The organism is Actinoplanes sp. NPDC051343 (assembly GCF_044455125.1).
Lineage (GTDB): Bacteria > Actinomycetota > Actinomycetes > Mycobacteriales > Micromonosporaceae > Actinoplanes.
Window position 1 is genome coordinate 970738 of sequence record NZ_JBITEL010000001.1, and the last position, 55178, is coordinate 1025915.

The 55178-nt window shown below is 71.4% G+C and carries 59 protein-coding genes and 1 pseudogene (2 of these 60 only partly in view); 28 read left to right on the forward strand and 32 right to left on the reverse strand.

Annotation, left to right across the window (positions count from 1 at the left end):
• On the reverse strand, positions 1 to 402 hold the 5' end (the start) of the coding sequence (locus tag ACIA5C_RS04225) for a MalY/PatB family protein (RefSeq protein WP_396051076.1). The gene continues 633 nt to the left of window position 1, outside the view; the window shows 402 of its 1035 coding nt (coding positions 1–402); its start codon is at positions 400 to 402; its stop codon lies beyond the left edge, outside the window.
• On the opposite strand from ACIA5C_RS04225, the gene ACIA5C_RS04230 reads away from it, so the two are divergent.
• Entirely contained in the window at positions 361 to 1551 is a 1191-nt protein-coding gene (locus tag ACIA5C_RS04230; RefSeq protein WP_396051078.1) for a phosphotransferase family protein, read from the forward strand. The two genes, ACIA5C_RS04225 and ACIA5C_RS04230, sit on opposite strands and share 42 nt — an antisense overlap.
• Here the strand turns inward: ACIA5C_RS04230 and ACIA5C_RS04235 are convergent.
• Complete coding sequence (locus tag ACIA5C_RS04235) at positions 1541 to 2350, reverse strand: SDR family NAD(P)-dependent oxidoreductase (protein WP_396051080.1); 810 nt, start codon at positions 2348 to 2350, stop codon at positions 1541 to 1543. The genes ACIA5C_RS04230 and ACIA5C_RS04235 overlap by 11 nt on opposite strands.
• Positions 2351 to 2458: 108 nt before the next feature.
• Between ACIA5C_RS04235 and ACIA5C_RS04240 the strand changes: the two genes are divergently transcribed.
• The 3 genes from ACIA5C_RS04240 to ACIA5C_RS04250 all read left to right on the forward strand — a co-directional run bounded on the left by ACIA5C_RS04240 (position 2459) and on the right by ACIA5C_RS04250 (position 6545).
• A complete protein-coding gene (locus ACIA5C_RS04240) occupies positions 2459 to 3250 on the forward strand; it encodes a TrmH family RNA methyltransferase (protein ID WP_396051082.1) in 792 nt (263 codons plus the stop codon).
• A gap of 219 nt (positions 3251 to 3469) precedes the next feature.
• Positions 3470 to 5770 (forward strand): transglycosylase domain-containing protein, encoded by a 2301-nt coding sequence (locus ACIA5C_RS04245; RefSeq protein WP_396051084.1) that lies wholly within the window; start codon positions 3470 to 3472, stop codon positions 5768 to 5770.
• 10 nt (positions 5771 to 5780) lie between these two features.
• Complete coding sequence (locus ACIA5C_RS04250; RefSeq protein ID WP_396051086.1) at positions 5781 to 6545, forward strand: helix-turn-helix transcriptional regulator; 765 nt, start codon at positions 5781 to 5783, stop codon at positions 6543 to 6545.
• Between the two features lie 8 nt (positions 6546 to 6553).
• Here the strand turns inward: ACIA5C_RS04250 and ACIA5C_RS04255 are convergent, their stop codons facing one another.
• Genes ACIA5C_RS04255 through ACIA5C_RS04265 form a run of 3 tightly spaced genes read right to left on the reverse strand, consistent with a single transcriptional unit; the run spans position 6554 to position 8331 of the window.
• On the reverse strand, positions 6554 to 7141 hold the full coding sequence (locus tag ACIA5C_RS04255) for a dihydrofolate reductase family protein (RefSeq protein WP_396051088.1): 588 nt from the start codon (positions 7139 to 7141) through the stop codon (positions 6554 to 6556).
• A 43-nt stretch (positions 7142 to 7184) separates the two neighbouring features.
• Positions 7185 to 7859, reverse strand: coding sequence for a hypothetical protein (locus ACIA5C_RS04260; protein ID WP_396051090.1), 675 nt, complete (start codon positions 7857 to 7859; stop codon positions 7185 to 7187).
• 19 nt (positions 7860 to 7878) lie between these two features.
• Positions 7879 to 8331 carry a hypothetical protein gene (locus ACIA5C_RS04265; protein WP_396051092.1) on the reverse strand — a complete coding sequence of 151 codons (453 nt, stop codon included), beginning with the start codon at positions 8329 to 8331 and terminating at the stop codon, positions 7879 to 7881.
• 176 nt (positions 8332 to 8507) lie between these two features.
• Here ACIA5C_RS04265 and ACIA5C_RS04270 point away from each other — a divergent pair, with 176 nt between their 5' ends.
• Entirely contained in the window at positions 8508 to 9440 is a 933-nt protein-coding gene (locus tag ACIA5C_RS04270; RefSeq protein ID WP_396051094.1) for a hypothetical protein, read from the forward strand.
• 66 nt (positions 9441 to 9506) lie between these two features.
• Here the strand turns inward: ACIA5C_RS04270 and ACIA5C_RS04275 are convergent, their stop codons facing one another.
• Both ACIA5C_RS04275 and ACIA5C_RS04280 read right to left on the reverse strand, forming a co-directional pair.
• A complete protein-coding gene (locus tag ACIA5C_RS04275) occupies positions 9507 to 10646 on the reverse strand; it encodes an SPFH domain-containing protein (RefSeq protein ID WP_396051096.1) in 1140 nt (379 codons plus the stop codon).
• 27 nt (positions 10647 to 10673) lie between these two features.
• Positions 10674 to 11123: an NfeD family protein gene (locus tag ACIA5C_RS04280; protein ID WP_396051098.1), complete on the reverse strand. Its 450-nt coding sequence runs from the start codon at positions 11121 to 11123 to the stop codon at positions 10674 to 10676.
• A 100-nt stretch (positions 11124 to 11223) separates the two neighbouring features.
• On the opposite strand from ACIA5C_RS04280, the gene ACIA5C_RS04285 reads away from it, so the two are divergent.
• On the forward strand, positions 11224 to 12531 hold the full coding sequence (locus ACIA5C_RS04285; RefSeq protein ID WP_396051099.1) for a serine hydrolase domain-containing protein: 1308 nt from the start codon (positions 11224 to 11226) through the stop codon (positions 12529 to 12531).
• Between the two features lie 57 nt (positions 12532 to 12588).
• Here the strand turns inward: ACIA5C_RS04285 and ACIA5C_RS04290 are convergent, their stop codons facing one another.
• On the reverse strand, positions 12589 to 13521 hold the full coding sequence (locus ACIA5C_RS04290; protein WP_396051101.1) for a DMT family transporter: 933 nt from the start codon (positions 13519 to 13521) through the stop codon (positions 12589 to 12591).
• A 48-nt stretch (positions 13522 to 13569) separates the two neighbouring features.
• Between ACIA5C_RS04290 and ACIA5C_RS04295 the strand changes: the two genes are divergently transcribed.
• Entirely contained in the window at positions 13570 to 14991 is a 1422-nt protein-coding gene (locus ACIA5C_RS04295; RefSeq protein ID WP_396051103.1) for a PLP-dependent aminotransferase family protein, read from the forward strand.
• On the opposite strand, the gene ACIA5C_RS04300 is transcribed toward ACIA5C_RS04295, so the two are convergent.
• Complete coding sequence (locus ACIA5C_RS04300) at positions 14975 to 15775, reverse strand: DUF3097 domain-containing protein (RefSeq protein WP_396051105.1); 801 nt, start codon at positions 15773 to 15775, stop codon at positions 14975 to 14977. The two genes, ACIA5C_RS04295 and ACIA5C_RS04300, sit on opposite strands and share 17 nt — an antisense overlap.
• An 88-nt stretch (positions 15776 to 15863) precedes the next feature.
• Here ACIA5C_RS04300 and ACIA5C_RS04305 point away from each other — a divergent pair, with 88 nt between their 5' ends.
• The 3 genes from ACIA5C_RS04305 to ACIA5C_RS04315 all read left to right on the forward strand — a co-directional run bounded on the left by ACIA5C_RS04305 (position 15864) and on the right by ACIA5C_RS04315 (position 17897).
• Positions 15864 to 16646 (forward strand): hypothetical protein, encoded by a 783-nt coding sequence (locus ACIA5C_RS04305; RefSeq protein WP_396051107.1) that lies wholly within the window; start codon positions 15864 to 15866, stop codon positions 16644 to 16646.
• Positions 16647 to 16653: 7 nt separating this feature from the next.
• A complete protein-coding gene (locus tag ACIA5C_RS04310) occupies positions 16654 to 17145 on the forward strand; it encodes an NUDIX domain-containing protein (RefSeq protein WP_396051109.1) in 492 nt (163 codons plus the stop codon).
• An 89-nt stretch (positions 17146 to 17234) separates the two neighbouring features.
• Positions 17235 to 17897 carry a Type 1 glutamine amidotransferase-like domain-containing protein gene (locus ACIA5C_RS04315; RefSeq protein ID WP_396051111.1) on the forward strand — a complete coding sequence of 221 codons (663 nt, stop codon included), beginning with the start codon at positions 17235 to 17237 and terminating at the stop codon, positions 17895 to 17897.
• Here the strand turns inward: ACIA5C_RS04315 and ACIA5C_RS04320 are convergent.
• Positions 17894 to 18298: an NUDIX domain-containing protein gene (locus tag ACIA5C_RS04320; RefSeq protein ID WP_396051113.1), complete on the reverse strand. Its 405-nt coding sequence runs from the start codon at positions 18296 to 18298 to the stop codon at positions 17894 to 17896. The two genes, ACIA5C_RS04315 and ACIA5C_RS04320, sit on opposite strands and share 4 nt — an antisense overlap.
• An 8-nt stretch (positions 18299 to 18306) precedes the next feature.
• On the reverse strand, positions 18307 to 19161 hold the full coding sequence (locus ACIA5C_RS04325) for a L,D-transpeptidase (RefSeq protein ID WP_396051115.1): 855 nt from the start codon (positions 19159 to 19161) through the stop codon (positions 18307 to 18309).
• A 70-nt stretch (positions 19162 to 19231) separates the two neighbouring features.
• Here ACIA5C_RS04325 and ACIA5C_RS04330 point away from each other — a divergent pair, with 70 nt between their 5' ends.
• The 3 genes from ACIA5C_RS04330 to ACIA5C_RS04340 are packed head-to-tail and all read left to right on the forward strand — an operon-like array spanning position 19232 to position 21197.
• Positions 19232 to 19714, forward strand: coding sequence for a GNAT family N-acetyltransferase (locus ACIA5C_RS04330; protein ID WP_396051117.1), 483 nt, complete (start codon positions 19232 to 19234; stop codon positions 19712 to 19714).
• Positions 19711 to 20367 carry an HAD family hydrolase gene (locus tag ACIA5C_RS04335; RefSeq protein WP_396051119.1) on the forward strand — a complete coding sequence of 219 codons (657 nt, stop codon included), beginning with the start codon at positions 19711 to 19713 and terminating at the stop codon, positions 20365 to 20367. Before ACIA5C_RS04330 ends, ACIA5C_RS04335 begins: the two co-directional genes overlap by 4 nt.
• Positions 20364 to 21197, forward strand: coding sequence for a TIGR02569 family protein (locus tag ACIA5C_RS04340; protein ID WP_396051121.1), 834 nt, complete (start codon positions 20364 to 20366; stop codon positions 21195 to 21197). Before ACIA5C_RS04335 ends, ACIA5C_RS04340 begins: the two co-directional genes overlap by 4 nt.
• On the opposite strand, the gene ACIA5C_RS04345 is transcribed toward ACIA5C_RS04340, so the two are convergent.
• The 3 genes from ACIA5C_RS04345 to ACIA5C_RS04355 form a co-directional block, all read right to left on the reverse strand.
• Positions 21169 to 21711 carry a hypothetical protein gene (locus tag ACIA5C_RS04345; protein ID WP_396051123.1) on the reverse strand — a complete coding sequence of 181 codons (543 nt, stop codon included), beginning with the start codon at positions 21709 to 21711 and terminating at the stop codon, positions 21169 to 21171. The genes ACIA5C_RS04340 and ACIA5C_RS04345 overlap by 29 nt on opposite strands.
• An 88-nt stretch (positions 21712 to 21799) precedes the next feature.
• Positions 21800 to 22642 carry an ImmA/IrrE family metallo-endopeptidase gene (locus tag ACIA5C_RS04350; protein ID WP_396051125.1) on the reverse strand — a complete coding sequence of 281 codons (843 nt, stop codon included), beginning with the start codon at positions 22640 to 22642 and terminating at the stop codon, positions 21800 to 21802.
• A gap of 4 nt (positions 22643 to 22646) precedes the next feature.
• Positions 22647 to 22985, reverse strand: coding sequence for a helix-turn-helix domain-containing protein (locus ACIA5C_RS04355; protein WP_396051128.1), 339 nt, complete (start codon positions 22983 to 22985; stop codon positions 22647 to 22649).
• 136 nt (positions 22986 to 23121) lie between these two features.
• Here ACIA5C_RS04355 and ACIA5C_RS04360 point away from each other — a divergent pair, with 136 nt between their 5' ends.
• Complete coding sequence (locus ACIA5C_RS04360) at positions 23122 to 23478, forward strand: VOC family protein (RefSeq protein WP_396051130.1); 357 nt, start codon at positions 23122 to 23124, stop codon at positions 23476 to 23478.
• Between the two features lie 459 nt (positions 23479 to 23937).
• On the opposite strand, the gene ACIA5C_RS04365 is transcribed toward ACIA5C_RS04360, so the two are convergent.
• Positions 23938 to 24591 carry a TetR/AcrR family transcriptional regulator gene (locus ACIA5C_RS04365; RefSeq protein ID WP_396051132.1) on the reverse strand — a complete coding sequence of 218 codons (654 nt, stop codon included), beginning with the start codon at positions 24589 to 24591 and terminating at the stop codon, positions 23938 to 23940.
• A 90-nt stretch (positions 24592 to 24681) separates the two neighbouring features.
• On the opposite strand from ACIA5C_RS04365, the pseudogene ACIA5C_RS04370 reads away from it, so the two are divergent.
• A pseudogene (locus ACIA5C_RS04370) lies at positions 24682 to 25292 on the forward strand (NAD(P)-dependent oxidoreductase).
• A gap of 7 nt (positions 25293 to 25299) precedes the next feature.
• Here ACIA5C_RS04370 and ACIA5C_RS04375 read toward each other — a convergent pair.
• From ACIA5C_RS04375 to fabG, 4 genes are read right to left on the reverse strand one after another with little or no spacing between them, the layout of a single operon-like run.
• The gene (locus ACIA5C_RS04375; RefSeq protein ID WP_396051135.1) at positions 25300 to 26079 is read right to left on the reverse strand and encodes an HAD-IIA family hydrolase; all 780 of its coding nucleotides are present in this window, start codon (positions 26077 to 26079) and stop codon (positions 25300 to 25302) included.
• Positions 26079 to 27113 (reverse strand): ferrochelatase, encoded by a 1035-nt coding sequence (locus ACIA5C_RS04380; RefSeq protein WP_396051137.1) that lies wholly within the window; start codon positions 27111 to 27113, stop codon positions 26079 to 26081. The genes ACIA5C_RS04375 and ACIA5C_RS04380 overlap by 1 nt, the downstream gene beginning before the upstream one ends.
• Before the next feature lie 21 nt (positions 27114 to 27134).
• Positions 27135 to 27902: an enoyl-ACP reductase FabI gene (gene fabI / locus ACIA5C_RS04385; protein ID WP_396051138.1), complete on the reverse strand. Its 768-nt coding sequence runs from the start codon at positions 27900 to 27902 to the stop codon at positions 27135 to 27137.
• 31 nt (positions 27903 to 27933) lie between these two features.
• Positions 27934 to 28638, reverse strand: a complete 705-nt coding sequence (gene fabG / locus ACIA5C_RS04390) for a 3-oxoacyl-ACP reductase FabG (RefSeq protein WP_396051140.1) — start codon at positions 28636 to 28638, stop codon at positions 27934 to 27936.
• 85 nt (positions 28639 to 28723) lie between these two features.
• Between fabG and ACIA5C_RS04395 the strand changes: the two genes are divergently transcribed.
• The 3 genes from ACIA5C_RS04395 (at position 28724) to ACIA5C_RS04405 (ending at position 31581) form a co-directional block, all read left to right on the forward strand.
• Complete coding sequence (locus ACIA5C_RS04395; RefSeq protein WP_396051142.1) at positions 28724 to 29962, forward strand: sensor histidine kinase; 1239 nt, start codon at positions 28724 to 28726, stop codon at positions 29960 to 29962.
• Positions 29959 to 30606 carry a response regulator gene (locus tag ACIA5C_RS04400; RefSeq protein WP_396051143.1) on the forward strand — a complete coding sequence of 216 codons (648 nt, stop codon included), beginning with the start codon at positions 29959 to 29961 and terminating at the stop codon, positions 30604 to 30606. Before ACIA5C_RS04395 ends, ACIA5C_RS04400 begins: the two co-directional genes overlap by 4 nt.
• A 63-nt stretch (positions 30607 to 30669) precedes the next feature.
• Positions 30670 to 31581, forward strand: a complete 912-nt coding sequence (locus tag ACIA5C_RS04405; protein ID WP_396051145.1) for an alpha/beta hydrolase — start codon at positions 30670 to 30672, stop codon at positions 31579 to 31581.
• 354 nt (positions 31582 to 31935) lie between these two features.
• Here ACIA5C_RS04405 and ACIA5C_RS04410 read toward each other — a convergent pair whose 3' ends face one another.
• The 4 genes from ACIA5C_RS04410 to ACIA5C_RS04425 form a co-directional block, all read right to left on the reverse strand.
• The gene (locus ACIA5C_RS04410; RefSeq protein WP_396051147.1) at positions 31936 to 32886 is read right to left on the reverse strand and encodes a VWA domain-containing protein; all 951 of its coding nucleotides are present in this window, start codon (positions 32884 to 32886) and stop codon (positions 31936 to 31938) included.
• Positions 32883 to 33881, reverse strand: coding sequence for a DUF58 domain-containing protein (locus tag ACIA5C_RS04415; protein WP_396051150.1), 999 nt, complete (start codon positions 33879 to 33881; stop codon positions 32883 to 32885). Before ACIA5C_RS04415 ends, ACIA5C_RS04410 begins: the two co-directional genes overlap by 4 nt.
• Positions 33882 to 33943: 62 nt before the next feature.
• A complete protein-coding gene (locus tag ACIA5C_RS04420; protein ID WP_396051152.1) occupies positions 33944 to 35125 on the reverse strand; it encodes an AAA family ATPase in 1182 nt (393 codons plus the stop codon).
• A gap of 37 nt (positions 35126 to 35162) precedes the next feature.
• Positions 35163 to 35369, reverse strand: a complete 207-nt coding sequence (locus tag ACIA5C_RS04425) for a hypothetical protein (protein ID WP_396051155.1) — start codon at positions 35367 to 35369, stop codon at positions 35163 to 35165.
• Between the two features lie 600 nt (positions 35370 to 35969).
• Here ACIA5C_RS04425 and ACIA5C_RS04430 point away from each other — a divergent pair.
• The 4 genes from ACIA5C_RS04430 to ACIA5C_RS04445 are packed head-to-tail and all read left to right on the forward strand — an operon-like array spanning position 35970 to position 38495.
• Positions 35970 to 36191: a hypothetical protein gene (locus ACIA5C_RS04430; protein ID WP_396051156.1), complete on the forward strand. Its 222-nt coding sequence runs from the start codon at positions 35970 to 35972 to the stop codon at positions 36189 to 36191.
• Between the two features lie 9 nt (positions 36192 to 36200).
• The gene (locus ACIA5C_RS04435) at positions 36201 to 36710 is read left to right on the forward strand and encodes a PH domain-containing protein (protein WP_396051158.1); all 510 of its coding nucleotides are present in this window, start codon (positions 36201 to 36203) and stop codon (positions 36708 to 36710) included.
• Positions 36707 to 38092: a PH domain-containing protein gene (locus tag ACIA5C_RS04440; protein ID WP_396051161.1), complete on the forward strand. Its 1386-nt coding sequence runs from the start codon at positions 36707 to 36709 to the stop codon at positions 38090 to 38092. Before ACIA5C_RS04435 ends, ACIA5C_RS04440 begins: the two co-directional genes overlap by 4 nt.
• Before the next feature lie 10 nt (positions 38093 to 38102).
• Positions 38103 to 38495 carry a thioesterase family protein gene (locus ACIA5C_RS04445; RefSeq protein ID WP_396051163.1) on the forward strand — a complete coding sequence of 131 codons (393 nt, stop codon included), beginning with the start codon at positions 38103 to 38105 and terminating at the stop codon, positions 38493 to 38495.
• A gap of 19 nt (positions 38496 to 38514) precedes the next feature.
• On the opposite strand, the gene ACIA5C_RS04450 is transcribed toward ACIA5C_RS04445, so the two are convergent.
• Positions 38515 to 39459, reverse strand: a complete 945-nt coding sequence (locus ACIA5C_RS04450; protein WP_396051165.1) for a carbohydrate kinase — start codon at positions 39457 to 39459, stop codon at positions 38515 to 38517.
• A gap of 95 nt (positions 39460 to 39554) precedes the next feature.
• Here ACIA5C_RS04450 and ACIA5C_RS04455 point away from each other — a divergent pair, with 95 nt between their 5' ends.
• From ACIA5C_RS04455 to ACIA5C_RS04465, 3 genes are all read left to right on the forward strand, one after another.
• Positions 39555 to 40214, forward strand: a complete 660-nt coding sequence (locus ACIA5C_RS04455; RefSeq protein WP_396051166.1) for a superoxide dismutase family protein — start codon at positions 39555 to 39557, stop codon at positions 40212 to 40214.
• 75 nt (positions 40215 to 40289) lie between these two features.
• Positions 40290 to 41756 carry an aminopeptidase P family protein gene (locus ACIA5C_RS04460; RefSeq protein ID WP_396051168.1) on the forward strand — a complete coding sequence of 489 codons (1467 nt, stop codon included), beginning with the start codon at positions 40290 to 40292 and terminating at the stop codon, positions 41754 to 41756.
• Positions 41757 to 41885: 129 nt separating this feature from the next.
• A complete protein-coding gene (locus tag ACIA5C_RS04465) occupies positions 41886 to 42509 on the forward strand; it encodes a LuxR C-terminal-related transcriptional regulator (protein ID WP_396051170.1) in 624 nt (207 codons plus the stop codon).
• Here ACIA5C_RS04465 and ACIA5C_RS04470 read toward each other — a convergent pair.
• The 5 genes from ACIA5C_RS04470 to lanKC form a co-directional block, all read right to left on the reverse strand.
• A complete protein-coding gene (locus tag ACIA5C_RS04470) occupies positions 42405 to 44228 on the reverse strand; it encodes an ATP-binding cassette domain-containing protein (RefSeq protein ID WP_396051173.1) in 1824 nt (607 codons plus the stop codon). The genes ACIA5C_RS04465 and ACIA5C_RS04470 overlap by 105 nt on opposite strands.
• Complete coding sequence (locus ACIA5C_RS04475; protein WP_396051175.1) at positions 44225 to 45859, reverse strand: ABC transporter ATP-binding protein; 1635 nt, start codon at positions 45857 to 45859, stop codon at positions 44225 to 44227. Before ACIA5C_RS04475 ends, ACIA5C_RS04470 begins: the two co-directional genes overlap by 4 nt.
• A gap of 91 nt (positions 45860 to 45950) precedes the next feature.
• Positions 45951 to 46076, reverse strand: a complete 126-nt coding sequence (locus ACIA5C_RS04480; RefSeq protein ID WP_396051176.1) for a SapB/AmfS family lanthipeptide — start codon at positions 46074 to 46076, stop codon at positions 45951 to 45953.
• A gap of 43 nt (positions 46077 to 46119) precedes the next feature.
• Positions 46120 to 46245, reverse strand: a complete 126-nt coding sequence (locus ACIA5C_RS04485; RefSeq protein WP_396051178.1) for a SapB/AmfS family lanthipeptide — start codon at positions 46243 to 46245, stop codon at positions 46120 to 46122.
• Positions 46246 to 46251: 6 nt separating this feature from the next.
• Positions 46252 to 48840 carry a class III lanthionine synthetase LanKC gene (lanKC, locus tag ACIA5C_RS04490; protein WP_396051179.1) on the reverse strand — a complete coding sequence of 863 codons (2589 nt, stop codon included), beginning with the start codon at positions 48838 to 48840 and terminating at the stop codon, positions 46252 to 46254.
• Positions 48841 to 49100: 260 nt separating this feature from the next.
• On the opposite strand from lanKC, the gene ACIA5C_RS04495 reads away from it, so the two are divergent.
• The 3 genes from ACIA5C_RS04495 (at position 49101) to ACIA5C_RS04505 (ending at position 52464) form a co-directional block, all read left to right on the forward strand.
• On the forward strand, positions 49101 to 50477 hold the full coding sequence (locus ACIA5C_RS04495; RefSeq protein WP_396051181.1) for a hypothetical protein: 1377 nt from the start codon (positions 49101 to 49103) through the stop codon (positions 50475 to 50477).
• Between the two features lie 126 nt (positions 50478 to 50603).
• Entirely contained in the window at positions 50604 to 51209 is a 606-nt protein-coding gene (locus ACIA5C_RS04500; protein ID WP_396051183.1) for a LuxR C-terminal-related transcriptional regulator, read from the forward strand.
• A gap of 259 nt (positions 51210 to 51468) precedes the next feature.
• Entirely contained in the window at positions 51469 to 52464 is a 996-nt protein-coding gene (locus ACIA5C_RS04505) for a carbon-nitrogen hydrolase family protein (protein WP_396051185.1), read from the forward strand.
• 24 nt (positions 52465 to 52488) lie between these two features.
• On the opposite strand, the gene ACIA5C_RS04510 is transcribed toward ACIA5C_RS04505, so the two are convergent.
• The 3 genes in view from ACIA5C_RS04510 to ACIA5C_RS04520 are tightly spaced (each overlapping or abutting the next) and all read right to left on the reverse strand, a layout consistent with a single transcriptional unit that may run on beyond the window.
• A complete protein-coding gene (locus tag ACIA5C_RS04510) occupies positions 52489 to 54657 on the reverse strand; it encodes a chemotaxis protein CheA (protein WP_396051187.1) in 2169 nt (722 codons plus the stop codon).
• Complete coding sequence (locus ACIA5C_RS04515) at positions 54657 to 54908, reverse strand: lipid asymmetry maintenance protein MlaB (protein WP_396051188.1); 252 nt, start codon at positions 54906 to 54908, stop codon at positions 54657 to 54659. The genes ACIA5C_RS04510 and ACIA5C_RS04515 overlap by 1 nt, the downstream gene beginning before the upstream one ends.
• Positions 54905 to 55178 carry the 3' portion of a response regulator gene (locus ACIA5C_RS04520; protein ID WP_396051189.1) on the reverse strand. 95 nt of this gene lie beyond the right edge of the window, so 274 of the gene's 369 nt are visible here — the last part of the coding sequence; the start codon falls outside the window, past its right edge — the gene reads right to left on this strand; its stop codon occupies positions 54905 to 54907. The genes ACIA5C_RS04515 and ACIA5C_RS04520 overlap by 4 nt, the downstream gene beginning before the upstream one ends.

Genomic DNA, 55178 nt, shown 5'->3' on the forward strand with positions numbered 1-55178 from the left:
CCGCCCGACCGGGTTATGGGGGTTGCTGAGAATGTAGGCCGCCGGATGGGTCGCAAACGCGCGTTCCAGCGCGGCCAGGTCGAGGCAACCGCCGGTCAGCGGCACCGAGAGCAGCCGTGCCGACGCCTCGGGCGCCCAGTCGAAGAACGGCGGATAGACCGGCGGGCTGATCGCTATCACGTCACCGGGGCGTAGGCGCTGGCGCAGCACCTCGATCACTCCGACTCCCACGTCGGTGACGCTCGTCACCCCGAGCGGGTCGACCTCCCAGCCCCAGCGGCGGGACGCGAAACCCGCGTACGCCCGGCCCAGTTCGGCCGACGCCGGCGCGTACCCGGTGTCGGACCGGGAGATTGCGGCGTGCAGCGCCGCGGCGACCGGCGGGGCCAGGTCGTAGTCCATCTCGGCGACGAACAGCGGCAGGACGTCTTCGGGGTAATTGCGCCATTTCACGCTGGTGCGCAGACGCAGTTCGGCGAGGGGGGAGACGGTCAGTTCCGCAGTCATTCGGCCATCGTTGCAGGCGTACCCCGTCAAGGCGCGGCGAAGAATAGACCACGTATGCCGATTCTTCACCGGCTCTTAATGGTTCCCGGTCGCGGAAGCAGATTTGATGAGTTCATGCGCCTGGAGCCCGGGATCAGCCGTTGGATCGAGGCTGTCGCACTGCCGAACCGGCGAATCATCGCCACCCACCCATTGACCGGCGGATACAGTAACGAGAATATCCAAATAATCGTCGACGGCGGCGAGTCGTTCGTCCTGCGCCGCTACCGCCACTTCAACGCGTGCGCCGTCGAAACCGCGCTGGCCTGGCGCGTCGGCCAGTTGGTGCCGGTGCCGACGATCGTCGCGGCCGATCCCGACGGCCGCAGCGCGGGCGAGTCGGTGCTGCTCATGACGTTCATGCCGGGCCGGCCGATGAGTGAGGTGCTGCCCAGGCTGAGCGCCGGCGAGGCGGCCGAACTGGGACGTTCGACCGGTGCGGCGCTGGCGACGATCGGCACGGTCTCCTTCGATTCGCCGGGCTTTTTCTCCGGCAGTGATCTCGAGCCCGGGCCGCCGGGCGTCGACCCGACCGAGGGACTGCCGGAGTTCGTCGAGCGATGCCTCAAAGAAGGCAATGCCGAGGGGCATCTCACGCAGGCGGAGCAGAACGCTCTTTTGCGGCACGCGGAAAGAGTCGCGCCTCCGCTGACGTCTCTGCGCGGCTCCCGGCAGTTGGTCCACGCCGATTTCAATCCCAAGAACATCCTGGCCGAGCAGCACGACGGCCGCTGGTGGGTGACCGCCGTGCTCGACTGGGAGTTCGCGTTCAGCAGTTCGCCGCTGTTCGACGTCGGCAATCTGCTGCGCCACGAACGCGCGCCCGGCTTCGCCGACGCCTTCCTGCAGGGTTTCACCGAGTACGGCGGGTCGCTGCCCCCGGGGTGGCGCCAGCTCAGCCAGGCCCTCGACCTGTACTCGCTGGCCGACTTTCTCACCCGCCCGCCCGGCCACCGCTACTTCGCGCGCTCGATCGAAACCATCCGGGAGCTGCTCAGTCGCTGACCGCACCCCAGTCCAGCACCTGACCGTCGCGCACCAGCTCGCCGTAGAGCTCCGGCCGCGCCGGTCCGAGCAGCAGGTCGGCCAGGGGCGCGGCGGCCTCGGCCGGTGTCGGCGCGCCGCTGACGTCCCACCACAACCCCGACGTGGGGGTGTTGATCATGCCGGGGCACACCGCGAGCAGCATGATTCCCCGGCGTACGTCGTCGGCCCGCCGCGTGGCGGCGAGAGTTCGCACCGCAGCCACCTGGCCGATCTTCGACGGGATGTTGATGAAGCTCGGCCAGGCGCTCGCCCGCGCCCGGCCGCTGGCGACATCGTCCCGCCACCCCCGGATCGCCTCGTCGGGGTCGCCGTCGAACCGGGGGTGCAGCACCGGCGCCAGGTAGCGCAGCGTCCCCAGGCTGCTGGCCACGATCGCCAGCCGGCCGCCGTCGCGCAGCAGCGGCGCGAACGCCCGCAGCAGCCGCGTCGTCCCGAAGTTGTTGACCTCGGCGTACTCGTGGATGATCTTCCGCTCGTCGTCCTCCGGCCCGATCCGCATGACCGCGTTCCCGACGACGATGTCGATCCCGCCGTGCCGTTCCTCGATCGTGGTCGCCAGGCGCTGGGCCGCCTCGGGCTCGGCAACGTCGAAGACTTCGCCCCGCACCCCGAGTTCCTCCGCCACCGCCCGCACCGCGCCGGCACTGCGCCCCGTGACATAGACGGTGCCGACCTTCCGTGCGAGCGCTTCGCAGAGGGCCCTGCCCAGCCCCTGCGTAGCCCCGGTCACCAGTGCAACCCGCTCGTTCTGCGTCATGCCCCCCACGACAGCACGGTCGGTGCGGCGTTCCCTGGTGCCGTTGGTACCAGCCTCTAATCGCGTCCTAGGATCCTGGGCTGATCGTCTCCGGGCGATAATGCTTCTGTGCCGGACTTCATCACCGACCCCGACGACGCGCGCATCGGCGACTACCGGGCCCTCACCGACGTCGAGCTGAGGACCAGGTGGGAACCGCCGAACGGGCTGTTCATCGCCGAGGGCGAGCTGGTCATCCACCGGGCGTTGCGCGCCGGTTACGAGATGCGGTCGGCGCTCGTCGACGAGAAACGGGTGGATCAGCTGACCGGCCTGCCGCCGGCCTCCCCCCTGTACGCGGCGTCACCGGCGGTCCTCGAATCGATCACCGGCTTCCATGTGCACCGCGGCATCCTGGCGTCGTTCCACCGCAAGCCTCCACGGCCGGTCGGCAAGGTGCTGGCCGACGCCCGCCGGATAGTCGTGCTCGAAGGCTTGAACACCCACACCAACCTGGGCGCCCTGTTCCGCAGCGCGGCCGCCCTCGGCATGGACGCCGTGATCCTCTCCCCGGACTGCGCCGACCCGCTCTACCGCCGCGCGGTCCGGGTCAGCATGGGCGAGGTCTTCGCCATCCCGTACGCGAAGTCGGACGACTGGGCCGGCACCCTGACCGAGATCAGCGCGGCCGGCTTCACCCTGCTGGCGATGACTCCCGCGCCCGACGCCGTACCCCTGGCCGGCCTGACCCCCGCCCAGCGTGACCGGCCCGCCCTGATGCTGGGCGCCGAAGGCCCCGGCCTGACCCGGCGGGCGCTGGCCGCGTCCGACGTCCGCGTCGTCATACCCATGCACCACGACGTCGACTCCCTGAACGTGGCGACGGCGGCCGCGATCGCCTTCTACGAACTGACCCGATGACGGCACGGCCGGTGCCGCCCGCGCGCCGGGGTTGTGACCCATCCCACAGGCTTCGGATGCGTTCCATCCGGCGGCTGTCTCCGTCTTGGCCAGGTGAATACCGACAATGGCGATTGGCAGTCCGCGCGCGCCCGGGCCCGGGTGCCCGGCTCACCGGGAGGCAGTGCACCGGTGGGCTCGACGCGGCCGGTCGGCAAAGCCTCAGTGGGCAGCGCCTCAGTGGGCAGCGCCTCAGTCGGCGGCCGGGCCGCGGTGGTCCGTCCCGGCGGCGGCCGTCCGGCTGGCTCCGGCGGCGAGGGCAGCGAGGGCAGCGAGGGCAGCGAGGGCAGCGAGGGCAGCGAGGGCGGACCGAAGCCCAAGTCGAAGGTGGCCAAGCGTCGCCGGCGTACCAACATTCTGACCGCGGCCGCGGCGGTGGTGGTGATTCTGCTGGGTGCCGGGGTGGTGGGTGGTACCTACTTCTTCGACAGTGTGGAGTTGCCGCCGCCGGTCAGTGAGGATCAGTCGAACACGATCCTCGACGGGGCGGGCAATGTGCTGGCCAAGGTGGGTGAGCAGAACCGCACGGTGGTGCCCGAGGCGAAGATCAACAAGGTTGTCGAGCATGCGGTCGCGGCGGCCGAGGACAGAAACTTTTACACCCATCACGGCATCGACATGAAGGGCATCGTGCGTGCCGCGTGGAACAACTTCACCGGCGGTGCGACGCAGGGTGCCTCGACGATCACTCAGCAGTACGCGCGGCACGTCGCGAACCTGAAAGCGATCAGCATCAACCGCAAGCTGCGCGAGGCGGTGATCGCCCGCAAGCTGGAGTCGCAGTACGACAAGAACCAGATCATGGGTATGTACCTGAACTACATCGATCTGGGTGAGGGCCGGCAGGGTATCGAGGCCGCGGCGCAGGGCTATTTCGGTAAGTCGGTGACGACGCCGGCGGGGCAGAAGAACGCGATCACCCCGGATGAGGCGGCGGTGCTGGCGTCGATCATCAAGCAGCCGTATCCGGTCAAGGGTGGTGCTCCGGGTTTCGACCCGAACTACAACCTGGCCGGGGCGAAGGATCGCTGGGAATACACCATGAAGAACATGGTGGACATGCACTGGATCACTCAGCAGGAGTATGACCAGCGCAAATATCCGGCGGTGAAGAAGCCGAGTTCGGACACGTGTAAGACGTGCGCGGCGGACAAGCCGGTCGGCATGATCATCCGGCATGTGAAGGCGGAACTGAACGCGGCCGGCATCCCCGAATCGGCGTTCGAACAGGGCGGCCTGACCGTCACCACCACCATCGACCCCAAGGTGCAGAAGGCGGCCGAGGACGCCGGTTCCCGCACGAACGCCGACTCGCCCATGCACAAGCTGAGCTCGAAATACCAGTCGGCGGTCATCGGCATCGACCCCAACACCGGGCGGGTGCTCGGCTATTACGGCGGTGACGACCCCAATGGGCTCGACTACGCCGGCTACCTGTCCGGCGACGGCACCTCGATCAATGGCGGCCAGTCCCCCGGTTCCAGCTTCAAGATCTACACGCTGGCCGCCGGCCTGCAGCAGGGCGTGTCCTTCGACTCCACATGGGACGTCGACAAACGCCGGAACAACGGCGGCGTCATCAACAACTCGGGCGCCGATCCCGGCGAGCTGTGCCACGGCAACGGGCGTCACTGCGACCTGGAAACGGCGACGATCAAGTCGTACAACTTCCCGTTCTATTGGATCGCGGACGCGATCGGCCGCGACAAGGTGATCGAGGCGGCCAAGCAGGCCGGCCTCAAACACCTTTTCCAGGACGGCAAGCGGGCGCCGGTCGACCTGACCCGGACCGACGCGAAAACCTGGACCCGGTCCGGCTACTTCGACAACGAGGTCGCCTTCGGTCAATATCGCGTCGTCCCGCTCGAACACGCCGAGGGCGTGGCGACCATTGTCGGCCAAGGCGTGCATCACACCGCCCACTTCCTCAAGTCGGTGACCCAGGTCAATGCCGACACCGGCCGGAAAGACACGCTGCTAACCGAGAACACCGCCGGCAACCGGGTCTTCGCGGCCGACACGATGTCCAACGAGTCGGCCGTCATGGGCAAGATCGTCACCACCGACCACCGCGACCTCAAGGGCGGCCGCGCGTCGATCGCCAAGAGCGGCACCTGGGAGTACGACGACGGCAGGGACAAGCACATCGGTTCCGGCGACTGCTGGTTCGTCGGCGGCATCCCGCAACTGGCGGCCACGGTCTGGGTCGGCGCCAAGCGCTCGAAATTCGAAATGCACGAACCGGCGGAGTACGGCGGCCGCGACATGGCCGGCGCCGGCACCCCGGCCCGGGTCTGGGACGCATTCCTCAACGCCGCGGCCAAATCCAAGAATTGGAACAATGAGGCGTTCCCGCCCCGGCAGAAGACCGGCGACCCGAGCCGATTCGGCAACGGCGTGACACCGCCGCCGGACCCGTCGTCGAACAGCGGCTGCCCCCTCGAAACGGTCGGCATTACCTGCGACGACAAACCGCGGTAATGATGGTGGTGTGGTGCAACGGGCGGAGCTGGGGGCATTCCTGCGGGCGCGTCGAGAGGCCGGCGATCCGGTCGCGGCCGGATTCGGGGCCGGGCCCCGCAGGCGTACGCCCGGACTCCGCCGCGAAGAACTCGCACAGCTCGCCGGGCTGAGCGTCACCTGGTACACCTGGCTCGAACAGGCGCGCGACATCAGCGTCAGCCGGCCGGTCGTGAACAGCCTGGCCCGGGCGCTCGGGCTGACCCCGGCCGAGCGGGCCCACCTGTTCACGCTGGCCGGGCTGGCGCTGCCGCCCGCGATGCGCACCCAGCCGGTGGCCGAACCGATGCTCGCGCGGCTGGCCAACGCGCTGAACCCGCATCCGGCCTACGTCGCCACGCCGTGGTGGGACGTCCTGGCCTGCAACGACGCGTACGCGAACCTGATCGGTGGCATCGAAGCGGGACCGAACGTCCTCTGGATGATGTTCACCGAGCCGGGGCACGTCGTCGACTGGGAAACCGAGGCGCGGTCGATGGCCGGACAGTTCCGGGCCGCGCTCGGACGCCACCCGGACGATCCGCGCGGCCCCGAACTGCTCGAGGCCCTGCTCGACGTGCCCGCCTTTCGTGAGCTGTGGGCCGAGCACACCGTCACCGAGTTCGAGCCACGACGCAAACGGCTCCGGCACCCCACGCTCGGCCGGCTGGACTTCGACTACACCAAGCTGGCCGCCGCCGCCGACGACCGCCAGTTCCTGGTCGCTTTCCTGCCCGCCCTGGATCCTCTGTCCTAGAGCTTGTCCTAGCCGAGGCGGTAGGTCAGGTGGGTGGCGTGGGAGGACACCCGGACGTGGATCTGCCGCAGGGAGCGGGGCGCGGCGCCGGTGAAGAGCGGCGTGCCGCCTCCGAGCAGGACCGGCGCGAGGTGCAGCCGTAGCTCGTCGACCACTCCGGCCTCGATCGCCGTACGGATCGTGCGGCCACCGCCCATGATGACCACGTCGCGGTCGTCGGCCATCGAGACGCCCTTCGACACCGCCGAGCCGATGCCGTCGACGACGAACGTGGTGCGGTCGGCCAGCCGGACCTCGGCCGGCGGCGTGCGGGTGACGACCAGCAGCGGGGGCTGGGCGGCGCGGGCGGCGCCGTAGCCCATCTCGTCGTTCCAGCCGTCGGGTGCGTCGATGATGTCGAACAGGCGGCGGCCCATGACGACCACACCGGTGGCGTCCACCGCGTCGTCGAGAACCTCGGTGTCGACCGGGTCGGGCTCGAGCGCCCACGTGTGCAGGCCCTCGCCGCCCCGGCCCAGGCCGAGGCCGGGGGCGACATCGGGGCCGGTGACGAAACCGTCCAGCGACATCGAGATGTCGGCGACGACCTTGGGCATGGTGCTCCTTCCGGTGGCGTGCTCCCTGAGCATGCCACCGGACTCACACCCGCGGTATCAGCCGGCTGCTGGTCCAGGCCAGGCCGGTGCCGGCGGCCAGCAAAAGCAGAGCCCCTACCGTGGGTAGGGGCTCCTTGGTGAACGGGGTGGCTCCGATCGCCGCCGCGGCCAGCATCAGCAGCACCCCGTCGGCCGGGTTGACCAGCTTGGAGCGGAAGACCGCCCACCCCAGCAGCAGCCAGCCCCCGGCGCTGCAGGCCGCGCCGACCAGGGTCATCGCGCGCATCCCTTCGGCGGTGAGCGGCGAGCCTTCGGCCGCTACCCCGGGCGGCAACGCCGCCACCGGCAGGGCGATCACGAAACCGGCGAGGCCGAGGAGAAGGCCGGCGAGGGCTGGACGATGCGTACGGGCCCCGGCGAGCAACCCGGCCAGCGCGATCATGGCGACCAGGCTGAGCCAGGCGGCGGCCAGTTCGACGACGAGCGAGCCGGGCACCGGCTTGACGCCGAGCGAACTCCAGCCCTGGAACAGGGCGGCCGCGGGCAGAGCCCAGAGGGCCAGGCGGGCGTAACGGCGGACCGACCAGATCCAGACCGCCTCGCGTACCGGAAGGTGTGGATGGGCCGCCGCGCCGGCGGCCGGCCTCGCGGCCCCGACCCAGGCCGGAGAGACCCGGAGCGGCCGGCCGCTCGCCGTGTGGTGATGGCTGATGCTCATGGCGCCGCCTCGTGTGGGCTCAGCCGAGCGGCCCGGGGGCACCGTCGGGAATCCTGCGCCAGCAGCATGACAAACCCGTGAACGGCATGCGGCGAAATCCACGAAATACCCCCGGCGTCGGCGAAGCGCACCCCGCCGCTGCGGCGCCGGACCCGCCGATCAGGAAATCGACCGGCCGTGGGCCATCGATGATTGCCGCGGTCGAGGGAAACGGGCGTGCTCGCCTGGAAGCGCGTCGCGATGCTCCGAGCCCGCTGCCGGCCATCCGCTCGAGCGCGCGGTGCTGCTCGTGGGTGGCGGTGTCACCGCGGTTGTTCACCGCGGCGCAAGATCCGACGACGCCGTCGGCCACCCGCTCATCGCGGCGCAAAAATCCCACGGCGCCGTCGGCCGGATCGCGGCTCGATGAGCACGCACGGAGGGTGACGACGGCCGGGCGGACATGCTGACCAAGGTGATTGATCATGGTCACTCGCGGGTGTTTTTCGAGAATTTTCCAGACAGCGTGCGCGGGTCGCCTGGCCTGGGGAAACACCGGCGCTCGCGAGGGGTCGGCGAGGGGTCATCGACGGAATGCGTTGAACCGTCCGGGCGGAGAGGCCCGTACTGGCACGCATCCGGCACATCAAGTCTCGACGAGGAGTGACGATGAGATCGCGGGCGTACCGAAGGAACCGGGACAACGGGAACCGGCGCAAGGTGATCGGGGCGGTCGTCGTAGCGGGTGTGCTGACCGCGGGCGGGCTGGCGGGAGTCCAGATCGCGTCGGCGAGCACGACGCCGGCCGCGGCGAAGGTCGTCACCGTGAACGGGCAGCAGTTCGACGTGTCGAAGTGCGCGAAGCTGGAGATCAACGGCGCGGACGTGCTCTGCGACGGCGCGAAGCTGGCACCCCAGCAGGAGCAGGGCGCGAACGACGCCGCCCTCGCGTCGGCGGCGGCCCTCGAGACGGCGTGCGACACGTTCGCGGCGGACGCGGCGGCAGCCGACCAGAACGCGGCCGACCAGAACGCCGGTGACCAGCAGGGCGCGGCGGGAGACGATGCAGCCGGAGACAAGGCCGGTGACAACGCGGGTGACAATGCCGGCGACAAGGCGGCCGGCAAGTCCGGTGATAAGGCGGCCGGGAAGGCCACCGCTGACAAAGCCGCCGGCGGGAAGGCCGCGGCCGCAAAGGCGGCCGCCAAGAACAAGAAGCTGGCGAAGAAGTGGGCCAAGGCGGTAGCCGCGGCGAAGAAGAAGGCCGCCGCCAAGGGTGGCGACAAGGCGGCCGAGCCGTCCGCCTCCGCGAGCGACGCCGCCGGCCAGGCCGGTGACCAGGCAGGCAACGCGGGTGACCAAGGCGCCAACGCCGGTGACCAGGCCGGTAACGCCGCCTCGCAGGCCGCGGTGACCTCGGCCCAGGCCAGCCTGCTGCAGGCCTGCCTGGCGCTGGCCGACGCCAAGACCGCGGCCGGCATCGCCGGTGCCGGTGCCGGTGCGGACGACAACGGCGGCGCCGACCAGAGCGCACCCCCGAGCGTCGAGCCGTCGGACAGCGCCGGCGCCGACCCCTCCCAGTCGGCCTCCTCGACCGACTGACGACCAGAAATCAGATGGCCGGTCCCGCTTCGCAGCGGGACCGGCCATTTTTCGTACAGGTGTGAATCAGGCCCTTTCGGGTTCCTGCTGCTGCTGCCCGTTGTAGTCGGCACTGCCCAGCGCGGCCGACGGCGGGATCGGGTCGGGGGCCGGGAGGGCCGCCGTACGGTCCGGGTCGACGGCTGGGGCGTTGCCGCTGACCTGGGCTTCCGCCGTGCGTACGGCCTCGTCGACCTTGGCCGCCTCGGCGGCCGCCGCCTGGGCGGCTTCGGCTGCCTCGCGCTCGACCGCGCCCGCGTCGACCTCCGACGTCGGCTTGTCGCCGACCATGTTGGCCAGGCCGCCGAGCGCGCCGCCGAGGCCGTCCAGGGCCCTGCTGAGTTCCGTCGGCACGATCCACACCTTGTTGGCGGTGCCGTTCGCGATCTGCGGCAGGGCTTGCAGGTATTGGTAGGCCAGCACCTTCTGGGACGGGTTGGCCTGGTGGATCGCGTCGAAGACGGTGCGGATCGCCTTGGCCTGGCCCTCGGCCTGGAGGATGCGGGACTGCCGGTCGCCGTCGGCACGCAGCACCGACGCCTGCTTCTCGCCCTCGGCGGTGAGGATCGCCGCCTGCTTGTGGCCCTCGGCGTTGAGGATGGTGGCGCGCCGCTCGCGCTCGGCGCGCATCTGCTTCTCCATCGAGTCGCGGATGCTCGGCGGCGGCTCGATCGCCTTGATCTCGACGCGGGTGACCTTGATGCCCCAACGGCCGGTGGTCTCGTCGAGCACCATGGACAGATGGCGGTTGATCTCCTCGCGGCTGGTCAGGGCGCGCTCCAGATCGAGGGAGCCGATGACGTTACGCAGGGTGGTGACCGTCAGCTGTTCGATGGCCTGCAGGAAGTTGGCGATCTCGTAGGTGGCCCGCACCGGGTCGACGACCTTGTAGTAGAGGACCGTGTCGATCGACACGACCAGGTTGTCCGAGGTGATCACGGGCTGGGGCGGGAAGGACACGACCGCCTCACGCATGTCCAGCTTGTTGCGTACGGAGTCGACGAACGGGATCAGCAGGTTGAGCCCGGGGCTCAGCGTCCGCTTGTACTTGCCCAGCCGTTCCACGATGTCCATCCGCTGCTGCGGGACGACACGGACCGATCGAACGAGAGTAGTGACGGCGAAGATCAAAATCACCAGGATGAGAACACCGATTACAGCTTCCATGGCGCCTCTCTTTTATGTGTTCGGGCTCTAAAGGTTCGGAAGATCTTCACGCCAGACGATCACGGTGGCGCCGAGGACCTTGATGACCCGCACGCGTTCACCGGGGAGATATTTCTCCTGATGGTCGAACGAGCGGGCCTGCCATATCTCGCCGTCAATCTTGATCATTCCGCGATCGCCGTCCACTTCTTCCAGGACGGTGCCGTGACCGCCCTCGATCGCCTCCAGCCCGAACTGCGTGTCGTCGGTCTCGGCGGCCGACTTGGCATGACGCATGATGATCGGCCGCAGCGCGGCCACCGACAGCCCCGAGACCACAGCGAAAGTGATCACCTGAAGGAGCAGCGACGCGCCGAGCGCCGCCACACCGGCCGCGGCCAGTGCACCGACCGCGAAGAAAATGATGAACAGGGTCGCCGTGAAAGCCTCGGCGATCGCGAGTACGACGCCGAGCACGATCCAGAGAATCGCTTCCACCCTTCGATCGTGACACGCGTACGCACATACTGCGATCCTGCGTTTCCCGAAACCTTGGCAGGCAGTTAAACCCGTGAGTCAACCATCGAAGGGGTCCACCGTGTCGTTACTGCCGGACACCGCCCGCCGGGTCGACGAGATCGCCGCTCGCGCCCAGGCCCGGGGGCGTACGCCGTCCCTGGTGCTCGCCGTGGTCCGTGACCGCGCGGTACTGCATTTCGCCGGCGTCGGCGAGCAGCCCCGGCCGGACGCGAAGACGCAGTACCGCCTGGGCTCGATCACCAAGACGCTGACCGCGACGATGGTCATGCAGCTGCGCGACGAGGGGTTCTTCGCCCTCGACGACCTGCTCTACCGCCATCTGCCGGGCACCCCGGTCGGCGGGGTGACGCTGCGCCAGCTGCTCGGGCATGTGTCGGGCCTGCAGCGGGAGCCGGACGGCGCGTGGTGGGAACGGCGCGACGGCGGCGACGTCGACCAGCTGCTGGCCGAGCTGGGCTACGACAAGCTGTACGGCGCTCCGTTCCGGCGCTACCGCTACTCCAACCTGGCGTACGGGCTGCTCGGCGCGGTCCTGGAGCGGGTGACCGGGGAAACGTGGCAGTCGCTGGCCGCCAAGCGGGTCCTCGACCCGCTGGGCATGAAACGGACGACCTATCTGCCGGTGGAGCCGTTCGCCCGCGGTTACGTGGTGCACCAGCTGGACGGCACGCTGCACGAGGAGCCGCGCTGCGACGCGGGGGCGATGGCGCCGGCCGGGCAGCTCTGGTCGACGGCGACCGACATGGCGAAGTGGGCGGCGTTCCTGACCGATCCGGCCCCGGCGGTGCTGGCCCGGGAGACGGTCGACGAGATGTGCACGCCGGTCGTGATCAACGACCTGGAGTCGTGGACCGGCGGCCACGGGCTGGGCCCCGAGCTGTTCCGGGTCGGCGAGCGGGTCTACGTCGGGCACAGCGGTTCGATGCCGGGCTATCAGGCCTTTCTGACGGTGCATCGGCGGAGCCGGCTCGGCGTGGTGGTGTTCGCCAACTCGTACAGCCTGACCGGGACCAGCATCAAGGACGTCGGCCTGGCCGCGCTGGACGCGGCGGTCGACGCCGAGCCGGCCACGCCGGCGACCTGGCTGCCGGCGACGCCACCGGACGGCGAGGCGGCCGAGATCTGCGGGCGCTGGTGGTGGATGGGCCGGGAGTACGAGGTGGCGGCCGACGGCGACGCGGTGGAGATGACTTACAACGGCCGGGGCTCGCGCTTCGTGCGGGAGGCGCCGGACCGCTGGCGCGGGGTCGACGGCAAGGACGAGGGCGAGATCCTGACCCTTCTCCGCGACCCGGAGACCGGCCGGGTCGACAAGATCGACGTAGCCACCTTCGTCTTCAGCCGCGACCCCCACCATTTGGCCTAGCCCACGCGGCTTGGCCTAGCCCACGCGGCCCCACCCCGGCACTGGGTGGGGCCTGACTCAAGCAGACGGGTACGACAGTTTTTCGGGCTCATCCACAGATCCGCCCGGCCTGAGGCCGAGACCGAGGCCACATGCCACGGTCACGATCCCGGCCCAGACCAGCGGCCGGGGCATCGGGCCGCCCATCAGAACCCCGGTCGCCGCCGCCGCGACCGGGGCGATCCCGGTCAGCAGGCCGGCCCGGGCGGCACCCAGGCGGGAGACGCACGTGTACCAGAGGACGAACGCCACCGCCGTCACCGCGACTGCGAGATAGGCGCCGGCCAGCAGGTCCTCGGCGGTGAGCCGCAGGACCGCCGACGGGCCCTCGACGACCAGGCCGGAGGCCGCGAACAGCAGCGCCGCCATCCACGTCGAGTGCACCGAAACCCCGAGCGGCCCGTGCCGTCCCAGCACCGGCATCGCGAGCAGCGTGAACCCGGCCTCGCAGGCGAAGGTCACCAACGCCCACACCAGTCCGATCCGGTCGGCCCGCCCCAGGCCCTGCACCAGCGCCGCTCCCCCGGTCACGACCGACGCGGCCAGCACCAGCCGCGGCATCGGGCGATGCCCCTGCAGCACCGGCCCGGCCACCACGAGCAGGATCGGCACACATGCCACGGCCACGCCGAGCACGGCCGGTTCGGCGTGCCGCGAACCCTGGACCAGGGCCACGTTGAACAGGAACATCCCAGTCACCACCACCCCGCCGAGCCACGCACACTCCGCGCCCCGCGGCGCGACGATCCGCACCCCCGCTCGGCGGGCGAAGAGGAGCAGGAGCAGGCAGGCCACCGCGTACCGGAGGGCCTGGACGGTGAGGACCGGGGCGCCGGCGAGCGCGCCGGAGACGGCGACGCTGCCGCCGACGCAGACCATGCCGACGGCGCCGGCCAGGCCGGCGGCAAGGGAGGATTCCGTACGCGGGGAAGCGGTCACGACAGCAGTCACGTCACTCATGCTCGACCCGGGTATGGTCCAGTTGAAGGACCAATCAGAGTGCCAAGGAGTGGACCAATTCCGGGAAGCGACTTCCTCCAGCTGATCAAGGACGACGCGCCGAAGCACGGTCTGACCACCTGGCTGACCGAGGGTCTGCGCGACGCGATCAGCCAGGGCCGCCTGCCCACCGGCTCCGCGCTTCCGGCGACCCGGCGGCTCGCCGGGGAGCTCGGGATCTCCCGCGGTGTCGTGGTCGAGGCCTACCAGCGATTGATCGACGAGGGACTCGCCGGGGCGCGGACCGGCGCCGGCACGGTGGTCATCGCCCGGGGCACCCCGGCCGGCGAGCCGCGCGACCGCCGCCGGCTGCTCGACCGCCTGCGGCTGCCGCTGCCGCCCGACGACAGCATCGACCTCGACCTGTCGCCGGGGGTGCCCGATCTCGCGGCCTTCCCGCGTGCCGGATGGTTGCGGGCCGAGCGCGCCGTTCTCGGCGAGGTCTCCGCCGCCGAGCTGGGCTACGGGGATCCCTCCGGCACGCCGCGGTTGCGCGCCGAGCTGGCGGCCTGGCTGGCCCGCACCCGGGGTGTGCGCGCCGAACCGGACGACGTGATCGTGGTCAGCGGCGTGGCTCAGGCGCTCGGCCTGCTGGCGCAGACCTTGCGCGCGTCGGGGACGACCGCGGTCGCGGTCGAGGACCCCGGTTCCCGCGGGGCGCGGGATCAACTCGAGCATTGGGGCGTACGCGGTGTGCCCGCGCCGGTCGACGACGAGGGTGTCCGCGTCGACACCCTGACCGAGCCGGTGGCCGTGCTGACCCCGGCCCACCAGTTCCCGACCGGGGTCGTGCTCGGGCCGGCCCGGCGTCGTGCGCTCCTGACCTGGGCGTCCCGGGGCGGTCTGATCGTCGAGGACGACTACGACGCGGAACACCGCTACGACCGTTCTCCGGTAGCGGCTCTGCAAGGCTCGTTGCCCGACCACGTCGCGTACGCGGGAAGCGTCAGCAAATCGCTGGCGCCGGGGATGCGCCTGGGGTGGCTCGTCGCGCCCCGCCGCCTGCAGGACACCTTGCTCGCCGCGAAACACGCCACCGACCTGGGCAATCCGGCGCTGCCGCAACTGGTGCTGGCCCGGCTGCTGGCTTCCGGCGACTACGAGCGGCACCTGCGGCACGTGCGTACGCGTCAACGCCGCCGCCGCGACGCCCTGCTCGCCGGTCTCCGCACCCATCTGCCGGAAGCCCGCGTAGCGGGCGTCGCGGCCGGCCTGCACCTACTGGTGATGATGGACGGTGACACGCCCGACACCGTGCTGGCCGCGCGGGCCGCCGCGGCGGGTGTGCTGGTCCATCCGCTGTCCTGGCACCGGATCGCGCCGGGACCGCCCGGCCTGGTCATCGGGTACGCCGCGCAGCCGCCGGACCGGCTCTCTTCGGTGGGCCGGCGGCTGTCCGAGGCGTTCAGGCGGGGACGGTGACGAAGTCGATCAGCCGCTCCATCGAGTTGATCAGCGGCGTCTCGACGTCCTTGTAGGTGCTCACCGACTTGAGGATGCGGCGCCACATGTCGGCCGGCTCGCGCACACCGACCGCCTGGCAGATGCCCTCCTTCCAGGGGCGGCCGGGCGGGATCACCGGCCACTTCGAGAGGCCGACCCGCTGCGGCTTCACCGCCTGCCAGATGTCGATGTAGGGGTGGCCGGTGACCAGCACGTCCGGGTCCTTGACCGCGGCGACGATGCGGCTCTCCTTGGAGCCGGGGACCAAGTGGTCGACCAGAACGCCGACCCGCCTCTGCGGCCCGGGGCGGAACGCGGCGACCGCGGCGGCCAGGTCGTCGATGCCGTCCAGGGGTTCCACCACGATGCCTTCGATGCGCAGGTCGTCGCCCCAGATGCGTTCGATCAGGGCGGCGTCGTGGATGCCCTCCACCCAGATCCGGCTGGCCTTCGCGGTTTTCGCGCGGACATTGTCCACAGCGATCGAGCCGGAGGCGGTGATTCTCGTTTTCTGCGGTACGACCGCGACCGGCTTGCGCAACGTGACCGCCTTGCCGTCGAGCAGGAAGGCGGCCGGCGACAACGGGAAGTTGCGCCGCTTGCCGAAACGGTCCTCGAGTACGACCGCGCCGAGTTCGAAACCGACCACCGCACCGCAGAATCCGGAGTCCGCGTCCTCCACGACCAGGTCCGGTTCGGCGTCCACCTCGGGCACCTTCCGGCGCTTGCGCCAATCGGCCTTGAGTACATCCTCCCCATACATGTCCGCACGGTAACCCGTGCGTTGAGACACGTGGTTTATGACGCTCCGGCCGAGACAACCTTCCTGATCGGCACGTACCCTTGCTCGCATGTCCCCCGCTGCTGATGCGGCCGTCCGCACCGCGCGGCGCTCGACCCGGTTCGTGACCTGGGTGCGCGCCTGGCGCGCCGGGCTGGTCCCGTTCGACGAGTTGGCCGACGAGATCGCGGCCGACGAGGAGCACCTCGTCGCCGACGCACCCGGCACCTGGACGGACGTGCCCCTGCCGCAGGCCCTGCCGGTCTTCGCCAAGCTGCACCCCGACGAGATCCGCCTGGTCCTGCCCGCACCGGGCGACCCGCGCGGCCTGCCCGGCCCGGGTGAGCTGACCGGTGCCGCGCTGCTGGCCGGCGAGGCGGTGATGACCCCGTCGTTCGGCGTGGTCCCACAGGTGCAGCGGCACGTGTCCGGCTCCGGGGTCGAGTTCGAGACGGTGCTGTGGCGGTTCTTCCCGGTCGAAGACTTCCGTCCGGTCTTCCAGATGGGCGCCGCCGAGGCCGAGAGCGAGCTGACCGTCGCGCTCGGCGAGGCCACCGCCCAGCTGACCAAGCTCGACATCGCCCAGTGGAAACCCGAGCTGGCCGGTGCCCTGCAGGCCTTGCGCCGCCCCGAGAGCACGGCCACCCTGCCGCCCGGCTTCGACCCGCGGGCCCGCCGCCTGTTCGCCCGCGCCGGCGTGCTCGACCAGGTGCTCGCCCTGGCCGACCTCAACGCTCCCGGCGCCGCGGTCAACGGCTACGAGGCCCAGCAGCGCGACGCCGCGCTCCGCCCCCTGACCAACGCGTGCCGCCAGGCCCTGGTCGCCGCCTGCAACTCGCCGCTGCACGTCTGAGGCGTTCATGCCTGACCGGTTCGCCCACTGCACGTTCTGCGGCGCCCGGTTCCCCCGGCAACAGCCGTGGCCCCGGCGCTGTGCGGCCTGCGGCGAAACCAGCTACCTCAACCCCAAGCCGGTCGCGGTCGCGGTGCAGCCGGTCGGCTCCGGCCTGCTCGCCGTGCGCCGGGCCATCCCGCCGGCCCGTGAACGCCTGGCCCTTCCGGGCGGCTACATCGAGATCGACGAGACGTGGCAGACCGCGGCGACCCGCGAACTCGGGGAGGAGACCGGTCTGGCGGCCGACCCGGCCACGGTCAGGCTCTTCGACACGGTGAGCGCCCCCGACGGCACGCTGCTGGTCTTCGGCCTGCTGCCGCCGCTCGCGTCCGCCGCGGAGCTGGAACCGCCGTCGCCCAACGACGAATCCCTCGGCTGGGAGATCCTCTACGGCCCGACCGAGCTCGGCTTCAGCATCCACACGGCCGTCGCCAACCGCTTCTTCGCCGGCGCCTGATCCCCGGTCTCAGCCGGACGCATCCGAACAGACGTGCTACCGTCTGCGCCAACCACTTTCAATCTGCAATCAGTTTGGGGTCGTGGCGCATGAAGCTTCTTCTCACCTCCGGCGGCATCAGCAACGAGAGCATCCAGGCGGCCCTCGTCGACATGCTGGGCAAACCGATCGCCGAGTCGACTGCCCTGTGCATCCCGACCGCGGTCTACGCGATCCCCGGCGGCGCCTTCAACGCGTGGAAATTCATCTCCGGGCAGCAGTCCGGGGCGCCGATGTCAGCGCTGGGGTGGAAGTCCCTCGGGGTCCTGGAGCTGACCGCGCTGCCCAGCATCGACCGGGAGAAGTGGGTCCCGATGGTCCAGGAGACCGACGTGCTTCTGGTCGAGGGCGGCGACGCGCTCTACCTGTGCCGCTGGATGCGGGAGTCCGGCCTGGCCGACCTGCTGCCGTCACTCGGCGACACGGTGTGGGCCGGCCTGAGCGCGGGCAGCATGGTGATGACACCCCGCATCGGCGAGGAATTCGTCTGGGGCAAGATGCCGGCCGACGGCGACGGGACGCTCGGCCTGGTCGACTTCTCGATCTACCCGCACCTCGACAACCCGCACCTGCCGGAAAACACGATGGCCAACGCCGAGAAGTGGGCGGCCGCCATCGGCGGCCCGGCCTACGCGATCGACGACAACACCGCGATCAAGGTCGTCGACGGCAACGTCGAGGTCGTCTCCGAAGGAGCATGGAGACGCTTCTAGTCGATGCGGCCCTCGCTGAGCAGCTGGGCCAGCACCAGGCGGATCGCGGGGGCGGTGCGCTGGGCGTCCGACTGGGCAAACCAGGCCAGCTCCGCGATCTCGTTCTCCGGCTTCGGATCGCCGCCCGGATCGCCGCCCTCGAAGCACACCAGCCGCACCCGGGTGCCGGGCGGGCGGTTGTGGGCCGGGGCGACGAAATCGGCGAACGAGGTGAGCGCGGCCGGGTCCACGACCATGCCGACCTCTTCGAGCACCTCGCGGGCGGCGGCCTGGGCGTACGACTCGCCCGGCTCCGGCTTGCCGCCGGGCAGATAGAACGCATCCGAACCGTGCGCCCGCACGACCAGCACGCGCCGGTCGCGCACGACCACCCACGCGGCCGCGATCACCGTGTCAGGCACGCTTCTCCTCAGGCGACGATGCTGACGCCGGTGCCGGACGGGATCTCGTCGAGCAACTCTTTCTGGCCCGTCTTCGGCACGCGGATGCAGCCGTTCGAGATGTCGTGGCCGAAGACCGACGGGTGGTACCAGCTGTGGATCGCCGTGTGCCCGTTCTTGAGGCCGGGCGCCAGCGCCTCCTTCTGCTCCGGCACCGCACCGAGCACGAGAGCGTCCAGCCCCGCGTACTCGTCGCCGTCGGTCACCGTGCGCCCGAGCACGAAGGTGCGGCCGAGCGGCGTCGGCGTCCGGGTCGCGCCGGTGGCGACGGTCCAGCTTTCTTTCCGTACGCCGTCGCGCAGCCACGTCAGCTCGTGGTCACCCCGTTTGAGGATCAGCTGGTCGTGCAGCTCACTGGTGGTGTAACCGCCGGACGGGGCGAGCCAGCCGATGGTCCGGTCGACCGACGGCAGCAGCACCGCCGTCCACCCCCGGTCGCGTCCCACCACCGGCACGGTCACGTCGACGCCGCTGATGTCGGCCGGCAGATAGGCCCGGGGGTGCCCGCCCGGCGCGTCGTAGACGGCGACCCGGTCGTTGGGCTGCACACCCTCGGTCAGCGGCGTGGTCGAGGCCGGCGCCTGGTCGGCCGGGAACCCGCCCGGCACCTTGGTGTAGGTGATGACCGGCAGGTCCTTGGGCGGCTTCCGCACGGTCAGCCTGACCGGCGGCGCAAAGCTCGCCGACGCCTTGGCCACCGGCTGCACCCAGTGCGTCGTGGTCGTCGCGGCCGGCGACCGCAGCCCCCACACGGCGAAGGCCACGGCGACGATCAGAACCAGCGCGGCCGGCACGACCCGGGACGGACGAAGCAGACGCGACACGCCGCCCACGTTAGCCCGCGGCTGATCGAGGCGGCACCCGGGTCTCTCCACCGGTCGGCATGATGGCCGGATGGACGTGTCGATCCGCCCCCGCACCCCGGCCGACCTGGACGCCTGCGTGGCCGCCCTCCGCGAGGTCCACGAGGCCGACGGCTACCCGATGGCCTGGCCCGCCGACCCGGCCGGCTGGCTCACCCCGCCCGGCGTGGCCGCCGCATGGGTGGCGTCCCTGGCCGACGTCCCACTGGCCGGCCACGCCCTGCTGGTCGACCGCCCGTCCGGCGACCTGGAGCTGGCCCGCCTGTTCGTCCGGCCGGCCGCCCGCCGCCGCGCGGTGGCCGCGGCCCTGCTGACCGCGGCCGCCTCGCGGGGCCGCCCGCTGGTGCTCGAGGTGGTCGACGACGGCCGCTCGCCGGCGATAGCCCTGTACGAGGCCGCGGGCTGGCACCACACTCATTCGACGACGGCGTCGTGGACCGCCCCCGACGGCTCCCCGGTCCGCCTGCGCCACTACCGCCGGCCCGCCGGCCGCGAGGGATACTCGTCGGCGTGACGATCCAGGCGCTGATCTTCGACTTCGACGGCCTGCTGATGGACACGGAGACCACGCTGCTCGACAGCTGGAAGTGGGAGTGGCGCCGGCACGGGCTGCAACTCGACCCGGCCGGGTTCTTCGCCGACCACGGCGGCGACGCGAACGAGGAACGCTATGCGGTGCTGGCGGCGGCGGTCGGTCCGGCGTACGACCGGGAGTCGAGCCATGCGCTGCGGATGGCGTACCGGAAAACGCTGAACGCGGCGCTCTCGCCGCAACCGGGAATTTCCGCCTGGCTGGACCGGGCCGCCGAGCTGGGGTTGCGCCTGGCCGTGGCCAGCAGTTCCCGGATCGGCCATGTCGGCCCGATGCTCGACCGGGCCAGCCTGCGCGCGCGGTTCGAGGTGCTGGCGACCGGCGAGGAGGTGGCCGCCCACAAGCCGGACCCGGCCGTCTACCGGCTGGCCCTCGACCGGCTCGGGCTCCCCGCCGGGCAGGCGGTCGCCTTCGAGGACACCGCACACGGCGTGACCGCGGCCCAGGCGGCCGGGCTGCGCTGCGTGGCGGTGCCCAACCCGCACGCCGACCCGGCCCGTTTCGCCGGCGCCGACCTGCTGCTGACGAGCGCCCTCGATCTGCCCCTCGACACCGTCCTGGACCGGCTGTCGTGACCACCCCACCGTTCGAAGCCTTCGGAGCGACGGCCGAGCCGGTCCGCCTCGCCGGCGGCAAAGGGGGTACGTGGCGAGCCGGTGACCTGGTGCTGAAGCCGGTCGAATACCTGCCGGAGACGCTGTGGCGCGCCGAAGTCCTCGACCGCCTGCCCGAAAACCCGGCGTTCCGCGTCGCCCGCCCGGTCCGGGCAACCGACGGCGCGTGGGTGGCGGACGGCTGGGAGGCGACCCGCTTCCTGCCCGGGTCGCCGGACGTGGCCCGCCCCGACGACGTGCTCCGGGCCGGGATCGCCTTCCACGCCGCGGTCGCGGGGCTCGACCGGCCCGCGTTCCTGGATGTCCGCGACGACCCCTGGTCCAACGGCGACCGCGTCGCCTGGGAGGAGTCCCCGCTGCACGGGTCCGCGCCGCACACGTCCCCGCCGCACACGTCTCCGCCGCACACGTCCCCGCTCGCCACGGGCCTGCTGCAGCCGCTGCTCGAGGCCCGGCGCCCGGTCACCCTGGCGGCGCAGGCTGTCCACGGCGACCTGGCCGGCAACGTCCTGTTCGCCGCCGGCCTGCCACCGGCCGTCATCGACTGGCCCCTCTACTGGCGACCGCCCTCGTGGGCGTCGGCGGTCGCGGTCGCCGACGCCCTCTGCTGGTACGGCGCCGGCCCCGACCTGGCCGAACGCTGGTCGCACCAGCCGGAGTGGCCCCAGATGCTGATCCGCGCCCTGATCTACCGCATCGTCACCCACGACCACACATCAGGCCTGGTCGGCCAGGCGGACAGCTACCGCCCGGCCATCACGCTCACGGTGAGCTTGTCCACCGAGCGGTAGCGAGCAGCCGGGTCTTCTCAATCGGCGGCAGTCCGTCGTCCAGGCCGCGGAGACGCTGATAGATCTCACGCATCTCGCCGCGCCCCGAGATGTGCTGCGTACCGGCCGCCAGTTCCAGCACTGTCAGCGTGCTGGCCAACTTGATCGAACCCACCGCACCGCCACTGGATCGCAGCCGCTCCAATCGACGGGTCTCCCGAGTGGCGGTCTGCGCGCCAAGTCCGTCGTCGATCAGAACGACGACCTCGGCGCCTTGTTCGGCGGCCACGACCGCATGCGCGATCACCATCGTCTCGCCGAGGTCCTTCGAGTGTTTGAGCCGCTCGGACATGGGCTGCCGGGCAATCCGGTTGACGACCCGCGCCAGCTCGGGCGTGACCTCGTCCGGGAGGACCTGGATCCACTGCGGCGTCAGCTTTCTCCACGCAGCCGCTGCCGGACGGAAGCGCAGATCCTGCGCCGCCTTGCGGAGTACCTCGTCCTCTACCGCGGCCGGCGTGCTGAGGCGCCCCAATGTGCCGATGAGAAGACGTTCCCGGTTGATCGAGAGAAAGTTCAGGCTGGGTCCAGCATCAATGATGGCCGCTGAGTCGTCATCTGCGCTACGGCTCCTCAGGCACGCTCAGGGCCTCGTCCAAAGCACCCATATCGACGCGGGCCTCGGGCAACTCACCGGGATCCGCCCACACGGCCGCGTCGGGCGCGGGATAGATGCCGGCTTCCCGCAGCTCCGCCTCGGCCGTGTGGGATGTGATGCCGCGCAGGGTGGCGATGGTCTGCACCGAGACCACCCCTTCGGCGTACCCCTGGATCGCGCGGGCGAGCAGACGTTGGGGCGCTCGCCGCTGATCCGAGTCGGTTTGGAGCGCACGGTATTGATCGCTCCAGCCGAAACGGACGGCCAGTTGCGGAGCGGAAACCGACATCCACTCGGTCTTGACCGAAGCGTCGATGTATCGGCCCTGCTCCAGCGCGATGGCTGCGATCGCCGGCGAGACCAGGAACCGCTGAACGACGGCGGACAGGGTGGCGGGGGAGGTGGCTGGAAGGTCGCCGAGGAAGGTGCGCAGCCCTCCGAGCGGGAGCAGCAGATGCCGGGCGAAGGCGGTGGCGCGGCTTTCGGCAGCCGACGGCGCGCTCCAGTCACAGTTGGTGTTGTCCGACCAGTCGCCGAACACGACATGGCCAAGCTCGTGGGTGAGGGTGCTTCGCTGACGCATCGGGTGGCGGGTTCGCGCGACACCGATGAACACGGCATCACGCTGCGGGTCCCGCATCGTCAGCCCGTGTTCGTCGGGGCCGGCGTCAAGAACCGCCACGTCGACGCCGGCCGTCTGCTCGATCAGAGCGACGATGTCGCCGAGGGGCTGGTGTCCCAGATCGTGTTCGCGTCGGAACCGCTCGGCTGCGGCACGCCCCTCGGCTTCGGGGTTCACGTAGGTCACCGGGTCAGATCGTGGCCGGGATGGCTTGCTCGTCGAGGTAGTCGTCGAGCTCGAGGAAGTGCAGCAGCGCGTCACGCATCTCCGCCATGCCCGAACCGTTGGTGGCCCGGGCCGCGCATTGGGCCCGATCGGCCACTGCGCCTACGCCGGTAAGCTGGGCAACGGTGTGCCCGGTGGCCCAGGCGATGGCGACGACCTCCGGCAGCTTTGCCACCCGGTCGCCGGAGATGATGCGGGACAGCGTGGGCTGCGAGATGCCCGTGACATCGGCGAGCGCGCGCTGGCTGAGGCCGGCCGCCTCCCGGGCTTTGTCTATCAGTGCACCTACGTTGATGCTGGTCATGACCGCCCCCGACCGTTGAATCATAAACTCCGACGCTGATTCAGCCTACGCCATCCCCAGAACCGGCGCCATTTCCGGACGCTGTCGTCTGGAAAGCGGCCGGAAACTGACCGCTATGGCTTCTAGCGTGGCCGTTATGGATTTCGCATCGGTTCGCATCATCACCGACCAGGTCGGCGCCCTCACCGACTTCTACGAGACGGTTACCGGCCACCCGGCCCGCCGTCACACGCCCGACTTCGCGGAGCTCGCCCTGCCGGGAGCCACGCTCGCCATCGGCAGCCGCCGCACCACCGCGGCCGCCGAGCCGGCCGCCAACCGCAGCGCCATCGTCGAGTTCCGGGTGGACGACGTCGACGCCGAGTTCGCCCGGCTGCGGAGCACCCTGGAGCAGGTCGTTCAGGAACCCACCACGATGCCGTGGGGCAACCGGTCGCTGTTGTTCCGCGACCCGGACGGCACGCTGGTCAACCTGTTCACCCCGGCGTCGTAGACGGTCCCACTCCCGGACCGCGGCCGGCGGTCAGCCAATAGCTGATGCCCGGCGGGACGGACGGAGCACCCGAGGCCGCGGCCGCTCGGCGAGGCGCGTGTCGCCGGTGGCCACGATGTCGAGCAGGACGACCGTCCAACGGCCGGGCCGGGGTCGGCGGTGGCGGCACGGTTTCGGTCGCTCTGGGCGCCCCGCGGGAAGCCGGGCCGGAATCCGGCCGCCATCGGGCCTTCCCGGACGTGCGGCACCTCGTCGGTCAGAACGAGTGGCACTACTGGTGCGATCACCCGGCCGGCGTCGGGCCGGATGCAGCCCGCGCGCTTCGGCCGGCCCGGTTCGGCATCGCGGCCGGGGCGTTCGAGGATCTGGTCGGCAGCAACGCGCGGCCACCAACCAGAGCGTCGCCGCCGCGCTCGGCGAGGCTGAGCGATCGCCCGCACGACGTGAACGCATCAGTCTCTACGACGGTCGGCGATGGCTCAACAGGCCGTCGATGATGACGCTGAGTTTCCAGTTGGCGTAGGCGTGGCTGTTGCGGCCGGCGGTGGTCATGGCCGGGCGCAGGGCATGGATGGTCGGATAGGTATCGGCTGGCAGGTCGCCGTAGACGGCGTCGAGTTCGGATCCGGCGGCTTCGGACATGGCTTCCTCGGTGGCCTTGGCCGCACCCTCGGCTGCGGTCAAAGCTCGTTGGTCGCGCAGCCGGGCGGCGAGTTCCAGGGCGGATGAGGTCACGTACTGGTCGAGCAGGTCGGCTGCCCACAGGCAGAGCTTGTCGTCGATGCCGCCGGCGCGCAGCAGGGTCATCGTCGCTTCGAGGATGCGCAGGGCGTGCGGCCCGGTCGGCACTCGGATGATCCCGACCAGGGCGATGTCGTCATGGCTGCCGAGGGTGGTGATGGCCCGGCTGACAAGCAGTTCCAGTTGGGCGCGCCAGTCGCCGTCGGCCGGTCCGGGCAGGCGGATTCCGGCCAGCGCAAGGTCGTAGACCTCGGCCATCAGTTCGTCACGGTCGGCCACGTAGACGTAGAGCGATGCCGGGCCGGTGTCCAGAGCCTGCGCGACGCGACGCATGGTCACCCCGGCGTAGCCGACCTCGTCGATCAGCTGCATCCCTGATCCAGAGCACCCTGTCCCCGTCGCCACCCCCGGCGAAGTGGGCAGCGTCCTCGCCCTGCCCACCACCGAAAGGACCGCAGCAGCATGAGCATCAACGTCGTAGTTCTCGGAGCCGCCGGCCGCACCGGCCGCCTGATCGTCGCGGAGGCCCAGCGCAGCGGACACCACGTCACCGCCGCCGTCCGCAATCCCGCAAGCATCCCCGCGGTCCCGGGCCTGCGCGTGGAACGTGCCGACGTCCGCGACGCGGAAAGCCTGCGCGCCGTGATCGAAGGTCACGACGCTGTCGTCTCCGCCGTCAAGCGGGCAACCTCTACTCCGACGGCGCCCGCGCCATCGTGTCGGCGATGCAGGCCACCGAGGTGAAGCGGTTACTGGCTATCACGTCGGTCGGTGTCCGGCACGATGACCCTCACCACGCCTGGTGGTATCGCGGCCTCATCCGCCCCGTCGGCGCCGACCTGTACGCCGACATGGCCCGCATGGAGCAGATCGTGGGGGGAAGTGACCTCGATTGGACCTTCGTACGACCCACCTACCTCCAGGACCGCGAACCTACCGGCCGCTACCGCGCCACCCACAACAGCACACCCAAGGGCGGCTGGCGCATCACCCGCACCGACGTCGCACGCTTCATCGTCGAAGAGCTCGACGCACATCGATGGTCTCGCCGGGCCCCCAGCCTCGCCGAATGACGACGCACTAGATCTCGTCGATCAGGTCGGCGACCGAGTTGACGATGCGGGACGGGCGGTACGGGTAGCGCTCGCTCTCGGCCCGCGTGCTGATGCCGGTCAGCACCAGGATGGTCTCGAGGCCGGCCTCGAGGCCGCACAGGACGTCGGTGTCCATGCGGTCGCCGATCATCGCCGTACTCTCGCTGTGTGCCTCGATGGTGTTGAGGGCCGACCGCATCATCATCGGGTTGGGTTTGCCGACGAAGTACGGCTCGACGCCCGTCGCCTTCGAGATCATCGCCGCAACCGAGCCGGCCGCCGGGAGGGCGCCCTCGTTGGACGGTCCGGTGGCGTCGGGGTTGGTGCAGATGAACCGGGCGCCGCTGTCGATGAGCCGGATGGCCTTGGTGATGGCCTCGAAGCTGTAGGTGCGGGTCTCGCCCAGCACCACGTAGTCGGGGTCGAACTCGGTCAGCACGTAGCCCGCCGCGTGCATCGCGGTGGTCAGGCCGGCCTCGCCGATGACGTACGCCGTGCCGCCCGGCCGCTGGTCGGCGAGGAACTGCGCGGTGGCCAGGGCGGCCGTCCAGATCGAGTGCTCGGCCACGTCGAAGCCCATGCGGCTGAGGCGGGCCTGCAGGTCGCGGGGTGTGTAGATCGAGTTGTTGGTCAGGATCAGGAAGGGCTTGCCTGACGACTTCATCCGGTTGACGAACTCCGGGGCGCCCGGCACCGGCACACCCTCGTGGACGAGCACGCCGTCCATGTCGGTGAGCCAGCTCTCGACGGCCTTGCGCTCGGTCATCAGTCTCCTAAAGGTGGTCGCCGCGAAGGTATGGGACAGCAACCACCGGGGCAGTCGTCCCAGACCGGGAGAGTACCGAGCCGTGCCCGGGGTCGTCCGGCGGTGCGTTCCTCGACCAGCTCGCGGACCATCGTGACGAACCGCGGGTCGGTGCCCGGGGTGGCCGCCCGGGCATAGCCCAGGCGGAGCGACTTCGCGGTCTCGGCCGCCTCGTTGTCGAGGTCCCAGAGCACTTCGAGGTGGTCGGAGACGAACCCGATCGGGCTGACCACCACGTCGGTGATGCCCTTGTCGGCGAGCGCACGCAGGTGGTCGTTGACGTCGGGTTCGAGCCACGGCACCTGCGGCGGCCCGGAGCGGCTCTGCCAGACCAGGTCCCAGGACACCTCGGGGGCGGCGGCCGCGTGCACGAGCGCCGCCGTCTCGTTGAGCTGGGCGGTGTAGCGGTTGCCGTGCGGGCCGGCCTTCTCGGCCATGCTCACCGGGATCGAATGGGCGGTGAACACGAGCCGCGTCGTTTCACGACGCGCGGCGGGCAGGTTCAACAGAGCTTTCTGTACGGCCGTGACGTGCGGCCCGACGAACCCGGGGTGATCGTGGAACTGTCGCAGCTTGGTGATCCGCGGCGCCCGGGGCCCGACGGCCTCGCGAGCCCGGGCGATGTCCTCCCAGTACTGCTTGCACGACGAGTAACCGCCGTAGGCACTGGTCGCGAAGCCGAGCGCGTGCGTCACCCCGTCGTCGCGCATCTGCGCCACGGTGTCCTCGAGCATCGGTTGCCAGTTGCGGTTGCCCCAGTAGGTGGGCATCTCGAGGCCCGCGGAAGCAAATTCCGACGACACCGCCGCCAGCAGTTGCCGGCACTGCTCGTTGATCGGGGACACGCCTCCGAAGTGCATGTAGTGCTCGGCCACCGAGAGAAGCCGCGACTCGGGAACACCGCGCCCCCGCACCACATTGCGCAGGAACGGCATCACGTCGTCAGGCTTCTCCGGCCCGCCGAAGGACAGCAGGACGAACGCATCGAACTCCACCCCGCCATCCTCCCACCCGGATCACGCCCCTAGCGCGTGGTAACCCCCGTCGACGTGAACGACCTCACCCGTGGTGGCCGGGAACCAGTCCGAGAGCAGGGCGCACACCGCCTTGCCGGCCGCCGACGTGTCCTGCAGGTCCCATCCGAGGGGCGCCCGCTCGGACCACGCGTCCTCGAACTGCTCGAACCCGGGGATCGACTTGGCGGCCATCGTGCGCAGCGGCCCGGCCGACACCAGGTTGCTGCGGATGCCCTGCTTGCCGAGGTGCAGCGCCAGGTAACGCGACGCCGACTCGAGTCCGGCCTTGGCCACGCCCATCCAGTCGTAGACCGGCCACGCCTTGGTCGCGTCGAAGGTCAGCCCGACGATGCTTCCGCCGGACTGCATCAGCGGCAGGCAGGCGGCGGCCAGGGACTTGTACGAGTACGTCGAGACCTGCAGTGCCGTGGCCACGTCCTCCCACGGCGCGTCGAGGAAGCCGCCGCCCAGGCAGCTCTGGGGCGCGAAGCCGATCGAGTGGACCACCCCGTCGAGCCCGTCGACGTGCTCGCGGACCTTGTCTTGCAGGGACGCCAGCTGGGAAGCGTCGGTCACGTCGAGCTCGATGACCGGTGCCGGCGACGGGAGCCGCTTGGCGATCCGCTCGACCAGGGACAGCCGGCCGAACCCGGTCAGCACAACGGTGGCGCCCTGCTCCTGGGCGATCTTCGCCACCGAGAAGGCGATCGAGGCGTCGGTGATCACGCCGGTGACGAGCAGCCGCTTACCGGCCAGAAGTCCAGACAACGGAGAAATCCCCCTATAACGGAAAGTTAGGTCAGTGTCCCATGCCGAGGCCGCCGTCGACCGGGATGACGGCGCCGTTGATGTATGCGGCCGGGTCGGAGGCGAGGAAGACCACCGCTGCCGCCACCTCGTCGGGGTGGGCCAGCCGGGCGGCCGGCACCGCCTTGATGATCTCGGCGTGCCGGGCCTCGGACAGCACCGCGGTCATCTCGGTGTCGATGAAGCCGGGCGCCACCACGTTGGCCGTGATGTTCCGGCTGCCCAGCTCGCGGGTGATGCTGCGGGCCAGCCCGACCAGGCCGGCCTTGCTCGCCGCGTAGTTGGCCTGGCCCGGGCCGCCGTAGAGGCCGACCACCGACGAGATGAAGATCATGCGGCCCCACTTGGCCCGCAGCATCTTGCTGCTGGCGCGCTTCGCGACCCGGAACGCGCCGGCCAGGTTGGTGTCGATCACCCGGTCGAATTGCTCCTCGCTCATGCGCAGCAGCAGTGTGTCGTCGGTGATGCCGGCGTTGGCCACCAGCACCTCGACCGGGCCCAGCTCCTTCTCCACCGTGGTGAAGGCGGTGTCGACCTGCGCCGAGTCGGTGATGTCGCACTGCACGCCGAACAGGCCCTCGGGAGCGCCGGTGCCGCGGTGCGTGACGGCGACCCGGTCACCCTGCTTCGCGAACGCCTGCGCGATGGACAGGCCGATCCCCCGGTTGCCCCCGGTCACCAACACCGTGCGAGCCACGACCACGCTCCTCATACCCAGGTAGGGGTGCCGGATGGCACCTCGGTAGCACGACGGCATCCGCCGGCCGCCGTAACCTGCCGGGATGGAGACTAGCGGTCCTTCCGCCGCACGTGCCGTGATGGGGCCGTTGCGCCGGCTCTTCGTCGGCAAGGAACTGCCGCGACCCGCGGCACGCGGCCGCTTCATTTCGTACGCGCTTCCGCTCGGGTTGCTGGCTCTCATCGGACTGGGCGCGGCCGCCGGGCAATATCTGCTGGGCAACCGGCACTCGCTGGTGCCGGTCGCGGTCTGGGCGCTCGCGGTCGGCACGGTGCTGCCGGCCGCCGCCGCGTACCGCCGGCCCGTGCTGGCCTGGCGGCTGGCCTTCGTGATGATGTTCCTCGGCACGGTCAACTGGGTCCCGAAGGAGCCCTGGCCGTGGAACCCCGTGCAGATCTTCGTCTTCCTGTTCGTGCTGGCCCGGCTGGCCGTGGTGAGCCGGGAGTCGTGGCAGACGTTCTGGGCGGCCGCGCTGAGCGTCGGCACGGTCTTCCTCTACGCCCCGCCGAGCAGCGCCTGGGGCGCCGCGGTCCTGCTGGTCGCCATCGCGTCGATCGGCGACATCTTCGCCCGGCGCCGCCGCACCGGCGAACTGGTCGCCGAGCAGAACGAGCTCACCGAGCTCGAACGGGCCCGGCGGGCCGTCCTCGAGGAGCGCACCCGGATCGCCCGCGAGATGCACGACGTGGTCGCCCACCACATGTCGATGATCGCCGTACGCGCCGAGACCGCACCGTTCCGGGTGCCCGGCATGACCGAGGAGACGCACGCCGAGATGGCGACGATCGCGTCGGCGGCCCGCGAGGCGCTGACCGACATGCGGCGGCTGCTCGGCGTGCTGCGGTCCGAGAAGGAGGAGAACCTGACCGCCCCGCAGCCCGGACTGGCCGACGTCGGCATCCTGGTCGGGACGGCGCGCGCGGCCGGCCTCGACGTGGCGGTGGAGCTGGGAGGGCTGACGGGCGTGCCGCCGACGGTGGGGCTCGCCGCGTACCGGATCGTTCAGGAAGCCCTGGCCAACGTGGCCCGTCACGCGCCGGACGGCCCGGTCACCGTCCGGGCTCGCGGCAGTTCCGACCGCGTGGTGCTTCTCGTCAGCAACCCGCTGCCCCTTCAGCCGCGGGGCGGTGGCTCCGGCGGTCACGGCCTGGCGGGCATGCACGAACGCGCCGCGCTCCTGGGTGGCACGCTGTCGGCCGGGCCGGTGGGCGGCGAGTTCGTGGTGTCCGCCATCCTGCCGATCGGTGACGGAAGGGCCGGCGACGAGAGGGACGGCGAATGATCAAGGTGCTGATCGCGGACGACCAGGCGATGGTCCGCGAGGGGTTCGGCGCGCTGCTGAACGCGCAGCCGGACATCGCGGTGCTGGGCGACGCACCGGACGGCGAGGCGGCCGTACGGCAGTGCCGTGACCTGCGGCCGGACGTGGTGCTGATGGACATCCGCATGCCGGTGATGGACGGCCTCGAGGCGACCCGCCGCCTCGGCGAGGACGGCCCGAAGGTCCTGATCCTCACCACGTTCGACCTCGACGACTACGTCTACGAGGCACTGCGGGCCGGGGCGAGCGGCTTCCTGCTCAAGGACGCTCCCGCGGCTGATCTGATCAACGCCGTACGCGTGGTGGCCTCGGGAGAGGCCCTGCTCGCGCCGTCGGTGACCCGGCGCCTGATCGCCGAGTTCGCCGCCCGCCCGGCCGCCAACCGGCCCCGGCCGACCGCCCTCAACGCCCTGACCCCGCGCGAGACCGACGTGCTGCGGCTGATCGCCCGCGGCCGCTCCAACACCGAGATCGCCGAGGACCTGGTGGTGGCCGAGCAGACCGTGAAGACCCACGTCGGCCGGGTGCTGGCCAAGCTCGGCCTCCGGGACCGGGCCCAGGCGGTCGTTTTCGCCTACGAGACGGGCCTCGTGATACCGGGGTAGCACCCCGAAGTGAGCTCTGCGGTGTGACGATCGGGGTCTATATCCGGCCGGAATCTACGGCCCATGCGAATCCTCCCGGTCGTCACCGTGCTGCTCGCCACCACGCTCAACCCGGTTCCCCGCCCGGCGTCCGCGGCCGCTCCCGCGCCGGCAGTCCAGCATCTGCCCGCCTTCACCGAGGCCTACCGCGAGTCGGCCGTGCGGATGCTTGCCACCGGCTGCCCGTACGCGACGTGGGCCGGCGACGGACGCCACTTCCTCTTCTTCGACCCGGCCGGCGACGGGCGCGCGGCCGAGGTGTTCGGCGACCTGTCGACCGCGAAGCACATCGCGGTCCTGGTGCCCGGCGTGGCCACGAGCCTCGTCGACTTCGAACGCGGGCTGGGCGGGGTCGCCCGCCGCGCGCCCGGCGTGCAGGGCAAGACCCTGTACGAGCAGTTGAGCAAGCGCAGCCGGGACACCGCGGTCATCTCCTGGCTGGGCTACGACACCCCGGACGGCGTCGACCTGGCCGCCGCGACCGAGGGCCGGGCCCGCACTGGGGCGAAGGCGCTCATCACCTTCGTGCGCGATGTACTCGCCCAGCGCCCGGACGCCTCGGTGTCACTTATCGGACACAGCTACGGCTCGATGGTCGTCGGGCTGGCAGCCCAGCACCTGCCCGAGGTGCACGACGTGATCACTCTCGGCTCGCCCGGGCTCGGCGTCAGCCACGCGTCGGACCTCGGCGGCGCGACCGTCTGGGCCGCTCAGGCACCGGCGGATTGGATCCGCCGGATCCCCCAGGTCCGCATTCTGGGGCTGGGCCTGGGCAAGCGCCCGACCTCGTCCGGCTTCGGCGCGCACCTGCTGCCCACCGACGGGGTCGCCGGCCACGATTACTACCTGGTTCCCGGCAGCGCCACCCTCCGAGCAGTCACCGACGTCGTCCTGTCGGGTGGTCCTGGACACGACCTGCCGGGCCGCGTTTCTTAGCTGCGCCTTAAGGGGTACAGTTCCCGACGGCCTGTGAGTTTGCTGCGACTTGAAGGAGGTGATCGCTGTGCGAGATAGCGATCCTCCTAGTCGTGGCCGGGCCTGATTTTTCTACCGCCCCCGCATCCCCTGGCTGATTTCCGCCGCCCTCGCGCGGCCGGGCCGGGCTGTCGTGCGCGCCGCGACTCAAGGATGCCCGGACGCCGGCCGCGACTGTGACAAGCGCGCGTGAACCCTTCGCCACGTCACTGCAGCGGAAGAAGTCGAACCATGAAAAACCTCGTTGCGCCCCTCAGCTTCACCCTCGCCGCCGCCTGGGTGGTAGTCCTGTTCGTCCTCGTCCACCCGTGACCATCAGGGCAGCCGAGAGGTCCACAGAAGACTCAGCGCCGCCGCGCACAGCCCGAACAGCAGCGCGGCACCGGCGTACCACTGGGTCACCTCGCGGGACTCCACCCGGTGGCCGATCGAACTGCCCATGTCCTCGTAGACCTTCTTGAGCTCGCTGACCGAAGCCGCCTCGTAGAAGTGGCCCTTCGTCTTGTCGGCCAGCTGCTGCAGGGAAACCCGATCGACCGGGACCTTCTGCAGCGCACCCCGGATGTCGACGACGCCGTTGTCGGTGCCGAACGCGATCGTCGACACCGGCACGTTCGCCTGCGACGCCGCGCCCTCCGCGTCCTCGATCGACCGGCCCGACGTGCGGTAGCCGTCGGAAAGCAGCACGATGCGGGCCGGCGGCGCGCCCGAAGCCCCGTCGGACGGCACCGACTTGATGGCGTCCAGCGAGGTGAACACGGCCTCGCCGGTCGCCGTCGCCTCGGCCAGCGACAGCCCGTCGATACCGGCGATCACCGCGTTGCGGTCCTTGGTCGGCGACACCAGCACGTTGGCCGACTTCGCGAACGACACCAGACCCAGGTTGTAGCTCGGCGGCAGCTCCTTGACGAACGCCCGCGCCGCCTCCTGGGCCGCCTCGATGCGCGTCGGCTGCACGTCGTCGGCCTCCATCGACAGCGACACGTCGATCGCCAGGATCACCGTGGCCCGCTCCAGCGGCTCCTTCTGGTCGACCGACGGCCGGGCCATCGCCAGCCCCAGTCCGAGCAGGCTCAGCAGGAACGCCAGCGCCGACACGTGCCGCCGCCAGCCCAGGCCGCGGGGCGCCAGCGTGCGCAACAGGTCGACGTTGGTGAACCGCATCGCGTACTGCCGGCGGCGGAACTGCCGGAGCACGTAGGCGGCGGCGGTGAGCACCACGGGCAGCAGCGTCAGCAGCCACCAGGGCGACAGGAAACGGATCATCGCGTGGTCCCTCGCGTGCGGGCGTGTCGCTGGGCGGCCACGAATCGGACCATGTCCAGCAGCCAGTCGGTGTCGGTGCGCAGGCGCAGATGGGAAGCGCCGGCCGCCCGCAGAGCGCGGGCAATCGCGGCGCGTTGCTCACCGGCCGCCTCGGCGTAACGGCGGCGCAGCTCCGGGTCGGCGGTCTGCACCTCGTGCAGCAGCCCGGTCTCCGGGTCGGCCAGAGTCATCACGCCGACGTCCGGAAGTTCCAGCTCGCGCGGGTCGACGACCTCGACCGCGAGCACGTCGTGCCGCACACCCAGCTTGCGGACCGGCCGGGCCCAGCCCTCGACCGGCGCCATGAAGTCGGAGATCACCACGGCCACGCCACGACGCCGCGGCGGCCGGTTGAGCATCTCGATCAGGGCGCCCAGATCGGCCCGCCCGGGCTGGATGCGGGTGCGGGCGATCGCGCGCAGCAGCCCCTGCGCCTCCTTACGGCCCGGCCGGGCGGGCATCCGGACAAACGGCGCCTGCGGGCTTTCCGCGCCGGTCGTGGACGCCGTCGCCGCCTTCCGGCGCCATCGGGAGGCGCGCTCCGGCGGGCGTACGCCCGTGCCGGTGCCGACCACCGCGCCGATCCGGTTGCCGCCCCGGACCGTCAGGTGGGCCATCGCGGTCGCGGCGGCCAGCACGAGATCGCTCTTGAGCGAGAGCGCGGTGCCGAACTCGAGGCTCGCCGACAGGTCGACCGCGAGCCAGGTCTCCAGCTCACGGTCGGCGACCGTACGGCGTACGTGCGGCAGCGTGGTGCGGGCGGTGACCGGCCAGTCCATCCGGCGCACGTCGTCGCCCGGACGGTATTCGCGGGACTCACCCGCCTCGCTGCCCGGGCCCGGAAGCAGGCCCACGTAGTCGCCCTGCAGCAACCCGTCGAGCTTGCGCGTCACCAGCAGCTGAAGCCGCCCGAGCACCGCCTCGGCGCGAGCCGTCGAGCCGCCCGCGTTTTCCACGCCGAGGGCACCGCCAGCCGGTTGAGCGATTCTCGGGTGGCCGGCGCCGTTCGGGGCCTGAGTCACTGCTGGGTCGGCCACACCGCCGCCTGCGGGTAGGGGTGACCGCCGGCCGGGACGCCGCTCACCGGCAGATGACCGTTCGGAGGCTGCATCACCGGCGGCTGACCGTTCGGGGGCAGCATCACCGGCGGCTGGCCGTTGGGCTGGCCCGGCGAGGTGCCCTGGCGGGCGGCGACCGACGGCATCGGCACAGTCTGCATGATGCGGGCCACGATGTGGTCGGCCGGGATGTCGTCGGCCAGCGCGTCGTAGCTCAGCACCAGGCGGTGCCGCAGAATGTCCGGCGCGATGTCCTGCAGGTCCTGCGGCAGCGCGTAGTCACGGCCGCGGAGCAGAGCCAGCGCGCGGGTGGCCCGCACGATGCCGAGCGAGGCGCGCGGGCTCGCGCCGTACTGAATGAGCTGGGCGACGTCGGGCATGCCGTGCTGTGCCGGCGCGCGGGTCGCCAGCACCAGCCGCACCGTGTAGTCGACCAGCGCGTTGTGCACGAAGACCTGGTCGGCCCGGCGCTGCAGGCCGAGCAGATCTTCCGGCGTGAAAACCTGCTTGGCCTCGGGCGCGCTCACACCCATGCGGTAGACGATCTCGCGCTCCTCGGCGTCGGTCGGATAGCCGACCAGGATCTTCATGAGGAAGCGGTCGCGCTGCGCCTCGGGCAGCGGGTAGACACCCTCCTGCTCGATCGGGTTCTGCGTGGCCATCACCAGGAACGGGTCGGGCACCTCGTGGGTCTGCCCGCCGATCGACACCTGGTGCTCGGCCATCACCTCGAGCAGCGCCGACTGCACCTTGGCCGGCGCCCGGTTGATCTCGTCGGCGAGCAGGAAGTTGACGAACACCGGCCCCAGCTCGACGTCGAACTTCTCACTCGACTGCCGATAGATGCGCGTGCCCACAATGTCGGCCGGCACCAGGTCAGGGGTGAACTGGACCCGGGAGAAGGTGCCCCCGACCACCCGGGCCAGGGTCTCGACCGCAAGGGTCTTGGCGACACCGGGCACGCCCTCGAGCAGGCAGTGACCCCGGGCGAGCAGGGCGACGAACATCCGCTCCACCATCCGGTCCTGCCCCACGATCACCCGCTTGACCTCGAACATGGCGCGTTCGAGCTGGGTCGCGTCCTGCGCCGGGGGCACGGGGGCCTCGGTGCGGTCGGTCTCGGGCGTGGTCGGCTGGGCCACCGGTCCTCCACAGCGGGTCGCGAACGGCTATCGACGCTCAAGACTTACACGACCGAGCTGGGAAGGTGCTGCCGGTAGGGGCGTTTCGTCGTCGTAACCCTGCAGCAGGCCGTCTGAGCAGGCGCAGCTGGTCGAGCAGGCGCAGCTGGTCGAGCAGGCGCAGCTGGTCGAGCAGGCGGAGCTGGCCGAGCAGGCGGAGCTGGCCGAGCAGCCTCAGCGCCGGAGCAGCCTCAGCCTCCCCCACCCCGGCACTGGGTGGGGTGCAGTCAACCAGCCGGGTCCGACATTTTTCGGTGTTGTCCACAGAACGGGCGGCAGCCGTTACGCGCCACCGCCGACAGACGCCATGGTCCGGTCGTGTCGATCTTTCTGCGCGATACGCGGGAAAGGGCACCCACACTGGGAGGATGCACGTTCAGCCAAACCGTGTAACATTCGTCTCGTCGCTGGGCGGCTTCCCCCGTGGTCGCCCAGCGACTTAAGAAGCCTTGCAGCCCTCTATCCGCGGAAAAGCGCGGATCGGAGGGCTTCTTCATTTCTCCTGGGAGCCGAGCCCCCAGACCCCGCGGTGCGGTGGTTGCGCCGCTGCGGTCGATCGGTGCGGGCGGCTAGTGCAGTCGGTACGGGCGGTCAGTGCAGCCGGTGCGCTCGATCGCGGCGCTGGTGCGGTCGATCGGTGGGCTGGTGCGGTCGATCGGTGGGCTGGACGCGGTCGGCTCGGTCAGTGCGCTGGGTGCGATGGATGCAGACCGTCAGTGCCTGGACGCGATCGGTGCGGTGAGTCGGTGTGCGCGGCACGGCCGGCTCGGGGTGAGTGCCGGTGGGGCGGAGCTATCGTTGGGCGGTGACTGACGGGCCTGCGGTGCAGTGTTCGGCCAAGAGGTGCCGGGCCGACGCGGTGTGGCAGCTGCGGTGGAACAATCCCAAGCTGCACGCTCCGGCATATCGGAAGACCTGGCTGGCCTGCGACGATCACCGTGAATCGCTGGGTGGGTTCCTCGACCTGCGGGGTTTCCTGCGTGAGGTGACGCCCTTCGGTGCGGCAGCGGACGCACCGATCTCCTAGGCTGGCGCTGTGACCGAGCAGCCCGTCGCCGTCGACGCCCTCGAGCCGTGGCCCGACACCGTCGCCTGGCAGCGGGTGTCGCCCAAGCTGATCACTGTGGAGCTCATCGCGCGCACTACGTTCGCGGTCGTGCTGCTCGCGGGGCTGGGCATCGGGTGGGCGATGGCGTCCTACTGGGCGTGGCCGGCCGCCATGGTCGTGGTCGTCGTCTATGCGGTCTGGCGGGCCTGGGTCACCGTGCGGGCGGTGCGCGCCTGGGGTTACGCCGAGCGCGACCAGGACCTGCTTGTCCGCCACGGTCTGCTGGTGCGCCGGCTGTCGATCGTGCCGTACGCGCGGATGCAGTTCGTCGACGTTACCGCGGGGCCGCTGGAGCGGGCGTTCGGGCTGGCCACCGTGCAACTGCACACGGCCGCCGCGGCCACCGACGCCCGGGTGCCGGGGTTGCCGCCGGCTGAGGCGGCCCGCCTGCGTGACCGTCTCACCGCGCTCGGCGAGGACCGGGCCGAGGGCCTGTGACGACCTCCGACGCGGCCGAGCCACGCCGGCGGCTTCATCCGCTGAGCCCGTTCCTGCACGGTTTCAAGTCGATCGTAGTGATCGCCGGTGCGCTGAGCTGGAACACGCTGCGCGAGGTCGGCCTGGAGAAGTTTACCCTGGTCGTGGCCGGTCTGGCCGTGCTCGTGGTGCTGTTCTCGCTGGTCAACTGGCTCAACACCGGCTACCACGTGATCGGCCGCGAGCTGCGGATCCAGGACGGCCTGTTGTGGCGCCGCAACCGGGCGATCCCGCTCGAGCGCCTGCAGTCGGTGGAGCTGCGCCGGCCGCTGCTGGCGCAGCTGACCGGTCTCGCCGAGCTGCGGCTCGAGGTGGTCGGCGGCCACAAGACCGAGGCCCCTCTGGCCTACCTGACCGTGCGGGACGCGGCGGCACTCCGCGAGCGGTTGCTCGCGCTCGCCGGGCGTACGGCCGGGGAAACGCAAGCGCAAGCGGCGGCACCCGGCCTGCCCGCCCTGGAAAGGCCGCTGCTCCGCGTCGCCAACCGTGACCTGGTGATCAGTCAGCTGCTGACGCCGCAGGCGATCCTGCTGCCGGTGGGCGTGGCGTTCGTGATCACGCAGTTCGCGCTGGCGCCGACCTGGACCTTCATCGGCATCGCGAGCACGGTCACCGCGATGGCGGGTGTGCTGCTCCAGCCGCTGCGCCGGGTGCTTCAGGACTGGGATTTCCGGCTGGCCAGCGATCCGGGCGGGCGGCTGCTGGTGCGCTACGGGCTGCTCGAGACGCGCAGCCAGGTGGTGCCGCTCAACCGGGTGCAGTCGGTGTCGCTGACCTGGCCGCTGCTCTGGCGCGCGCAGAAGTGGCTGCACGCCCGGCTCGACATCGCCGGGTTCGCCGGGCGGGAGGGGCGCGACGAGAAGCGCTCCGACCGGCTGCTGCCGGTGGGTGACTTCGGCACCGCACGCTACCTGGTCGCCGAGGTGCTGCCGGGGGTCGACCTGGCCGTGCTGGCCACCTCCCCGCCGCCGCCGCGGGCCCGCTGGCGGCATCCGTTCGCGCTGCGCTACATGGGTGTGGGGCTGACCCCCGAGGTGTTCGTGTCGCGGTTCGGGCTGCTGACCCGCGAGATGACGCTGGTGCCCTACGCGCGCCTGCAGAGCGTGCGCGTCGTGCAGGGGCCGGTCCAGCGGTTGTTCGGGCTGGCCACCGTCGTCGCCGACACCGCGGGCGGCCGTTCCGGGCAGGCCCACGACCGCGACGTGCACGAGGCGTGGGCGCTCGCCGAGCAGCTGGCCACCCGGGCGCGGCTGGCCCGCGGACCGGTGCCGCTGATGACCGACCGGTTGCCGGCGTACGAGGCGGCCGACGACTCGTTCTGGAGACGGCCCGTCGAGTCTTAAGCTCACTGGCATGGAGCTTCCGGAGTTCGCACCGGGGATGGCGGCCCGGGTGGAGTTGACCGTCACCGACGCCGACACGGCCCAGGCGCTCGGCTCGGGCGACGTGCCGGTGCTGGCCACCCCGCGGGTGTTGGCGCTCGCCGAGGCGGCCACGGTGGCCGCGACCGCCCGGCAGATCCCGGGCGGTGTCACCACGGTCGGCACCCGGGCCGAGGTCGACCACCGCGCGGCCACGACGGTCGGCCGCACGGTGGTCGCGACCGCCACCCTGGCCAAGGTGGACGGCCGCAAGCTCACCTTCGACGTGGTGGTGCGGGAGGGCGAGCGGACGATCGCCGAGGTGCGGGTCGAGCGGACGCTGCTCGACCGCCAGCGCTTCATCGAGAAGGCACAGGGTCGGTAGAGGCGGCGCCCGGTGCGGTTCACTGATCGATGAGCGCGCCCCAGCGGGCGGTCAGCTCGTCCGGCGTGGGCATGGCGGTGGCGCCGCCCGGGCGCTCGCAGACCAGGCCGGCGACCGCGAGGGCGAAGCGGACGTTGCGCTGCCAGCCGTCGAGGCCGGCCGGGAAGCCGCCGGTCAGCAGGCGGCTGATCAGGGCGGCCATCACCGAGTCACCGGCGCCGGTGGCGTCGATCGCGGCGACGCTCGGGGCGTCGAGCATTGTCGCGCCGTCCGCGGTCGCCACGTGGGCGCCCTGGGCGCCGCAGGTCACGACCACCGCGCGGGCACCCAGGCCGAGGATGCGGTTCGCCGCGCCGGCCGGGGTTACGCGGTCGTAGAGCACCTCCGCGTCGGCCGAGCTGAGCTTGACCAGGTCGGCGGTGGCGAAGAACTCCTCGACCAGGGTGCGCAGGGCGGTCACCGCGGCGGCGTCGGGCAGCAGGGTCGGGCGCACGTTGGGGTCGAAGACGCGCAGCGGGCCCTCGGTCGACCAGGCCGCGCGGGCGGCCGACCGGAAGGGCTCGCGCAGCAGCGCGATCGAGCCGGCGTAGAGCACGCTCGCGCCGGCGACCAGGCCCGGCTCGAGGTCGTCCGGGCCGAGCAGGGAGTATGACGGCGGCTCGCCGTAGAACGTGAAGGTCGGGTCGGCGCCGTCGAAGGTGGTCACGGCCAGCGTGGTCGGCACGGTGAACCGCTTGGCCGCGCCGAGGCCGACGCCGGCGTCGCTGAGGAACGCCGCCAGCCGGTCGCCGAGCACGTCGGTGCTCAGCGAGCCGGTGAAGCGCGCGTCGCCGCCGAGCCGGGTGACGCCGACCGAGACGTTGAGCGGTCCGCCGCCGATCGCCTGGCGATAGATCAGGTCGCCGCCGGACCCGGCCTCCAGCAGGTCGACCAGCGCCTCACCCATGACCACCGCGTAACCCATTTCGCTCCCTTGGTAGATCCCGCGAACAGCCTTGCGTCCGGGAACGCGCAGCGCCAGTGCTCGCCCGACACAGACGTGTTTGACATGATTCGGCCATGCCTCTGCGCCATTTTGTCCCGTTTATAGCGTTTTCCCTGCTCGCCGCCTGCAGCGGCAGCACCCCGATCGGGTCGCCCCCGCCCAGCCGGGCCGGCACGGCGTCGGCGTGGGTGCGCTACGAGGGCGGCCCGAGCGGCGGCGCGACCAGCACCGGTCAGCTCCTGCCGGAAGAGGCCGGCGGGCCCAGCCTGGTCGCGGTGGGCACCTTCCAGCCCTATCGGCCCGGCTCGACGGCGATCACCTACGACCCCCGGGTGGTGCCGCCCGGCGCGCGGGCCCGGGTCGCGGTCACCCGAATGCCCACCGGGCTGGTCGTGCGGCTCACGGTCGCGGGAATGGTCCCGCGGCGGCCGTACGGCGCACATCTGCACACCCAGCCCTGTGCCGCGACGGCCGGCGCGGCCGGACCGCACTACCAGCACATGCACGACCCGAAGACGCCCTCGGTCGACCCGTCGTACGCCAACCCGGGCAACGAGGTGTGGCTCGACTTCCTCGCCGACGGGGCCGGGGCCGGCACCGCGGTCACCGAGGAGAACTGGGCCTTCGACCCCAAGGCGCCGCCTCGCTCGCTGGTCATTCACGCTGGGACGACGCGTACGGGATCGGGCGTCGCCGGCACCGCCGGCGCCCGGGCCGCCTGCCTGAGTCTCTGATCTTGGCCGCTCTCTGTTTTGTCGGGCCCAAGCGGTAACGTCGGGGACGGTCGAAGCATCGGAGGGAAACACATCATGGCCGAGCAGCCGAAGACGGGGCAGCCGAAGACGGGATCACACGACCCCGACTTCCCCGAGGCGTTCCTGCAGTTCATGCGCAGCGGCTGGCGCGAGGATCCGCTGGCCGTCACCCCGGTGCCCGAGGTGCCCAACTACGCGAAGCGGCGGGCCGCGCTCTCCGACGCGTTCCCCGGCGAGACGCTGATCATCCCGAGCGGCGGCGAGAAGATCCGGGCCAACGACACCGACTACCCGTTCCGCCCGGGCAGTGACTTCGTCTATCTGACCGGCGACCGCGACCCCGACTCGGTGCTGGTCATGCGCCCGAGCGGCTCCAGCCACGACGCGGTCCTCCACACCCGTCAGCGCAACTCCAAGGAGACCGACGGGTTCTTCCGCAACCGCGACGGCGAGCTCTGGATCGGCCGCACCCACACCCTGGCCGAGAAGTCGACCGAGCTGGGCATCGACACCGCTCCGCTGGGCGCGCTCGGACCGGCCCTGGCCGACAGCGCGCCCGGCCGCACCCGGGTGCTGCGCGGCTTCGACCCCAACGTCGACCGGACCGTGCTGGCCTACGAGCCCGACCGTGAGCACCCGCGCGACCGCGAGCTGGCCTGGGTCATCTCCGAACTCAAGCTGATCAAGGACGAGTGGGAGATCGCCCAGCTGCAGGAGGCGATCGACGCGACCGTCCACGGTTTCGAGGACGTCGCGCGCGTGCTCCCGGCCGACCGGGCGGTCAAGGAGCGGCTGCTCGAGGGCGTCTTCGGCCTGCGGGCGCGGCACGACGGCAACGACGTCGGCTACGGCTCGATCGTTGGCGCGGGCGCGCACGCGACGATCCTGCACTGGGTGCGCAACACCGGCATGACCAGGCCGGGCGAGCTGCTCCTGATGGACATGGGCGTCGAGGGCAACCACTTCTACACCGCCGACGTCACCCGCACGGTGCCGGTGTCCGGGCAGTTCACGCCCCTGCAGCGGCAGGTCTACGACATCGTCCACGCGTCGCAGCAGGCCGGCATCGACTTCATCCGGCCGGGCGTCCTCTACAAGGACATCCACAAGACCTGCATGCGCGTGCTCACCGAGGGCCTGCACGACCTGGGCCTGCTCCCGGTCTCGGTCGACGAGGCGATGAGCGAGGAGAGCACGATCTACCGCCGGTGGACGCTGCACAGCTTCGGCCACATGCTCGGCATCGACGTGCACGACTGCTCGAAGGCCCGCAACGACAACTACCGCGACGGCACGATCGCCGAGGGCTACGTGCTGACCGTCGAGCCGGGCCTCTACTTCCAGCCCGAGGACGACCTGGTCCCCGAGGAACTGCGCGGCGTCGGCGTCCGCATCGAGGACGACGTGCTGGTGACCGCCGACGGCTGCCGCAACCTGTCCGACGGGCTGCCGCGCTCGTCGGCCGAGGTCGAGGAGTGGATGGCCGCTCAGCGCGCGGCCGGCCCGCGCCTCCCGGCATAGTTCCCCGCCGCTGCCTCACCGGGCCGGCTCGCCGGCAGATCCAGGGCGCGCCGGGCCGGTGAGGGTTGATAGAAATCCGACGGCGGCGTTGGTCGCACCCCGTGTTCGGCCCGTGTCATGGTGTGGGGCGTGCCGGAAGCAGCGCCCCTCCCGATCCGCATCGCCGTCGTGCAGGACGACACTCTCTACCGCGGTGCGCTGGCCGCGGTCCTGCGCACCGAGCCCGATCTGGACGTCGTCGCGGAACTTACCGCCTGGCGCGACACCACCACCCTGCCGGTGCCGCCGGACCTGACGCTGCTCGACCTCGACGGTGACGAGGATCCACTACGGGCGGCCACGGCGATCTGTGCAGCCGTACCGCGGGCGCGGGTCCTGATCCTGATCGACGCGGACCGGCACGACCTGCTCACCCGGCTGGCACCGGAGCGGATGGACCGGGTGGGGTTCGTGACCCGGCGCGCGTCGGTCGAGCACCTCCTCTCCGCGCTGCGCAGCCTCGCCGCCGGCAACGCGGTGATCGATCCGGAGTTGGTCGTTTCGCTGCTGGTGCAGCCGGAGAACCCGTTGACCGACCGGGAACGCGAGGTGCTCGCGCTGGCCGCGCAGGGCGTCGGCACCGAGGAGATCGCCCGCCGGCTGGCGCTGTCACCGGCCACGGTCCGCAACCGCCTCAGCCGGATCACCGCCAAGGTGGGCGCGCGGAGCCGGGCCGACGCCGTCGAGCGAGCACGCCGGGCCGGTTGGCTCTGAGCTCAGCGAAGCCCAGTAACCGGTCATCTCCCGGTACCGCGGACTGGCCGCCCGCAGGCTCTCGTGATCGCCGAGCAGCGGGCCGTCCGGATCGAGCAGCAGCACCCGGGACGCCCGCTCGGCGGAGCTGATCCGGTGCGCGATCACCACGAGCGGACCGCGGGCGGCGAACACGCGTTCCACCACCTCCTCGGCGGCCGGGTCGAGGTGGCAGGTGGCCTCGTCGAGCACGGCCACCGGCGCCGGCGCCAGGTAGGCGCGGACCAGGGTGAGGAGCTGACGCTCCCCGGCCGACAGCTCGCCGGGACGGACGTACGCCGGTGGCCCGCCGAGCCGTTTCAGCAGCGGCCCGGCACCGAGTCGCTCGGCCGCGGAGAGCAGGTCGGTGTCGGCCGCGCCGGGGTTCAGGTAGCGCAGGTTTTCCCGCACCGTGCCGGGAAAGACGTACGCCTCCTGCGGGATGAGCACCCGGCACCGGGCCCGCGCGGCGGGGTCCAGATCGGCTACCGGTACGCCGCCGTAGCGGACGGTGCCCTCGTCCGGTTGCAGCGTCCCGCACAGGAGACCGGCCAGCGTGGACTTGCCGGCGCCGCTCGGCCCGACCACCGCGAGGTGGTCGCCGGGCCCGACGGTCAGATCGGTGTCCCGCAGCACCGGACGCGCACCGGCGCCGTAGCGGAAGGTCACGCCGTGGAGTTCCAGGCGCGCTGCCGGGCCGGGGGCCGCGGTGTCCGGACGCGGCGCGCCGGGCTCCGGGGCGGCGGCTCGGTGCAGCAGCCGCCCGAGGGTGACCACGAACCGCAGGCCGGCGTTGCCGACCGTGGCGACGAACAGATCCAGGGCCGGCACGAGCACCTGAGCCAGGTAGGTCAGCACGCCGATCAGTGCGCCGGTGCTGATGCCGTGGCCGGTGAGCCGGCCGGCCGCGGCCAGGACGGCGACCAGCGGCAGCCAACCGGCGACCACCACGGTCAACGACCGCAACGCCGACAACCGGGCCAGCGCCGCCTCCGCCCGGGCCTGCGCGGCAACGGCCTCGTCCACGTATCCGGCGGCGCGCTCGCCCGCCCGGCAGGCCGCGACGTCCCGGGCCGCGGCGGCCGCCGCGGCCGCGCGGTCGGCGAGCCGCTCGCCGGCGGCCAGGTATTCACGCTGCCAGCGGACGCCCAGCCGCAGCGCCACGGCGAACAGACCCAGGCCGACGAGCAGTGGCGGCGCGAGAACAACCAGCAGCGGGGCGGCCAGTGACGCGGTGCCGACGAGTGCGGCCAGGACCGTCACCACGAAGCCACGAGACACCAGCACCAGGCCGGCGAACGCGTCCCGTACCGTCTCCACCTGCTGCGTCAGGCCGGCCACCGCGCCCGGGGGTACGCCGCCCGATCCGGTCCGGGTCGCCGCGCCCAGGGACGCGGTGACCACCCGGGTGACCAGGTCGTCCCGGAACGGCTCGACCACCCCGGCCACCGCCCGGTTGGCCTGCCGGGCGCCCCAGGCCCCGAGCACGGCCGCGATCAGCAGCAGGCCGAGCCACGCGAAGCCGGTCGCCGGGCGGCCACGAAGGAAACCCTCGTCCACCGCGCGGGCCACGACCAGGCCGGAGAACATCGCGGGGGCCGACTCCGGCACCGACCAGGCCAGCAACCTGATCACGTCGCCGCGCCGGCGGCGCAGCGCCGCGACCGACTCGCGTCCGGCGGCCCGCAAGCCGCGGCTCACGACGGAGCCCCGAAGACGGCGCGATAGTCCGGGTCACTCCAGAGGCGGCGGTGCGGCGCGACCGCCCGGACCCGGCCACGGTCGAGCCACACCACGCTCGCGCACTGCGCGGCGGTGCCGGCCCGGTGGGCCACGATGAGATGGGTACGCCGGACATCGTCGGTGAGCAGCCGGAGGATCTCCGCCTCGGTCGCGGTGTCCAGGCTCGACGTGGCGTCGTCGAGCACCAGCAGGCGCCGGGCGTGCCAGGCGCGGGCCAGGCCCAGCCGCTGGATCTCGCCGCCGGACATCGGGGCCTCGGCCAGTGCGGTGGCCGGGCCGCGCGGCAAGCGGGACACGAACGTGTCGGCGCACGCGGCGCGGAGCACATCCGCCACCGCGGACCGCCCGGGCCGGTCGTGGGCCAGCCCGACCGCGTCGGCCACCGTCGCCCCGACCAGCACCGGCCGCTCGAACGCCACGCCGACCTCCCGGCGCAGGGTGTCCGCGGAGAGCTCGCGCAGCGGCACCCCGTCCAGACTGACCGTGCCGTCGTCCGGGTCGGTGAGCCGGGCGGCGAGCGCGGCGAACGTCGACTTGCCCGACCCGGACCGGCCCACCACGGCGATCGGCCGGCCGCCGGGAAGCGTCACGCCGACCCGCTCGAGCACCGGCACGCCGCCGGCCCGGACGGTGACGTCGCGGAACGTCAGTGCGCCGGGGCCGGGCGGGAGGTCGCGCGGCCCGTACCGGGGTGCGGGCCGATCCAGTACCTCGGCGATGCGTCCGGCGCCGGCGCGGGCGCGGGCCACCCGGCCGAAGGCGGCGACCAGACCGCCGATGCCGGCGCCGAGCACGCCGTACTGGACGGCCGCGAGCAGCTCGCCCGGGGTGAGCCGGCCCCGGGCCAGCAGCCAGCCGCCGACGGCGACCACGGACAACTGGAGCAGCGGTCCGACCAGCGCGCTCTGCCCGGCCGACCGGGCCAGGATCCGCCAGGTGGCGTGACCCGCGTCGGACAGGTCCCGCAGGGGGTCCAGGCAGCGACGGATCTCGGCCGGCCCGGTGGCCGCCGCGGCGATGGTCCGGCGGCCGGCGAGCGCGTCGGAGAGCCGGGCCGCGATGTCGGCCTGTGCACGCTGGTAGCGGGTTACCGCGTCGGAGGTGTCCCGGACGTGCCGCCGCAGCAGCGCGGTGATCGTCGTGGCGCCGGCCAGGTAGCCCGCCACCAGCCACGGGTCCAGGTAGGCCAGCGCGACGATCGCACCCACCACGGGAACCGTGGCGACCGCGGCGAGAACCACCGCCACGCCACCTTGGCCGGCCTCCGCCGCGCTGGTCAGCACCCGGCTCACCACGTCGCCGGCGGCCTCGGGACGGCGTGCGCCGAGCGCGAGCGTGTGCCGCACGAGCAGCCGCCGCAGCTGCGCGGTCCGCTGCGCGGGTGCGAGCCCGGCGAGCAGGTCGCGGACCGGATCGGCGACGACCAGCACGCCGACCAGTACGAACGTCCAGCTCAGCCAGAAGACGGTGGCGCGCCCGGCGACGATCGTGTCCACCGTGCGGCCGATCACCAGCGGCAGGGCCAGCTCCGCGGCGGCGGACAACCCGCCGGCCACGGCGAGCGGTAGCAGCGTACGGGCGGCGGTCACGGCGTTCCTCTCGGCTCGGGCGGCGCGAGGCCCCGGGGCCGGCTCGTGGCCGGCACCGGGGCCGCGAGACGTCGATGACGGTTCGACGACGTCAGGCGCAGGTGGTGACGCTCAGCGAGCTGTTACCGCAGAGAAGCAGGGAGGCCCGGCTTCCGCTGCCGCCGCCGTTGCGCTGCTCGGGGGTCAGTTCCATGCCCTGCAGGTCCAGGAGTGCCATGAGAGTTTCCTTTCGTTCGATACGACTTGACGGGGGGTTGTGGTCAGTTACAGGTCGTCACGCTGAGCGAGCTGTTGCCGCACAGCAGCAGCGACGCGCGGCTTCCGCTGCCGCCACCGTTGCGCTGCTCGGCGGACAGCTCCATGCCCTGCAGGTCCAGAAGCGCCATGGTCGTTCACCTCCTTCCGTCGGAGTAGTGATCGGGGCCCACCACGGTCGGGTGGGAGTCGAGGAGCGGCAACGACACCGGGCGCTCGCGCCGGGCCATGGCCATCGCCAGCAGCACACCCGCGGTTCCGGTGCCCAGGTCCATCGAGAGCCGCAGCAGTTGCTCGCCGGGGAACGCCAGCCCGCCGCCGTACGACAGGGCGTGCCAGGCCAGGCGGCGTACCTGGGCGGACAGTTCGGGGTCGCGGCGCGCGGCCAGATAGGCGACGATGCCGGCGCGTCCGGCGAACAGGCCCGGCTGCACGTACATCGGCGAGCGGGCGGCCCGGGCGATCGCCGCCGACGCGTCCTGGAATTCCTGGTCCGGGCGGTGCCGCAGGTAGTGGTCGAGCACCAGGCCGATACCGACACTGCCCTCCGCGAGGTACGGCATGGTCCGCCAGCCCTCGTTGACCTCCATCGCCCCGTCCGGCCGGGTCACGCAGCGGCGCAGGTCCTGCCGCAGCGCGGTGGCGGCCAGGTCGAGATGCGTGGCGTCGCCGGTGGCCTCGTACAGCCGTAGGAAGAACAATGCCGGTCCGCTGGAGCCGCGGCAGAGCCCGGCGTGCGGGTGCTGCCCGCCGCTGATCTCCGGGACCGAGTCGACGTCCCCGAGCCGGTCCGCGGCCAGGGCCGCGGCTCGGAACGCCGCCTCGCGCAGCCCGGTCTCGCCGGTGCGACCGGCCAGGTGCAGCAGGTTGAGGCCGATGCCGGCGATGCCGCCGGCGAAGTCCGGGCCGAGGGCCTCCCAGCCACCGGTCAGGCAGCGTTCGACCAGGTCCAGCGCCGGTTGGCGCTCACCGAGGCGGTCCAGGACGTACGCGACGCCGTGCAGCCCGTCGAGGAAGCCGTACCGTGGGTCGAATCCCGGGTCGGCGGCCCGTTTGAGGAACCACTCGCGGTGCTCGGCCGGGATGTCCACTCCGGACTCGGCGAGCGCGTAGAGCACACCGGCCGCGCCGTACGCCAGACCGAGCCCGCCGACCCGGAACTGTTCGATGTCGCCCGGGTACAGCCGATCTGTACGCTCCGGTGTGGCGCTGCCCAGGATGGCGCGCGCGAGTGCGTCGCGGGCGGCGGGCCACGCCTCGGGTTCGGCGTCGAAGACGGTCCAGTCCGGGGTGCCGGCGCTCCGCAGCCGAGGAGCGGACGGGCCCTCGAGCACGGCCACCGCGTGGTCCAGCAGATCGCGGGGCACCGGGAAGTGTTCCGCGATGATGTCGGCGAAGTGCCCCGCCTTGGCCGGGTCCAGCCGCAGCAGCGGGGTGAGCGGCAGGAACAGCGCCATCGCGAGGCAGGCCAGGGCGTACTCGTCCACGGCCGCGCCGACCCGGTCCCGCGGCGCGGCGAACCCCTGGTTGCGCAGGCCCGGCCGGCGCTGCTCGGTGATCGGCGCGGCGACCTCGAAGTCGAGCAGCGCGATACGCCCGTCCGGCCGCACCATGATGTTGAACATGTGCAGGTCGCCGTAGACGACCCCGCGTTCGTGCAGAGCGCGTACGGCCTGCTCGACCTGCCGGTGGACGGCCAGCGCCCACCCGGTGTACTCGCGCCGCGCGGCCTCGTCGGCGTCCGGATCGGTCAGCGGGTACTTCTGCACGATGAGCCGGTTCAACGGTTCGCCCTCGACGTACTCCATGGCCAGGAACTCGTGCTCGCCCAGCGGGAACCGCTCGTACACCCGCGGCGTGAAGCCGGCGTCGACGACCCGGCCGAGCATCTCGTGCTCCCGGCGCAGGCGGGTGATCGCGTCGTCGCCGCGGCCGTCCAGCCCGGCGTACGGCCGCGCCTCCTTCAGCACCACCCGCTCGCCGGTGCGCTGATCCTCGGCCATGTAGAGACCGCCCGCGTTGGAGTAGTGCAGGACCTGGGTCACCCGGTACGGCACGTCGTTCGTGGTCACCGCATTGCGGGCGGCGAGGTGCGGCCGCAGGAACTCGGGCAGCTCGAGCCAGGGCGGCAGGCTGAAGACCGCCTGACGACGGTCCGGCTCCAGCCTGCCGTCCGGCCCGGCCAGCGCCGGCACCAGGTCGCCGTCGTCAGCGACGCAGTACAGGTGGGCGAAGGCGCCGTAGCGTACGTACAGCGGCCCCTCGCCCCAGCGCAGGTCGCTGAGAATGTACGGGCCGGGCTCGCCGGCCAGCAGCGCGCCGAGTTCGGTCAGGACGGTCTGCGCGGCGGCGTCGTCCACCGGATAGATGGTGGCCAGTTTGCCGCTGGAGGCCCGAGGTGAATATTTCGAATTACGCATGAAGAGCACCTGCGGAGAACGCAGGAATTTGAACGAGATCCCCCGGGGCACGCAGTAGTCCCAGATGGTGTCGACGATCCGCTGCCCGTTGTCCGGGCAACCCGAAGAATGGATCTTCCAACCCTGCCGGGGCAACCGCGCGCCGTCCGGGCCGGCGATCAACCAGTCCTCGTGGGCCTGGAGGCGCCACCCCTCCGGCAGCGGCCGGCGGGCCGCCGGGAAATCCCCGGCCGAGCGCTGCACGGTCGCCAGCGAGTCGTAGAACAGATGGTCGGCGGCACAGTAGGCGTCATAGCGGCGGTCCACTCCGGCCTCCTTCATCGGTCTACATCGATCGTGCCGAGAACGCGTCCGGCCGGACAGTCGCCGATGTCAGAGGGTGGCCCATACGTTTCACCGCACATTGCTGACAAACGCAGTGTTTGACGAAGTGCGGCCGGGGAAATCGCGCGCACGCACGTCGGCCACGCCGTATTCGCCGGGCGCCGAATGGCGATCTTCGCCCGGGCGGCGTTACGGTCCTTGATAGACCCGATCGGCGAGAGACCGGACATGGAGCGATCCGCGTGGTGACGGCAGAGCTGCCCGATCGAACGACTGGACAACGCTGGTCCACCGTCCTCCGCCTGGCCATCCTGGCGGGCGTGGCGGTGGTGGGTTACCTGCTGCTCAGCGCGGGTGCTGCCCGCGCCGACGACAAGCCGGCGGTCCCGGGCCTCGAGGACGTCACCGGGGCGGTGTCGTCGGCCCTCGACGGTGCGGTGCCGGGCGGCAGCGCTGACCGGGCTGCGGCGACGCCGACGGATCGTCCGGCCCGGGGCAAAAAGCCCGAGGCGGCTGGCTCCACGACCGAAAAGGCCACGCGAGTTGCCGGCTCCACGACCGAAAAGACCGTGCGGGCAGCGAAGTCCACGGCCGGAAAGGTCGTGCCGGCCGGGAAAGCCGCAGCCCGGAAAGCCGCGCACACCGCGAAGTCCGCGCGGACCCGCACCAGGGTCGCCACACCTGAGGTGGTGGCCCGCACCGCCAAGGTGGTGCCGACACTGCCGGTAGAGGCCGCACCTCGCTTGCCCACCGTCAACGACCGCGTCCACCTGCGCGCGACCAAGGCAGTCAGGACAACCACCCGCAACCTGATCGCGCCGGTCACCAAGACCCGGCAAGCCGTCCGCGGACCCCTGACGACGACGCTGCAGGTCGTCCCCAAGCCTGTCACCGACCTCGTCGCCACGACCTCGCAACGTGTGAGCGCGCCGCTCACCACGATGCTCGGACCGATCCGCGCACGGCTCACCACGACGCTCCACACGGCCACCACGGCTCTTCCCCGCGGCACTGGGCCACTGACCACGACGCTCCATACCGTCACCAGGCCGCTGACCCAAACCGCCAGGGCGGTCGACTCCGGCACCGCGCCGCTCCGTACGCCTTTCGATCGAGTTGCGGCGGCGCGGCCCGAGCCGGCCGCGCACGTCGTCCAGCCGGACGGCGGCGGAACGGCACGGCCGCCGGTCGCCGTCGCCGCCGCCGTCGCCATGGGGCCGCGCCGGGACATGACCGGCGACCTGTCCCCTCTGGTCGTCCCCGCGGGCCCGGTCGACCGGGCGGCAGCGAGAACCGCCGCGGAGCCCACCACGACGACAGCCGCAGGCAACCACGACCGCACCGCGCGCCCTTCCTGCGCCCACCGGACGAAGGCCTCCGGGCACAGCGACGCGACACCCGGTAGGCCGTCGAGTGCGCCCCGGCCCGCGCCGCCCCCCGGCCCGGACGACCTCGCCCTGCTCAACTCATCGGCCACCGCCGGCGCCGGTTCCGCACCGGGCCTATGGGCCATCACCTCGGCGGCGTGCCTTCCCGGCCCCGCCGCGGCCGGCACCGCCGCCCTCGACTCGGTGTACCACCAGGGGCGCCACCTCGGCTGCACGCCGCTGCCCGGCTGATCCTTCCCGTCGCGCCGGTACCCGACTGTGCCGGCGGGACTCCCCGCCTTTGCCCACTGCCGGTTCGACGCCGTCACCACCCCGGCCGAACCAGGCACAGTGCACGAGCCTGGGAAGGAAACCACCATGATCCGCATCATGCTGGTCGTCGATATTCGATTACTGAGAACCGCGCTCGCGAAGGCGCTGTCGTGCGATGACGACTTCGATGTCGTCGCCGAGAACACCAGCGCGGACGTGAACACGGAATTGACCCGGAAGATCGACGCGGACGTCTACGTCGTCGACCTGGACACCCTCAAGGGCTCGGTGACCGGCGCCATCGACACCCTCACCGAGCAGCGCCCGGACCGCGGGGTCCTGGTGCTGACCAAGGTCTGCGTCTCGAACGCCCTCCGGCACGCGCTGGGCCGCCGGGTCCGGGCGTACCTGCGAAAGGAGTGCCACATCGAAGATCTGGCCGACGCCTTGCGACGGGTGGCGGCCGGAGAACGGTTCATCGAGCCGGCCATCGCCGCCTCGATGGTCAACGGGCTGCCGAACCCGCTGACCCCGAGGGAACGGGACGTGCTGCGGCTCGCCGCCCAGGGGATGTCCGGACGGGAGATCGCGGCGGCGCTGTTCCTCACGGCCGGCACGGTCCGCACGTACCTCTCGAACATCACCCAGAAGCTGGACGCGCACAGCCGGCTGGACGCCATCCGCATCGCCACCGAGGCGAACTGGCTGTAAGCGCCCGAGACGCCGAAGCCGAACGCCGCCGCATCGAGAGCGGGTGCGGCGGCCGCTTCACCGTGGCTCTGGCAGGCGACGGGCCCGGCTGATAACGTCGGCAGCGGCGGGGCCCACGCCCAACCTCCAGTGACCGTCCCCGACGCACGGTCCCCGACGGAGGCAAAGGGAATTCTTTCTCGGGTCGCTGTCCTGGTCGTTCGTTCCGGACGTCTTGATCGCGCGGGGGATCGACGTCGCGGAACAAGCGGAGGGCCACATGACAGCAAACAGGAGCTTCAAGCACCGGGTGCGCGCCCGGGCCGCCAAGACCGGCGAGTCCTACACCGCTGCGCTGCGGCACTTCCGCACGACTCCGCGAGGAGAATCGATGCCGAAGAACCTGCGACTTTCCGTCGCCCAACTCCAGATCCAGCCCGATCCGGGCGACACCGCGGCCGTACGCGAGTGCGGCGAGCAGATCCGCCACCTCATGCGCGAGGCCCGCGCGGCCGGGGCCCGGCTGCTGCACCTGCCCGAGGGCGCCCTGGCCTGCCCCAGCAAGCGGGTCATGTCGGCCACCGGCCCCGACGAGGTCGGCCCGGCCGACTGGGGCCGGGCCGACTGGGTGACGCTCGCCGGCGAGCTGCGGTCGATCGCGGCTCTCGCCGGGGAGCTGCGGCTCTTCACGGTGCTCGGGTCGGTGCACCGGCTGACCCCGCCCCGGCGGCCGCACCTCAGCCTCTACGTGATCTCGGACGAGGGCCGGATCGCGACCCGGTACGACGAGCGGCTGCTGTCCAACACCAAGGTCAGCCACATGTACACGCCCGGCTCGGCGCCGGTCACGTTCACGGTGGACGGCGTCCGGTTCGGCTGCGCGCTGGGCATGGAGGCCGCCTTCCCCGAGGTGTTCGGGGAGTACGAGCGCCTCGACGTCGACTGCGTGCTGTTCTCCACCCACGGTCCGGGCACGCCGCTCAACAACGGTCCGTTCGCCCTGCAGGCCCGGGGGCTGGCCGCCGCCAACAGTTTCTGGGTCAGCTATTCGGGCACCGCCCAGGATGCCCCGAACGCGCCGTCCGGGGTGATCTCCCCCGACGGTGACTGGCTGACCCGTTGCCCGGCTGACCCGGTCACCGCGCTGGCGACCACCGACCTCGATCTCGGGGCCGAGAACCACGGCCGCCCGTGGCGCCGGGTGGCCCGCAGCGGCCTCTACACGCAATATCAGGCCCCGAACGATCCGCGAAGCCTGGACCGAGCCGGCTTCTGACGAGTTCGGCGGCGCTTGTCGTCCTCATCCGACCGGTACGGCCTGGCGTGTGTGTTCCCGGTCGGAGTGGCCGGCGATCAGCGGCCCTACGTCGAGGATGAGGGCGACCTCCCCGCTGCCGAGGATCGTCGATCCGCTGATGCACTTCACCCGGCTGAAGAGCACCCCCAACGGCTTGATCACCGTCTGCAGCTCGCCGAGCAGGCTGTCGACGACCAGGCCGGTCCGCACGCCGGACTGTTCGACGATCACCACGTTCTGGCGCCGGGCCGGTTCGCCGGGGATGCCGAAGAGCTGCCGCAGCCGGATGAACGGGAGCACTTCGCCGCGCAGGTTCATGCAGTCGCGGCCGAGGGGTCCGGGCGGCAGTTCGACGCATTCGATGACCCGGTCGAGCGGCACGATGAACGAGGAGTCGCCGACGCCGACCAGGAATCCGTCGATGATGGCCAGGGTCAGCGGCAGGCGGATGCGGATCGTGGTGCCGACCCCACGGGCGGTCTCCACCTCGATCGAGCCGCGCAGCGCAGTCACGTTCCGCTTCACCACGTCCATGCCGACGCCGCGGCCGGACAGATTGGAGATCTTGTCGGCGGTCGAGAAGCCCGCCTCGAAGATCAGGTTGTAGACCTCGGGGTCGGTCAGCATCGCGTCGGGCGCTATCAGCGACCGCTCCATGGCTTTGGCCAGGATCCGGTCGCGGTCGAGACCGCGACCGTCGTCGGCCACCTCGATCACGATGTTCCCGGCGTCGTGGTACGCGTTGAGCCGCAGCGTCCCCTGCTCGTTCTTGCCGTGTTTGCGCCGTTCCCCGCCCGGCTCGATGCCGTGGTCGAGCGAGTTGCGCACCAGGTGGAGCAGCGGGTCGCTGATCCGCTCGACCAGCGCCTTGTCCATCTCGGCGTCCCCGCCGGTGATCACCAGCGAGACGTCCTTGCCGAGGTCCATGCAGACGTCGCGGACCACCCGCTCGAACCGGCGCAGGGTCGTGCCGATCGGGACCATGCGCAGGGACAGCGCGCTGTGCCGGACCTCGTCGACCAGGCGCATGACCTCGGCCCGGGCCTCGGCCGCCCGGTCCGCGCCGGCGGCACCCGGGAAACCCGGCACGCCGGTGCTCGACTGGGCGATGACGAGCTCGCCGACCAGGTCGATCAGCTTGTCGAGGCGGGCCGCGTCGATCCGGATGGTCTGGGTGTCGTGGGAGCGGGTCTCGGTGGTCCGCCGCTGGCGGGTCAGCGCGGCGTCCACGATGGCCTTGGGCACGATGCCCTGCTCGATGAGGATCTCGCCGATCGGCACCGGCTGCTTGCCCTCGCGGACCGCCCGTTCCTGCTGGCGGCGCAGTGCCTCGGCCATCTCGAGCTCGGTGACCGCGCCGCTGGTGACCAGCACGTCGCCGATGCGGTCGTTCTCCGGCATCGCTTTGATCGCGCGCACGTAGGAGTCGAGCTGGTTCGGGGCGGGGACGATCCGGATGTCGCTGTCCTCGCGGACGAAGTCGAAGACCGATTCGATTTCCGGTTTGGGCACCACGGACGAAAGTTCGACCTCGAAGCCCAGGTAGCAGGACTCCGGATCCATCTCGTCGGCCACCGGCAGAGCGGACGTGTCGACGGTGACCGAGGTCAGCGAGCCGAGGCTGCCGAGGTAGCGCAGGAAGGACAGCGGGTCCATGCCGTTGCGCAGGCAGTCCTCGCCGAAGCGGAGCGACAGCAGCCAGGACCGTTCGGCCGGAGCCACCGCCTCGGCCGAGGCGTCGGGCGAGCCCGTCGCATCGGGCAACTCGGCGGACAGATAGGGCTCCAGGCCGGACAGGAGGCGTGCACTGTCGGCGACCATCGAAGGGGGCGGCTCCAGCACACCGTCCGACAGCGACGCGATCATCGCCGAGATGTGGTCCGCGCACGGCAGCAAGGCACTGACCAGCGGCGGGGTAACCGACAGGACACCGTCCCGCACCGACCCGAGCACCGTCTCCACCACGTGCGTGAACTCGACCAGATGCCGCAGGCCGAACAGCCCCGACGACCCTTTCAAGGTGTGCGCCGCCCGGAACACCGCGTTGACCGTCTCGGAACCGGCCGGCTGCCCCTCCAGCTCGAGCAGACCCTCCTCGAGTTCCTGCACGAGGTCGCGCGCCTCGGTCACGAACATGTCGAGCGCCTCGCGCATGTCGTCGTCGAGCGCCATCACAGCTCCAAGCCGGTGAGGGCGAGCACCTCGGCCACCGCGGGGCTCGGCGCGGCGAACTCCACCGGCACGTGCAGCCGCGCAGCTTCGTCCCGCAGCAAAAGCAGAACCTGCAACCCCGCGGTGTCCAGGTCCGAGATTCCGGACAGCTCCACGCGTACGGCGGAACCGTCCCGCAGAGCGGCCAGCAACGTCTCGCGGTGCGCGGCCGCCGTCACGATCGTGAGTTCGTCGTCGACCGCCACCCTCACGGCTGCACCAGTTTCGCCACCGCGCTCAGCATCTGCTCGGGCTGGAACGGCTTGGTCACCCAGGCCTTCGCGCCGGCCGCCTGGGCCTGCCGCTTCTTGTCCTCCTGCGACTCGGTCGTCAGCATGATGATCGGCGTGAACTTGTACGCGGGCAGCTTCTTCGCCTCGGACACGAACGTGATGCCGTCCATGTTGGGCATGTTCACGTCGGAGATGATCAGGTGCACCCGCTGCCCGTTCAGCTTGGTCAGCGCGTCCTTGCCGTCCACG

Bases quoted from the DNA above. Each gene is read 5' to 3' on its own strand.
- ACIA5C_RS04355 (WP_396051128.1), bottom strand. From the start codon at position 22,985: ATGACCAGCATCAACGTAGGTGCACTGATAGACAAAGCCCGGGAGGCG.
- ACIA5C_RS04275 (WP_396051096.1), bottom strand. From the start codon at position 10,646: ATGGAAGCTGTAATCGGTGTTCTCATCCTGGTGATTTTGATCTTCGCC.
- ACIA5C_RS04405 (WP_396051145.1), top strand. From the start codon at position 30,670: ATGCGAATCCTCCCGGTCGTCACCGTGCTGCTCGCCACCACGCTCAAC.
- ACIA5C_RS04270 (WP_396051094.1), top strand. From the start codon at position 8,508: ATGAGATCGCGGGCGTACCGAAGGAACCGGGACAACGGGAACCGGCGC.
- ACIA5C_RS04510 (WP_396051187.1), bottom strand. From the start codon at position 54,657: ATGGCGCTCGACGACGACATGCGCGAGGCGCTCGACATGTTCGTGACC.
- ACIA5C_RS04260 (WP_396051090.1), bottom strand. From the start codon at position 7,859: ATGAGCATCAGCCATCACCACACGGCGAGCGGCCGGCCGCTCCGGGTC.
- ACIA5C_RS04360 (WP_396051130.1), top strand. From the start codon at position 23,122: ATGGATTTCGCATCGGTTCGCATCATCACCGACCAGGTCGGCGCCCTC.
- ACIA5C_RS04365 (WP_396051132.1), bottom strand. From the start codon at position 24,591: ATGCAGCTGATCGACGAGGTCGGCTACGCCGGGGTGACCATGCGTCGC.
- ACIA5C_RS04460 (WP_396051168.1), top strand. From the start codon at position 40,290: ATGGCCGAGCAGCCGAAGACGGGGCAGCCGAAGACGGGATCACACGAC.
- ACIA5C_RS04410 (WP_396051147.1), bottom strand. From the start codon at position 32,886: ATGATCCGTTTCCTGTCGCCCTGGTGGCTGCTGACGCTGCTGCCCGTG.
- ACIA5C_RS04480 (WP_396051176.1), bottom strand. From the start codon at position 46,076: ATGGCACTCCTGGACCTGCAGGGCATGGAACTGACCCCCGAGCAGCGC.
- ACIA5C_RS04400 (WP_396051143.1), top strand. From the start codon at position 29,959: ATGATCAAGGTGCTGATCGCGGACGACCAGGCGATGGTCCGCGAGGGG.
- ACIA5C_RS04310 (WP_396051109.1), top strand. From the start codon at position 16,654: ATGCCTGACCGGTTCGCCCACTGCACGTTCTGCGGCGCCCGGTTCCCC.
- ACIA5C_RS04315 (WP_396051111.1), top strand. From the start codon at position 17,235: ATGAAGCTTCTTCTCACCTCCGGCGGCATCAGCAACGAGAGCATCCAG.
- ACIA5C_RS04455 (WP_396051166.1), top strand. From the start codon at position 39,555: ATGCCTCTGCGCCATTTTGTCCCGTTTATAGCGTTTTCCCTGCTCGCC.
- ACIA5C_RS04300 (WP_396051105.1), bottom strand. From the start codon at position 15,775: ATGTATGGGGAGGATGTACTCAAGGCCGATTGGCGCAAGCGCCGGAAG.
- ACIA5C_RS04305 (WP_396051107.1), top strand. From the start codon at position 15,864: ATGTCCCCCGCTGCTGATGCGGCCGTCCGCACCGCGCGGCGCTCGACC.
- ACIA5C_RS04395 (WP_396051142.1), top strand. From the start codon at position 28,724: ATGGAGACTAGCGGTCCTTCCGCCGCACGTGCCGTGATGGGGCCGTTG.
- ACIA5C_RS04235 (WP_396051080.1), bottom strand. From the start codon at position 2,350: ATGACGCAGAACGAGCGGGTTGCACTGGTGACCGGGGCTACGCAGGGG.
- ACIA5C_RS04330 (WP_396051117.1), top strand. From the start codon at position 19,232: ATGGACGTGTCGATCCGCCCCCGCACCCCGGCCGACCTGGACGCCTGC.
- ACIA5C_RS04485 (WP_396051178.1), bottom strand. From the start codon at position 46,245: ATGGCGCTTCTGGACCTGCAGGGCATGGAGCTGTCCGCCGAGCAGCGC.
- ACIA5C_RS04505 (WP_396051185.1), top strand. From the start codon at position 51,469: ATGACAGCAAACAGGAGCTTCAAGCACCGGGTGCGCGCCCGGGCCGCC.
- ACIA5C_RS04450 (WP_396051165.1), bottom strand. From the start codon at position 39,459: ATGGGTTACGCGGTGGTCATGGGTGAGGCGCTGGTCGACCTGCTGGAG.
- ACIA5C_RS04500 (WP_396051183.1), top strand. From the start codon at position 50,604: ATGATCCGCATCATGCTGGTCGTCGATATTCGATTACTGAGAACCGCG.
- ACIA5C_RS04255 (WP_396051088.1), bottom strand. From the start codon at position 7,141: ATGCCCAAGGTCGTCGCCGACATCTCGATGTCGCTGGACGGTTTCGTC.
- ACIA5C_RS04445 (WP_396051163.1), top strand. From the start codon at position 38,103: ATGGAGCTTCCGGAGTTCGCACCGGGGATGGCGGCCCGGGTGGAGTTG.
- ACIA5C_RS04375 (WP_396051135.1), bottom strand. From the start codon at position 26,079: ATGACCGAGCGCAAGGCCGTCGAGAGCTGGCTCACCGACATGGACGGC.